General features: G+C 59.5%; 50 protein-coding genes, 1 tRNA gene, 1 other RNA gene and 1 riboswitch (1 of these 53 running past the window's edge). Of the genes, 25 read left to right on the forward strand and 27 right to left on the reverse strand.

The window, feature by feature from the left end:
• The first annotated feature begins 22 nt into the window (after window positions 1-22).
• Together ACQZ60_RS00005 and recQ are read left to right on the forward strand one after the other, a co-directional pair.
• A tRNA-Met gene (locus ACQZ60_RS00005) sits at window positions 23-99 on the forward strand.
• Between the two features lie 177 nt (window positions 100-276).
• On the forward strand, window positions 277-2,085 hold the full coding sequence (gene recQ, locus ACQZ60_RS00010) for a DNA helicase RecQ (RefSeq protein ID WP_448734574.1): 1,809 nt from the start codon (window positions 277-279) through the stop codon (window positions 2,083-2,085).
• A 56-nt stretch (window positions 2,086-2,141) separates the two neighbouring features.
• Here the strand turns inward: recQ and ACQZ60_RS00015 are convergent, their stop codons facing one another.
• Window positions 2,142-3,374, reverse strand: coding sequence for an ROK family transcriptional regulator (locus tag ACQZ60_RS00015; RefSeq protein WP_020812694.1), 1,233 nt, complete (start codon window positions 3,372-3,374; stop codon window positions 2,142-2,144).
• 264 nt (window positions 3,375-3,638) lie between these two features.
• Between ACQZ60_RS00015 and ACQZ60_RS00020 the strand changes: the two genes are divergently transcribed.
• The 8 genes from ACQZ60_RS00020 (at window position 3,639) to nrdF (ending at window position 11,788) form a co-directional block, all read left to right on the forward strand.
• On the forward strand, window positions 3,639-4,661 hold the full coding sequence (locus ACQZ60_RS00020; RefSeq protein WP_003524279.1) for a sugar ABC transporter substrate-binding protein: 1,023 nt from the start codon (window positions 3,639-3,641) through the stop codon (window positions 4,659-4,661).
• A gap of 226 nt (window positions 4,662-4,887) precedes the next feature.
• A complete protein-coding gene (locus ACQZ60_RS00025) occupies window positions 4,888-5,970 on the forward strand; it encodes an ABC transporter permease (protein ID WP_003524280.1) in 1,083 nt (360 codons plus the stop codon).
• The gene (locus ACQZ60_RS00030) at window positions 5,970-6,752 is read left to right on the forward strand and encodes an ATP-binding cassette domain-containing protein (protein ID WP_003524281.1); all 783 of its coding nucleotides are present in this window, start codon (window positions 5,970-5,972) and stop codon (window positions 6,750-6,752) included. The genes ACQZ60_RS00025 and ACQZ60_RS00030 overlap by 1 nt, the downstream gene beginning before the upstream one ends.
• Window positions 6,749-7,378: a nucleoside triphosphate hydrolase gene (locus ACQZ60_RS00035; protein ID WP_020812693.1), complete on the forward strand. Its 630-nt coding sequence runs from the start codon at window positions 6,749-6,751 to the stop codon at window positions 7,376-7,378. The genes ACQZ60_RS00030 and ACQZ60_RS00035 overlap by 4 nt, the downstream gene beginning before the upstream one ends.
• 133 nt (window positions 7,379-7,511) lie before the next feature.
• A riboswitch (cobalamin riboswitch) is annotated at window positions 7,512-7,734 on the forward strand.
• Between the two features lie 256 nt (window positions 7,735-7,990).
• Window positions 7,991-8,212: a glutaredoxin-like protein NrdH gene (gene nrdH, locus ACQZ60_RS00040; RefSeq protein WP_020812692.1), complete on the forward strand. Its 222-nt coding sequence runs from the start codon at window positions 7,991-7,993 to the stop codon at window positions 8,210-8,212.
• Window positions 8,213-8,224: 12 nt separating this feature from the next.
• The gene (nrdI, locus tag ACQZ60_RS00045; protein WP_020812691.1) at window positions 8,225-8,623 is read left to right on the forward strand and encodes a class Ib ribonucleoside-diphosphate reductase assembly flavoprotein NrdI; all 399 of its coding nucleotides are present in this window, start codon (window positions 8,225-8,227) and stop codon (window positions 8,621-8,623) included.
• An 11-nt stretch (window positions 8,624-8,634) separates the two neighbouring features.
• The gene (gene nrdE / locus ACQZ60_RS00050) at window positions 8,635-10,797 is read left to right on the forward strand and encodes a class 1b ribonucleoside-diphosphate reductase subunit alpha (protein WP_448735302.1); all 2,163 of its coding nucleotides are present in this window, start codon (window positions 8,635-8,637) and stop codon (window positions 10,795-10,797) included.
• 16 nt (window positions 10,798-10,813) lie between these two features.
• Window positions 10,814-11,788, forward strand: a complete 975-nt coding sequence (nrdF, locus tag ACQZ60_RS00055; protein ID WP_020812689.1) for a class 1b ribonucleoside-diphosphate reductase subunit beta — start codon at window positions 10,814-10,816, stop codon at window positions 11,786-11,788.
• A gap of 28 nt (window positions 11,789-11,816) precedes the next feature.
• Here nrdF and ACQZ60_RS00060 read toward each other — a convergent pair whose 3' ends face one another.
• Window positions 11,817-12,920 carry an alpha/beta hydrolase gene (locus ACQZ60_RS00060; protein WP_020812688.1) on the reverse strand — a complete coding sequence of 368 codons (1,104 nt, stop codon included), beginning with the start codon at window positions 12,918-12,920 and terminating at the stop codon, window positions 11,817-11,819.
• A 152-nt stretch (window positions 12,921-13,072) separates the two neighbouring features.
• Between ACQZ60_RS00060 and recF the strand changes: the two genes are divergently transcribed.
• Genes recF through ACQZ60_RS00075 form a run of 3 tightly spaced genes read left to right on the forward strand, consistent with a single transcriptional unit; the run spans window position 13,073 to window position 15,460 of the window.
• Entirely contained in the window at window positions 13,073-14,200 is a 1,128-nt protein-coding gene (recF, locus tag ACQZ60_RS00065) for a DNA replication/repair protein RecF (protein WP_003524291.1), read from the forward strand.
• 22 nt (window positions 14,201-14,222) lie between these two features.
• Window positions 14,223-14,990 carry a molybdopterin-synthase adenylyltransferase MoeB gene (locus ACQZ60_RS00070; protein WP_031234409.1) on the forward strand — a complete coding sequence of 256 codons (768 nt, stop codon included), beginning with the start codon at window positions 14,223-14,225 and terminating at the stop codon, window positions 14,988-14,990.
• Window positions 14,987-15,460: a GNAT family N-acetyltransferase gene (locus ACQZ60_RS00075; protein ID WP_020812686.1), complete on the forward strand. Its 474-nt coding sequence runs from the start codon at window positions 14,987-14,989 to the stop codon at window positions 15,458-15,460. Before ACQZ60_RS00070 ends, ACQZ60_RS00075 begins: the two co-directional genes overlap by 4 nt.
• A 45-nt stretch (window positions 15,461-15,505) precedes the next feature.
• On the opposite strand, the gene ACQZ60_RS00080 is transcribed toward ACQZ60_RS00075, so the two are convergent.
• Together ACQZ60_RS00080 and ACQZ60_RS00085 are read right to left on the reverse strand one after the other, a co-directional pair.
• Entirely contained in the window at window positions 15,506-16,195 is a 690-nt protein-coding gene (locus ACQZ60_RS00080) for a hypothetical protein (protein ID WP_035263122.1), read from the reverse strand.
• 46 nt (window positions 16,196-16,241) lie between these two features.
• Window positions 16,242-17,246 (reverse strand): 2-hydroxyacid dehydrogenase, encoded by a 1,005-nt coding sequence (locus ACQZ60_RS00085; RefSeq protein ID WP_020812684.1) that lies wholly within the window; start codon window positions 17,244-17,246, stop codon window positions 16,242-16,244.
• Between the two features lie 180 nt (window positions 17,247-17,426).
• On the opposite strand from ACQZ60_RS00085, the gene ACQZ60_RS00090 reads away from it, so the two are divergent.
• Window positions 17,427-17,960 carry an SH3 domain-containing protein gene (locus tag ACQZ60_RS00090; protein WP_026363850.1) on the forward strand — a complete coding sequence of 178 codons (534 nt, stop codon included), beginning with the start codon at window positions 17,427-17,429 and terminating at the stop codon, window positions 17,958-17,960.
• Here ACQZ60_RS00090 and ACQZ60_RS00095 read toward each other — a convergent pair.
• Window positions 17,953-18,945, reverse strand: a complete 993-nt coding sequence (locus tag ACQZ60_RS00095) for an adenosine kinase (protein WP_448734575.1) — start codon at window positions 18,943-18,945, stop codon at window positions 17,953-17,955. The two genes, ACQZ60_RS00090 and ACQZ60_RS00095, sit on opposite strands and share 8 nt — an antisense overlap.
• Window positions 18,946-19,423: 478 nt before the next feature.
• Between ACQZ60_RS00095 and ACQZ60_RS00100 the strand changes: the two genes are divergently transcribed.
• The gene (locus ACQZ60_RS00100) at window positions 19,424-20,368 is read left to right on the forward strand and encodes an AEC family transporter (protein ID WP_448734576.1); all 945 of its coding nucleotides are present in this window, start codon (window positions 19,424-19,426) and stop codon (window positions 20,366-20,368) included.
• A gap of 17 nt (window positions 20,369-20,385) precedes the next feature.
• Here ACQZ60_RS00100 and ACQZ60_RS00105 read toward each other — a convergent pair whose 3' ends face one another.
• The 10 genes from ACQZ60_RS00105 to rimP all read right to left on the reverse strand — a co-directional run bounded on the left by ACQZ60_RS00105 (window position 20,386) and on the right by rimP (window position 32,013).
• Window positions 20,386-21,402 carry a class I SAM-dependent methyltransferase gene (locus tag ACQZ60_RS00105; protein WP_020812682.1) on the reverse strand — a complete coding sequence of 339 codons (1,017 nt, stop codon included), beginning with the start codon at window positions 21,400-21,402 and terminating at the stop codon, window positions 20,386-20,388.
• A gap of 134 nt (window positions 21,403-21,536) precedes the next feature.
• Entirely contained in the window at window positions 21,537-23,684 is a 2,148-nt protein-coding gene (gene pnp / locus ACQZ60_RS00110) for a polyribonucleotide nucleotidyltransferase (protein ID WP_020812681.1), read from the reverse strand.
• A gap of 276 nt (window positions 23,685-23,960) precedes the next feature.
• Complete coding sequence (rpsO, locus tag ACQZ60_RS00115) at window positions 23,961-24,230, reverse strand: 30S ribosomal protein S15 (RefSeq protein ID WP_004439050.1); 270 nt, start codon at window positions 24,228-24,230, stop codon at window positions 23,961-23,963.
• 163 nt (window positions 24,231-24,393) lie between these two features.
• Window positions 24,394-25,341, reverse strand: coding sequence for a tRNA pseudouridine(55) synthase TruB (truB, locus tag ACQZ60_RS00120; RefSeq protein ID WP_020812680.1), 948 nt, complete (start codon window positions 25,339-25,341; stop codon window positions 24,394-24,396).
• Between the two features lie 3 nt (window positions 25,342-25,344).
• On the reverse strand, window positions 25,345-25,761 hold the full coding sequence (gene rbfA / locus ACQZ60_RS00125) for a 30S ribosome-binding factor RbfA (protein WP_020812679.1): 417 nt from the start codon (window positions 25,759-25,761) through the stop codon (window positions 25,345-25,347).
• Between the two features lies 1 nt (window position 25,762).
• Window positions 25,763-26,194 (reverse strand): hypothetical protein, encoded by a 432-nt coding sequence (locus ACQZ60_RS00130; protein ID WP_020812678.1) that lies wholly within the window; start codon window positions 26,192-26,194, stop codon window positions 25,763-25,765.
• Between the two features lie 3 nt (window positions 26,195-26,197).
• The gene (gene infB / locus ACQZ60_RS00135) at window positions 26,198-28,936 is read right to left on the reverse strand and encodes a translation initiation factor IF-2 (RefSeq protein WP_448734577.1); all 2,739 of its coding nucleotides are present in this window, start codon (window positions 28,934-28,936) and stop codon (window positions 26,198-26,200) included.
• 102 nt (window positions 28,937-29,038) lie between these two features.
• Entirely contained in the window at window positions 29,039-29,740 is a 702-nt protein-coding gene (locus tag ACQZ60_RS00140) for an RNA-binding protein (protein WP_035260379.1), read from the reverse strand.
• Complete coding sequence (gene nusA / locus ACQZ60_RS00145; RefSeq protein WP_035260381.1) at window positions 29,737-31,353, reverse strand: transcription termination factor NusA; 1,617 nt, start codon at window positions 31,351-31,353, stop codon at window positions 29,737-29,739. The genes ACQZ60_RS00140 and nusA overlap by 4 nt, the downstream gene beginning before the upstream one ends.
• A gap of 63 nt (window positions 31,354-31,416) precedes the next feature.
• Window positions 31,417-32,013: a ribosome maturation factor RimP gene (gene rimP, locus ACQZ60_RS00150; RefSeq protein ID WP_003507173.1), complete on the reverse strand. Its 597-nt coding sequence runs from the start codon at window positions 32,011-32,013 to the stop codon at window positions 31,417-31,419.
• Window positions 32,014-32,300: 287 nt separating this feature from the next.
• Here rimP and ACQZ60_RS00155 point away from each other — a divergent pair, with 287 nt between their 5' ends.
• Window positions 32,301-33,929, forward strand: a complete 1,629-nt coding sequence (locus ACQZ60_RS00155) for an MFS transporter (protein WP_003524308.1) — start codon at window positions 32,301-32,303, stop codon at window positions 33,927-33,929.
• A 21-nt stretch (window positions 33,930-33,950) separates the two neighbouring features.
• Here the strand turns inward: ACQZ60_RS00155 and ACQZ60_RS00160 are convergent, their stop codons facing one another.
• Both ACQZ60_RS00160 and recR read right to left on the reverse strand, forming a co-directional pair.
• Complete coding sequence (locus ACQZ60_RS00160) at window positions 33,951-35,216, reverse strand: lytic murein transglycosylase (RefSeq protein WP_059762461.1); 1,266 nt, start codon at window positions 35,214-35,216, stop codon at window positions 33,951-33,953.
• Between the two features lie 38 nt (window positions 35,217-35,254).
• Entirely contained in the window at window positions 35,255-35,860 is a 606-nt protein-coding gene (gene recR / locus ACQZ60_RS00165) for a recombination mediator RecR (RefSeq protein ID WP_003524309.1), read from the reverse strand.
• A 37-nt stretch (window positions 35,861-35,897) separates the two neighbouring features.
• Here recR and ACQZ60_RS00170 point away from each other — a divergent pair, with 37 nt between their 5' ends.
• Window positions 35,898-36,533: an MOSC domain-containing protein gene (locus ACQZ60_RS00170; protein ID WP_035261490.1), complete on the forward strand. Its 636-nt coding sequence runs from the start codon at window positions 35,898-35,900 to the stop codon at window positions 36,531-36,533.
• Window positions 36,534-36,589: 56 nt separating this feature from the next.
• On the opposite strand, the gene ACQZ60_RS00175 is transcribed toward ACQZ60_RS00170, so the two are convergent.
• The 3 genes from ACQZ60_RS00175 to ffs form a co-directional block, all read right to left on the reverse strand.
• On the reverse strand, window positions 36,590-36,913 hold the full coding sequence (locus tag ACQZ60_RS00175) for a YbaB/EbfC family nucleoid-associated protein (protein WP_003507179.1): 324 nt from the start codon (window positions 36,911-36,913) through the stop codon (window positions 36,590-36,592).
• Window positions 36,914-36,937: 24 nt separating this feature from the next.
• Window positions 36,938-38,812 (reverse strand): DNA polymerase III subunit gamma/tau, encoded by a 1,875-nt coding sequence (locus ACQZ60_RS00180; protein WP_035261493.1) that lies wholly within the window; start codon window positions 38,810-38,812, stop codon window positions 36,938-36,940.
• A gap of 78 nt (window positions 38,813-38,890) precedes the next feature.
• Window positions 38,891-38,987: signal recognition particle sRNA small type (gene ffs, locus ACQZ60_RS00185), an RNA gene on the reverse strand.
• A gap of 65 nt (window positions 38,988-39,052) precedes the next feature.
• Here ffs and ACQZ60_RS00190 point away from each other — a divergent pair.
• On the forward strand, window positions 39,053-39,481 hold the full coding sequence (locus ACQZ60_RS00190) for an HIT domain-containing protein (protein WP_003524313.1): 429 nt from the start codon (window positions 39,053-39,055) through the stop codon (window positions 39,479-39,481).
• Window positions 39,481-40,443, forward strand: a complete 963-nt coding sequence (nudC, locus tag ACQZ60_RS00195) for an NAD(+) diphosphatase (RefSeq protein WP_448734578.1) — start codon at window positions 39,481-39,483, stop codon at window positions 40,441-40,443. Before ACQZ60_RS00190 ends, nudC begins: the two co-directional genes overlap by 1 nt.
• Before the next feature lie 15 nt (window positions 40,444-40,458).
• On the opposite strand, the gene ACQZ60_RS00200 is transcribed toward nudC, so the two are convergent.
• A complete protein-coding gene (locus ACQZ60_RS00200) occupies window positions 40,459-41,322 on the reverse strand; it encodes a prephenate dehydratase (protein WP_003524315.1) in 864 nt (287 codons plus the stop codon).
• 11 nt (window positions 41,323-41,333) lie between these two features.
• Window positions 41,334-42,089 carry a 3-deoxy-manno-octulosonate cytidylyltransferase gene (locus tag ACQZ60_RS00205; RefSeq protein ID WP_035261495.1) on the reverse strand — a complete coding sequence of 252 codons (756 nt, stop codon included), beginning with the start codon at window positions 42,087-42,089 and terminating at the stop codon, window positions 41,334-41,336.
• 149 nt (window positions 42,090-42,238) lie between these two features.
• On the opposite strand from ACQZ60_RS00205, the gene ACQZ60_RS00210 reads away from it, so the two are divergent.
• Window positions 42,239-42,814 (forward strand): c-type cytochrome, encoded by a 576-nt coding sequence (locus ACQZ60_RS00210; RefSeq protein ID WP_059758943.1) that lies wholly within the window; start codon window positions 42,239-42,241, stop codon window positions 42,812-42,814.
• 94 nt (window positions 42,815-42,908) lie between these two features.
• On the opposite strand, the gene ACQZ60_RS00215 is transcribed toward ACQZ60_RS00210, so the two are convergent.
• The 3 genes from ACQZ60_RS00215 to ACQZ60_RS00225 all read right to left on the reverse strand — a co-directional run bounded on the left by ACQZ60_RS00215 (window position 42,909) and on the right by ACQZ60_RS00225 (window position 46,827).
• Entirely contained in the window at window positions 42,909-43,637 is a 729-nt protein-coding gene (locus ACQZ60_RS00215) for a sugar transferase (protein WP_003524319.1), read from the reverse strand.
• 290 nt (window positions 43,638-43,927) lie between these two features.
• Window positions 43,928-46,222 carry a transglycosylase domain-containing protein gene (locus ACQZ60_RS00220; protein WP_448734579.1) on the reverse strand — a complete coding sequence of 765 codons (2,295 nt, stop codon included), beginning with the start codon at window positions 46,220-46,222 and terminating at the stop codon, window positions 43,928-43,930.
• A 146-nt stretch (window positions 46,223-46,368) separates the two neighbouring features.
• The gene (locus ACQZ60_RS00225) at window positions 46,369-46,827 is read right to left on the reverse strand and encodes a YbaK/EbsC family protein (RefSeq protein ID WP_003524322.1); all 459 of its coding nucleotides are present in this window, start codon (window positions 46,825-46,827) and stop codon (window positions 46,369-46,371) included.
• Window positions 46,828-47,297: 470 nt separating this feature from the next.
• Between ACQZ60_RS00225 and ACQZ60_RS00230 the strand changes: the two genes are divergently transcribed.
• The gene (locus tag ACQZ60_RS00230) at window positions 47,298-47,507 is read left to right on the forward strand and encodes a cold-shock protein (protein ID WP_003492998.1); all 210 of its coding nucleotides are present in this window, start codon (window positions 47,298-47,300) and stop codon (window positions 47,505-47,507) included.
• 402 nt (window positions 47,508-47,909) lie between these two features.
• Here the strand turns inward: ACQZ60_RS00230 and ACQZ60_RS00235 are convergent, their stop codons facing one another.
• The gene (locus tag ACQZ60_RS00235; RefSeq protein ID WP_059758948.1) at window positions 47,910-49,301 is read right to left on the reverse strand and encodes a dipeptidase; all 1,392 of its coding nucleotides are present in this window, start codon (window positions 49,299-49,301) and stop codon (window positions 47,910-47,912) included.
• Between the two features lie 166 nt (window positions 49,302-49,467).
• Window positions 49,468-49,902, reverse strand: coding sequence for a MarR family winged helix-turn-helix transcriptional regulator (locus ACQZ60_RS00240; protein ID WP_035259662.1), 435 nt, complete (start codon window positions 49,900-49,902; stop codon window positions 49,468-49,470).
• A 415-nt stretch (window positions 49,903-50,317) separates the two neighbouring features.
• Here ACQZ60_RS00240 and polA point away from each other — a divergent pair, with 415 nt between their 5' ends.
• From polA to ACQZ60_RS00260, 4 genes are all read left to right on the forward strand, one after another.
• On the forward strand, window positions 50,318-53,317 hold the full coding sequence (gene polA / locus ACQZ60_RS00245) for a DNA polymerase I (RefSeq protein WP_448734580.1): 3,000 nt from the start codon (window positions 50,318-50,320) through the stop codon (window positions 53,315-53,317).
• Between the two features lie 266 nt (window positions 53,318-53,583).
• Window positions 53,584-53,769 carry a 50S ribosomal protein L32 gene (rpmF, locus tag ACQZ60_RS00250; RefSeq protein ID WP_003507205.1) on the forward strand — a complete coding sequence of 62 codons (186 nt, stop codon included), beginning with the start codon at window positions 53,584-53,586 and terminating at the stop codon, window positions 53,767-53,769.
• Between the two features lie 187 nt (window positions 53,770-53,956).
• Window positions 53,957-55,759, forward strand: a complete 1,803-nt coding sequence (locus tag ACQZ60_RS00255; RefSeq protein ID WP_161987735.1) for a sensor histidine kinase — start codon at window positions 53,957-53,959, stop codon at window positions 55,757-55,759.
• On the forward strand, window positions 55,756-56,774 hold the 5' portion of the coding sequence (locus ACQZ60_RS00260; protein ID WP_448734581.1) for a sigma-54-dependent transcriptional regulator. Its footprint extends 328 nt past the window's final position; the window shows 1,019 of its 1,347 coding nt (coding positions 1-1,019); its start codon is at window positions 55,756-55,758; its stop codon lies off the right edge, out of view. The genes ACQZ60_RS00255 and ACQZ60_RS00260 overlap by 4 nt, the downstream gene beginning before the upstream one ends.

The raw sequence follows: 56,774 nt of genomic DNA on the forward strand, positions 1-56,774 counted from the left end.
ATGCTATAATAAAACCAATCAACGCGGGGTGGAGCAGCCCGGTAGCTCGTCAGGCTCATAACCTGAAGGCCGCAGGTTCAAATCCTGCCCCCGCAACCAATGTCAAAAAGACTATCAAAGGGCTCCGAGGAAACTCGGAGCCCTTTTTGCATTCGATGTGGTTGCTCGCAACATCAATCGCGCTACCTACTTCCACGGTCAACTCCATCTTCGGCATTGCCATGCACCACAAAACCGTGATGATGCACAATCATTCCACTTCGGATAAAAACCGCCGTGACCGCTGATCCCTTGCATATCCTCAAGACCGTCTATGGCTACGATGCATTCCGCGGGCGGCAGGCTGACATCATTCGACATGTAATGGCGGGAAACAACGCCTTCGTTTTGATGCCGACGGGCGGTGGAAAGTCGCTTTGTTACCAGATCCCGGCGCTTGCTCGTAATGGCATGGGGTTGATCGTCTCACCGCTCATCGCGCTGATGGTCGATCAGGTTGCAGCCCTGCGTCAGGCCGGCGTGCGGGCCGAAGCTCTCAATTCCGATCTTTCCCCGGAAGAGCGGCGCGTGCTTTGGCGGGACATGCGGGCCGGCAAGGTCGATATTCTTTATGCCGCGCCGGAAACCCTGCTCAAGCCAGATGTCCTCGATGCGTTGCAATCCATCGACCTGTCGCTGATCGCGGTCGACGAGGCTCATTGCCTGTCTCAATGGGGGCATGATTTCCGGCCGCCCTACCGCCAGCTAGACACGCTGATCGAGCGTTTTCCCGATACGCCGCGCATGGCGCTGACGGCGACGGCCGACGAGCCCACGCGCGCCGAAATTCTCGGTCACCTGGGGATTGAAGAGCACGATGCCTTCATTGCCGGGTTCGACCGTCCTAATATCCGCTATGCGATCATGGAAAAGGATAATCCGCGCGCGCAGCTGAAGCGCTTTTTGAAGGATCGCGACGGTGAGAGCGGTATCGTCTATTGCCTTTCCAAACGCAAAGTGGACGAAACGGCCGCATGGCTGCGGGAGGAGGGTCGCGATGCGCTACCCTATCACGCTGGCATGGACAAGGCTGCCCGTGAGGAGAACCAGACCCGTTTCCAGCACGGCGAGGCGGTCATCATTGTCGCGACCGTCGCTTTCGGCATGGGCATAGACAAGCCGGATGTGCGCTTCGTGGTTCATATCGACCTACCCGGCAGCATCGAGGCCTATTATCAGGAAACAGGCCGAGCCGGTCGCGATGGTCTGCCGTCGGACGTGCTCATGCTCTATGGCTATGAAGATATTGCCCTGCGCAATCGTTTCATCGAAGAATCTGATGCCGCGGACCAACGCAAATATATGGAGCGCCAGAAGCTCGATGCGCTGCTTGGCCTCGCAGAAACGGCGAGTTGCCGCCGGCAGGTTCTGCTCTCCTATTTCGGCGACCGGTGTGAGCCCTGCGGCAATTGCGATACCTGCGCCGAGCCGCCGGACCTGTTTGATGGGGCCATCGCCGCGCAGAAACTTCTGTCCTGTATTTATCGCACGGGTGAACGTTTTGGCCAGGCCTATGTCATTCGCGTATTGCTGGGTGTCGAGGACGAGCGGATTTCCCGCTTCGGCCATGACCGCATTACCACCTACGGGATAGGTAAAGAGCACGACAACCGCACATGGCGCGCCATCCTGCGTCAGCTGGTTGCGTTACGCATGATTGAAGTGGATCTGTCGGGACATGGCGGCCTGTCTATCTCCGAGGATGGACGGCGGTTCCTGCGCGAAAAACCGGCACTGATGCTGAGGATACCATCCGCTCCCCGTTCCGCACGGCAGCAGACGCCCCGCAACACGGTATCGACGGCCTTGCCGGAATCCGATCGCAGTCTTTTTGAGGCGCTGCGTGCGAAGCGCATGGAAATTGCCCGGGCACAGAACGTTCCGCCGTATGTGATTTTCCACGACAAGACCCTCATCGAACTTGCGACGGCAAAACCGGTCTCGGCGAAGGAAATGGCAGTGATTCCCGGCGTCGGAGATACCAAGCTCGAGCGATACGGACCTGCTTTTCTGGCGGCGATCATGCAGCACGCCGCTGGCGAATGACCGGCAGATATCCAAATTAATAGCCGAGTAATAAAACCGCAGGGCGTTGCGAGGTCTCAGCCGGTCGTGTCCTTGAACAGTACGTTCTGATCGATAAGATAGCGCGAAAACAGGGGCAGGCTCGCCCCGCCGATTGCCCGCGCCTGGCTACCGACCGCGCCTTCGATTATGTCAGGCACCGTGACACCCTGCAGATCGTGGTGTTTAAGGGCAAGGCGGGTGGCGGCGACGATTCTGGTTCTGACCCAGTCGGGAAAACCGCCATCGATGATAACGCTCGAAAAATCGATGATGGAGGCAGCGGCAATAACGGCCTGCGCCAGCGCCGCGGCGGTTTTCCTGATCCAGCTTTCCAGCGGCTCGCCGAAATCGATCCACTCGTCCGGAGAAAACCACAGGGGGCGCGGATCGATGCCCTTTTCGCGCAGCATGTTTTCCAGAACGAAGATCGACGCGATTTTCAGAAGCTGGACGGTATTGCCATCCTGCCCCTGCACCGGCAGAGGGCCGATGGCGCCGGCCGTTCCCGTCTTTCCGGAAAATAGCGCCGAATTCAAAACGACGCCGCCGCCTATGAAGGAGCCGATGAAGACGTAAAGAAAATCCGGATAGTGCTGGCCTGCGCCAAAAACCAGTTCGGCGCCGCAGGCGCTGGTCGCGTCGTTCTGCAGAAAAACCGGATAGCTGACGTTTTCGGCAATTTCCGACCGGATATCGACGCCCCGCCATCTCTCCATTTCAATCTGTGGAGCGCCCACTTCCTGCGCCCAGTTCCACAATTCAAATGGAGCGGCGATGCCGACGCCGGCAATTTTCTCCCGCTCGGCAGGGGAAAGTTTCGATTCGAGTTCCGTTATGCCGTCGATTACGAAGGGTAGTATCCATTCCGGAAGAGGGTAGGGATAGGTTCTGCGCAGCTTGAGCCTGATCCGGCCGACAAAATCCATCAGCACGAGATCGACGCTGCGTCGGCCGATCTTCACACCGAAAGAAAAGACGGCGTCGGGATTAAGCCGCATCGGCGTCGATGGCTGGCCGACTTTGCCACGCAGTCTTTCACCGCGAATGAGAAGCCCGTCCTTTTCAAGCGAGCGCATGATGACCGAGACGGTCTGCGCTGAAAGGCCGCAAAGTCTTGATATCTCGGCCTTTGACAGTCCGCCGTGACGGCGAACGAGAGAGAGCACAAGCCGCTCATTATAAGCGCGCACTCCGATCTGGTTGGCGCCGCCGCTTATATCCATGGTGGTGGGCGGCGCCGGCGGCGCCGTCTCGACAGATTGTCTCATAGTGTCATCCTCCCGCCCGCCCTATCCGCCGCGACCGATACAGCAGGCTTTATGGCAATCTTGCTATCGCAACGTTAAACGACGCGGCGATATTCCTCCCTGCCGCATATTAGAATGCCATAGGGAATTAATAATTCAATCGGATTTATTTATTGACAGGCGTTTCCTTTGGTGGTTCCATCTGAGCCAACGGTCGTCGATCTCGGAGGAGACGGGATCGTCGGGTAACCGTCACGGTGCTCAAATATCCATTGGGAGGATCTCATGAAGACCACTGTTTCCGCTCTTCTGGGCGCGCTTGCGCTTGGCGTTTCTTTCGCTTCCGTTGCGTCTGCGGCCGATACCTCGGTTTGCCTCATCACCAAAACCGATACCAATCCCTTTTTCGTCAAGATGAAAGAAGGCGCGACCGCCAAGGCTAAAGAACTTGGCGTGACGCTGAAATCCTATGCCGGCAAGATCGACGGCGATTCCGAAAGCCAGGTAGCCGCCATCGAGACCTGCATTGCCGATGGCGCCAAGGGTATCCTGATCACCGCATCGGACACCAAGGGCATCGTTCCCGCGGTGCAGAAGGCGCGTGACGCCGGTCTTCTGGTCATCGCCCTCGATACACCGCTCGAACCCGTCGATGCTGCTGATTCCACCTTCGCCACCGACAATCTTCTGGCTGGTGAGCTGATCGGCAAATGGGCTGCCGGCAGCCTCGGCGACAAGGCCAAGGATGCGAAGATCGCCTTCCTCAACCTCACCCCCTCCCAGCCGACGGTGGATGTGCTGCGTAACCAGGGCTTCATGAAGGGCTTTGGCATCGACGTGAAGGACATCAACAAGATCGGCGATGAAAACGATCCGCGCATCGTTGGCCATGATGTTACCAATGGTAACGAAGAAGGCGGCCGCGCGGCGATGGAAAATCTGCTGCAGAAGGACCCGACCATCAATGTCGTCCACACCATCAACGAACCTGCGGCAGCCGGCGCTTATGAGGCGCTGAAGGCGGTCGGCCGTGAAAAGGATGTTCTGATCGTTTCCGTCGATGGCGGTTGCCCGGGCGTCAAGAACGTGGCGGAAGGCGTGATCGGCGCGACCTCGCAGCAATATCCGCTGCTGATGGCGGCTCTCGGCGTGGAAGCCGTCAAGAAGTTCGCCGACACGGGTGAAAAGCCGAAGCCGACCGAAGGCAAGAACTTCGTCGATACCGGCGTGACGCTGGTAACCGACAAGCCGGTCAAGGGCCTCGACTCCATCGATACGAAGGAAGGTCTCAACAAGTGCTGGGGTTGATGCCTCACCGTTGAAACCCGCGGGGGCATTCGTGCCCCCGCCCTTGGACCAGAATGAATATCAGGCACGATCCGGGGGATCGGACAAAGGAACAAACGAGCGCGTCACGCGTCCTGCGGGGATGATATAGGCCGCTTCACAACACTTTGAAATCTACGCATCATTCTCTTTTGAGATAGACCCCGGTGTCAGGGCTGGTGCGATAGAGCGATCGGGAGGAAAATCCATGAGCGATCAGCCGGTGCGGGCTCAGCCGCATAATGAATTTGAAAAAGTGCTTTCGGGAAGTTCGACGCAGGTCGCCGCTTTCGATACGCACGACAAGAGTGTGCTGGAAAAACTGCAGCACTTTCTCCACTCCAGCCCGGCGGCCGTTCCGCTTATCGTTCTGGTGCTGTCGCTGATTGTTTTCGGCCTGCTTCTCGGCGGCAAGTTTTTCTCGGCCTTCACGCTGACCCTTATTTTGCAGCAGGTCGCCATCGTCGGTATTGTCGGCGCGGCGCAGTCGCTGGTCATCCTGACGGCGGGCATCGATCTGTCGGTTGGCGCGATCATGGTCCTGTCCTCCGTCATCATGGGACAGTTCACCTTCCGTTACGGTCTGCCGGCGGAACTCTCCATTCTCTGTGGCCTCGCCGTCGGCGCATTTTGCGGCTTCATCAACGGTATTCTGGTCTCGCGCATGCGCCTGCCGCCCTTCATCGTCACGCTCGGCATGTGGCAGATCGTATTGGCGACCAACTTCCTCTATTCCGCAAACGAGACGATCCGCGCTCAGGATATCGCCCAGCAGGCGCCGATCCTGCAATTCTTCGGCGCCAATATCCGTGTCGGCAGCGCGGTCTTCACCTATGGCGTCATCGCCATGGTCCTGCTCGTCGCCCTGCTCTGGTATGTGCTGAACCGCACCGCCTGGGGTCGCCACCTTTATGCGGTGGGTGACGATCCGGATGCCGCCGAACTTGCCGGTGTCAACGTCAAGCGCATGCTGACGACCGTTTACACGCTGTCCGGCCTCATCTGCGCCTTCGCTGGCTGGGCCCTTATCGGCCGCATCGGCTCGGTTTCGCCGACCGCCGGTCAATTCGCCAATATCGAATCCATTACCGCAGTGGTTATCGGCGGCCTGTCGCTGTTCGGCGGGCGTGGCTCCATCATGGGCATGATCTTCGGTGCCCTGATCGTCGGCGTCTTTTCGCTCGGCCTCAGGCTTATCGGAACAGACCCGCAATGGACCTATCTGTTGATTGGCGTCCTCATCATCATGGCTGTCGCAATCGACCAGTGGATCAGAAAGGTAGCAGGCTGATGGCAAAAGAACCCATTCTCACAGCACGCAATCTCGTCAAGCGCTACGGTCGTGTGACCGCCCTCGACCATGCCGATTTCGACCTCTATCCGGGCGAAATCCTGGCGGTGATCGGCGATAACGGCGCCGGCAAATCCTCTCTCATCAAGGCGATTTCCGGTGCGGTGACACCCGATGAAGGGGAAATCCGGCTGGAAGGCCAGCCCGTGCAGTTCCGCTCGCCGATCGAGGCGCGCAAGGCTGGCATCGAGACGGTCTATCAGAACCTCGCCCTGTCGCCGGCGCTTTCCATAGCTGACAATATGTTTCTCGGCCGGGAAATCCGCAAACCCGGCATTCAGGGCAGCCTGTTCCGGGCGCTGGACCGCCCGGCCATGGAAAAATTCGCCCGGGAGAAACTGTCGGAGCTCGGCCTGATGACGATTCAGAACATCAATCAGGCAGTGGAAACCCTCTCCGGCGGTCAGCGTCAGGGTGTGGCTGTGGCGCGTGCAGCGGCCTTCGGCTCCAAGGTCGTCATTCTTGACGAGCCGACGGCAGCACTTGGTGTCAAGGAAAGCCGGCGTGTTCTGGAGCTTATCCTGGACGTTCGCTCGCGCGGCCTGCCGATTGTCCTCATCTCGCACAACATGCCGCATGTCTTCGAGGTCGCGGATCGCATCCATATCCACCGGCTCGGCAAGCGCCTCTGCGTCATCAATCCGAAGGACTACTCCATGTCCGACGCCGTCGCCTTCATGACGGGCGCCAAGGAAGCGCCGAAGGAAACGCTTGCCGCATGACGCTGAAGCTTGAAACGATCGCCGAAGACGTTCTTCGGCGGGCAAAAGGTAAATCCCGTTTTATCGTCGCTATTGCCGGTCCCCCTGGGGCCGGCAAATCCACGCTGGCGGATGCCCTTTGTGATGCTTTGCTGGCATGGGACGAAACGGCCGCCGTCCTGCCCATGGATGGCTTCCATATGGACAATGGCATCCTTGAAGAGCGGGGGCTGCTGCCGCGAAAAGGCGCGCCGGAAACATTCGACGTGCGCGGTTTCCTCGATATCGTCTCCGCCGTCCGCAAGGGCGGGCAAGAGGTGCTTGTTCCGGTTTTCGACCGTTCCCGTGAAATCGCTATAGCGTCTGCTCGTGCGGTTGCGCCGGAAACACGCTTTATCCTCGCTGAAGGCAATTATCTGCTACTGGACGAGGCGCCGTGGACAACTCTTTCCAAGAGCTTCGACCTCACCATTTTTGTCGGGCCGTCCGTCGCGGTGCTTGAGGAGAGGCTGAGGAAAAGGTGGCAGGGCTATGGTCTCGATGAGGCCCATATCCACGCCAAACTTTTCGAAAACGATCTTCCGAACGGAAAAAGGGTGATTGAAAACGCCCGTCCCGCCGATATCCGCATCGATATCTGGGAATAGATTAACGCTTTTCTCTGTTTGAGCGGCGGCACGCATGTGCCGTTAAGCCTTTGTTGACCATGTGTTGAATCTTTTTGATCCACAGGGTGGGGCTTTTGTGTGTCTATTTATTGACGCGAAAATTTCCTCATATACTATATGTGGTGTTCGAGGTTCTTCCGATTCGCAAGGGTCGGGAGCTAAGACGGGAATTCGGTGCGTAACGCCATATGGCGGAGCAAGGCCGAAACTGCCCCCGCAACTGTAAGCGGTGAGCATCGTTCCGATTTGGGTCACTGGGGTCAAAAGCTCCGGGAAGGCCGGAATAGATGTTGTGACCCGCAAGTCAGGAGACCTGCCTTGAGCGCAAACGTCCACGGGCGGGGTGTCCGGAGGAAGGTGTATGACGCAAATGATTTGCGTGCGCCCTTTTCTGCCCCCTCCAGAACAAGCTTCGGGGTGAAGTCATGCCAGTGCATTTGTTTAAGTTGCTGCGCTCGTCGGCGTAGAGAGTGATTTTACGTGGCTAAAAGCCGCGCACGCCCACCCTAATGACAGATCCATCGCCGCCCGATTGCGATTGCAATCGGCAATGTTGAGCCTTGTCCGAAATCGGCTTCGAGAGAGGAAATCATGACCGTCACCGTTTACAGCAAGCCCGCCTGCGTCCAATGCATCGCCACCTATCGCGCTCTCGACCGCATCGGTGTCCCCTATGAGATCGTCGATATTTCCGAAGATGCGGATGCGCTCGATCATGTGCGTGGCCTCGGCTACATGCAGGTGCCCGTGGTTGTTGCCGGCGAACGCCATTGGGCGGGTTTCCGGCCGGATATGATCGGCTCGATCAGCTGAGGCGGCGGCGCGATGGGCCTGATCGTCTATTATTCCAGCCGTTCTGAAAACACCCATCGTTTCCTTCTGAAACTGGGACGGCGTCTGTTTCGCCTGCCGCTTGGCGTTGAGGAAGATGTTCCCCATGTGTCCGAGCCCTATGTGCTGGTCACCCCCACCTATGGGGGTGGTGGCACGAAAGGGGCCGTGCCAAAGCCGGTCATCCGGTTTTTGAACGAGCCCTCCAACCGAAATCTCATTCGCGGCGTCATCGCGGCGGGAAACACGAATTTTGGCGCAGCTTTCGCATCCGCCGGAGATATCGTCTCGCGCAAATGCGCCGTGCCGTTTCTCTATCGCTTCGAGCTTCTCGGCACGGAGGAAGATGTCGCCAACGTCAAACATGGATTGGAACGATTTTGGACACGCTGACCTCGAGCGCCATGCGCAAGGACGCCAAACAGCCGGCAGCCGCATCCCAGAAACCGCTCGATGCGGCTCTGGACTACCACGCGCTGAACGCGATGCTGAACCTTTACGACGAGAACGGGAAGATCCAGCTCGACAAGGATCGCCTGGCCGCCCGGCAATATTTCCTCCAGCACGTCAACCAGAACACCGTATTTTTCCATAACCTCAGGGAAAAGTTCGATTATCTGGTGACTGAGGGATATTACGAACAGGAAGTGCTGGATCAGTATTCCTTCAATTTCGTCCGTGACCTCTATGACGAAGCCTATGCCCGGAAGTTCCGCTTCCCGACCTTTCTCGGCGCCTTCAAATATTACACCTCCTACACGCTGAAGACCTTCGACGGAAAACGTTATCTGGAGCGTTACGAGGATCGCGTCTGCATGGTGGCGCTGGCCCTTGCGCGCGGCGATGAGCAGCTCGCCCGCAATCTGGTCGATGAGATCATTTCCGGCCGCTTCCAGCCAGCAACGCCGACCTTCCTCAACGCCGGCAAAAAGAGCCGTGGTGAACTGGTCTCGTGTTTTCTGCTGCGTGTGGAAGACAATATGGAAAGCATCGGCCGCTCCATCAATTCGGCGTTGCAGCTTTCCAAGCGCGGCGGCGGCGTGGCGCTGTCCCTGACCAATATCCGCGAATTCGGAGCGCCGATCAAACAGATCGAAAACCAGTCGTCCGGTGTCATTCCTGTCATGAAGCTGCTGGAGGATAGTTTTTCCTATGCCAACCAGCTTGGCGCGCGCCAAGGTGCGGGCGCGGTCTATCTGCATGCCCATCACCCGGATATCATGCGTTTCCTCGATACCAAGCGCGAAAATGCCGACGAAAAAATCCGCATCAAGACCCTGTCGCTCGGCGTGGTGATCCCTGACATTACCTTCGAGCTCGCCAGGAACAATGAGGATATGTACCTGTTCTCGCCCTATGATGTGGAGCGTGTCTATGGCGTGCCGTTGACCGAAATTTCGGTCACCGAAAAATATCATGAAATGGTCGCCGATAGCCGCATCCGCAAGAAGAAGATCAAGGCGCGCGAATTCTTCCAGGTGATCGCCGAAATCCAGTTCGAGAGCGGTTACCCCTACATCATGTTCGAGGATACGGTGAACCGCGCCAATCCGGTTGCCGGCCGCATCAGCATGAGCAATCTCTGCTCGGAAATCCTGCAGGTCAGCGAAGCGAGCGAGTTCAACGCCGATCTGTCCTATAGCCATATGGGCAAGGATATTTCCTGCAATCTCGGATCACTCAACATCGCCTCGGCGATGGACTCCGCCGATTTCGGCAAGACTATCGAGACCTCCATCCGGGCGCTGACGGCCGTGTCGGACATGAGCCATATTTCCTCCGTTCCTTCGGTGGAAAAGGGCAATGATGCCAGCCACGCCATCGGGCTTGGCCAGATGAACCTGCACGGTTATCTGGCGCGCGAACGCATCTTCTACGGTTCTGAAGAAGGCGTCGATTTCACCAATATCTATTTCTACACCGTGACCTATCACGCCATCCGCGCCAGCAACCGGCTGGCCGTGGAACGGGGCCATAGCTTCAAGGGCTTTGAGAATTCCAAATATGCCTCGGGCGAATATTTCGACAAATATACCGACCGGGAATGGCTGCCTGCGACCGAAAAAGTGAAGGTGCTGTTTGAGAAAGCCGGCATCGCCATTCCGACACAGGAGGACTGGGCAGTTTTGAAGAAGGACGTCATGGCGTCTGGTCTCTATAACCAGAACCTTCAGGCCGTGCCGCCGACAGGCTCGATCTCCTACATCAACCACTCCACCTCCTCCATTCATCCGATCGTCTCGAAGATCGAAATCCGCAAAGAGGGCAAGATCGGCCGCGTTTATTACCCGGCTTCCTATCTCTCGAACGACAATCTCGAATATTATCAGGACGCCTATGAGATCGGCCCCGAAAAGATCATCGACACCTATGCGGCCGCGACCCAGCATGTCGATCAGGGCCTGTCGCTGACGCTGTTCTTCCGCGATACGGCAACGACGCGTGATATCAACCGGGCGCAGATCTATGCCTGGAAGAAGGGCATCAAGACCATCTATTACATTCGGTTGCGCCAGATGGCGCTGGAAGGCACGCAGGTTCAGGGCTGCGTTTCCTGCACGCTCTGAATTGAGGGACAAGACAATGAACATTGCCGTAAAACCCGCGTCCTGCATCCGCGCGGTCAACTGGAACCGCATCGAGGACGACAAGGATCTCGAAGTCTGGAACCGCCTGACCTCGAATTTCTGGCTGCCGGAAAAGGTGCCGCTCTCCAACGATATCCCCTCGTGGGGAACGCTGAAGCCGGAAGAACAGAAACTGACGATCCGTGTCTTCACTGGGCTGACATTGCTCGACACCATCCAGAACGGTGTCGGCGCCGTGCGCCTGATGGCGGATTCGGCAACGCCGCATGAGGAGGCCGTGCTTTCCAACATCTCCTTCATGGAGGCCGTGCACGCTCGCTCCTATTCGTCGATCTTTTCGACGCTCTGCCTCACGCCCGATGTTGACGACGCCTATCGCTGGTCGGAGGAAAACGAATTCCTGCAGCGCAAATCCGCACTAATCATGCGGGAGTATGACAGCGGCGATCCGCTGAAGAAAAAAATCGCCAGCGTGTTTCTGGAAAGTTTCCTGTTCTATTCCGGCTTTTATCTGCCGATGTTCTGGTCAAGCCGCGCCAAGCTCACCAACACGGCGGATTTGATCCGCCTCATTATCCGTGATGAGGCCGTGCATGGTTATTATATCGGCTACAAGTTCCAGCGGGCGCTGGAGCGTCTCGGTGAAACGCAGAGACAGGAGATCAAGGATTTCGCCTTCGATCTCCTGCTCGAACTTTACGACAACGAGGCGAAATATACCGAAGACCTCTATGACGGCGTGGGCCTGACGGAGGACGTCAAGCAGTTCCTGCATTACAACGCCAACAAGGCCCTGATGAATCTGGGTTATGAGGCGCTGTTTCCGGCCGAGGCCTGCCGGGTCAACCCCGCGATCCTCTCGGCGCTCTCGCCCAATGCCGACGAGAACCACGACTTCTTTTCCGGTTCCGGCTCGTCCTATGTCATCGGCAAGGCGGTTGCGACCGAGGATGAGGACTGGGATTTCTGAAACCGGTTTGTCGGCAGGACCCGCAAAACTATTGCGGGTTCACCACCTGGCTCGCAAGGCGGAAGGGGCTGGCGACGGTGGCGCCGATCGCATCGAAAACAAAGGCTCCGGCACTGTTGATGTCACCCCCGCGCCTGCTTGCCTCAAGTTGCGGCACCATGGAAGCAAGCGCCGCATAGCGGTCGTGGTTGAGCGGGTCCGATGCCTTCAGATTGGAAATGTCGACGAATTGCACGCCCTCCTTGAGAGCGGCCTCCTGCACTTGGCGGTCGGTGACATCCAGCGCGCCGATACGGGTAACGTCGGCACCGAGGATGGAAGAGGCTTTCAGCGCACGGTCATCCTTGGAAACGAGAACGGTGAGCGGCGGGCTGAGCCGGCCGACAACCTCGATCTGCTTGCGGAAGACATCAGCATCGATATCGGGCGCAGCCAACACCACCTGCAGCTTGGCGATGACATCGTTTCTGCCCTGGAAGCGCAATTGCCGTAGCGCCTCCATGACCAGCCAGCCGCCCATGCTGTGCCCGAACACGACGACGCTCTTCTTCGGGGTCTGCCGGGTGAGATCGATCAACATCGCGGCGAGCGCATCGCGTGAGAAGGTCGCGGACTCCTTGTCGGCCACATAGCCGGCGACAGAGGCTTGCGACGGCCAGGAAAAGACCAGCGGCACGCCGTTCATATTGGCATCCGCCGCCATCTGCACCGCGCGGAACAGGGCTTCCTGATAACTGTAATTATAGCCGTGTACAAAAAGTGCGATCTGCTTGCCGGAGCGGGCTATGTCGCCAAGATCGGCATTGAAGCGCGTCTTCGTCAGCATATCGGCCCTGGTAACGACGAAATCCTTTTTCGGGTCGGGCTTGCCGCTGGCCCATTCGATTTTCCCGCTTTTATGGGTGGGCGGAATGGAAATATCGAAACTGGCGTAGTTCGGCTCCATCGCCCGCGCCGTGCCGAAGCCCTTTTTTGCGTCCGTGTTTTTCTCCCGCGTGCTCGCCACGAAGGCGGTGACGATTTTCGTGTCGCGGGTCCTGGTGTTGACGGCCTCCAGCACATCCGCCCCCGGTCGGCCTGCGCAGGAGGAGAGAAGACCGAGAGTGAGAAAGAGAGACAAGATCAGGCGCATGAATGGGCTACCGGTGATGAGGACCGGCTCATAAATAACCGGCGACTAAAAAAGTTGCTACTGAAGAATGAATTGCACACTAGCGGCTGTCTTCGGTGCGGGCGGACGTTCCCCACCTTGCTATCCGTCCATCTTCGTTTTAGGCCGTACACATGACGAACAAGGTGTCGCTTTTACGGCTGAAACTCACGGACTTCCGCAATTATGCGGCGGCTGCGCTCACGCTCGATGACCGCCATGTTGTGCTGACGGGCGACAACGGTTCCGGCAAAACCAATCTTCTGGAGGCCGTCTCCTTTCTCTCACCCGGAAGGGGCCTTCGCCGCGCCACCCTGTCTGACGTGACGCGGGTAGGGGCTGAAGCCACTGGTTTCTCGATCTTCGCCGATGTCGAGGGCATGGATGGCGAAGTCGCCATCGGTACGGGAATTGAAGGCGATGGCGAGGTGGTGTCGCGTCGCCTGAGACTGAATGGCACGCCGGTGAAATCCGTCGATGAATTGACCGACCATCTGCGGGTATTGTGGCTGACGCCCGCGATGGACGGCCTCTTTACCGGCTCGTCCTCGGACCGCCGGCGTTTCCTTGACCGGCTGGTGCTGTCGCTCGACCCCGCTCACGGAAGGCGGGCCAGCGATTTCGAAAAGGCCATGCGTGGCCGCAACCGCCTGCTTTCCGAAGGCCGCTTCGATCCGGTCTGGCTGGACGGCATCGAAAAGCAGATGGCCGAACTCGGCATCTCCATGGCGATTGCGCGTTATGAGATGCTCGGCCTCTTGAAGAGCCTGATTGAGGGGCGGGCGGGCAATGCCGCTTTCCCTTCCGCGGCGCTTTCCCTCTCCGGTTTCATGGACGATGGGCTCAATCGTCCCGCCGTCGATCTGGAGGATGAATACAGGCTTATGTTGCGCGATGGCCGGTATCGTGACGCCGCTGCCGGCCGCACACTGGATGGGCCGCACCGCGTCGATCTCTTCGTGCGCCATGCGGAAAAGGACATGGAGGCCGAGCGCTGCTCAACCGGGGAACAGAAGGCGCTGCTGGTGGGGCTGGTGCTTGCGCATGCGCAGCTGACCGCCAATATGACTGGTCATGCGCCGGTTCTGCTGCTGGACGAGATCGCTGCCCATTTGGATGAGGGTAGGCGGGCGGCTCTGTTCGATCTCATTCATGCGCTTGGCGGCCAGAGTTTTATGACCGGAACGGATACGGCGATGTTCTCCGCCCTTGGCGACAGGGCGCAATTCTTCAATGTATCCCACGGGAGCATCACCGCATGACGGCTAAGAGATGGAGGGCGACATGGACCCGCTGAGCCCGGAAGAAATCGAACGCTACAAGCGCCATATCCTGTTGCCGGAAATTGGCGGCGTGGGCCAGCAGCGGCTGAAGGCGGCGCGTGTGCTGGTCATCGGGGCCGGCGGCCTCGGTGCTCCCGTCCTGCATTATCTTGCCGCCGCCGGTGTCGGCACGCTCGGCATGATCGATGACGATGTGGTTTCCCTGTCCAATCTGCAGCGACAGGTCATCCACGATACCGGTACGATTGGGGAGCTGAAGACGGAGAGCGCGCGCAAGGCCATCGCCCGGCTCAATCCGCATGTCCGCACGCGTGTTTATGAAGAGCGCTTTTCGCAGGTCTGGGCGCATGACCATCTGCGATCCTTCGATCTCCTGATCGACGGCTCGGACAATTTCGATACGCGTTATACGGCTGCCGATGCGGCGGAGGCTGCGAAAAGACCGTTGGTGACGGGGGCTGTCGGCCGTTTTGATGGTTCGGTGACGGTGCTGAAACCCTATGAGGCAAGCGCCGATGGCAGTCTTTTGCCGGGTTACCGCGACCTGTTTCCGGAACCGCCGCCGCAGGGCCTCATTCCCAATTGCGCTGAAACAGGCATTGTCGGCGCGCTGACCGGGGTTATAGGCACGCTTATGGCCATGGAGGCGATCAAGGTTATCACCGGTGCAGGCGAGCCGCTGATCGGCCGTCTGCTCCTCTACGACGCCCTGTCGGCCCGTTTCGAAACCGTGCGATACAAGCGGCGGTCAACTGGGAAGAAACCATGATGGAGATCGTCAGGATCGGGGAGGAGTTCGATCGCTGGCAGGAATTGCTGGCGCTCATCATGTCCTCCTTTGCTTATATGGATGGCGTCATCGATCCGCCGTCGTCGGCTCATCGCCTGACGCTGGAAAATCTTGCGGAGAAGGCGAGGACGGAGATCGCTTTCGTCGCACTGAACGGCGATGAACTGCTGGGCTGCCTGTTTTGCAGGCCGGAGCCGGCCTGCCTTTATATAGGCAAATTATGCGTTTCGCCGAAAGCACAGGGAAAGGGCATCGGCCGGATGCTTGTGCGGCAATCCGAAGCGCTGGCCCGCGAACTGGCGCTGCCGGCGCTGCGGCTGGAAACCCGCATCGAGCTCATCGCCAATCACGCCAGATTCGCCGCGTGGGGTTTCGTCAAGACCGCTGAAAACGCCCATGCCGGTTACGATCACACGACCTCGATCGAGATGACCAAGTTCCTCGACTGAAATTGCCTTCAGCCGACCCCATTGTGTCCTTCGCCATCGCAGAGCCTATTGCAAAAGGCCGGATTGAACCATCTGGGAGAGAAAACCGGAGGAGATGCGGTCAATGCCGGTCTGCGGCCGGTCTTCTGCCGACCCGACCCGCCACACAGCTTTGTCCGGCCCGCTGAAGAGCTGGATTTCCGTGCTGACCTTGTGGGTGAGAGGAGCCGCCTTCGTCGCTTCCACCATCTGCTTCATCAGTCTTGCGGACGGCATGCGCGTTCTATCGCCTGTCTCGTTCGCATTTGCGCTGGCCTTCAACCGCTGGAAGGCTGGCGCGACATCCGGCAGAGAGCAGTTCATCTTGATTCGTGCCACAACAACACCCGTGGGCGTTTGTGCACCGAGACGCGCAGGCTCCGCCTTACAACGCACCCGCGCTGTACTCGCCACCCAGAGCCTTGCGAACTGCTCCGATTGTTCGTTTGTCGTCCCCTTGGGTGAATGCATGCCCCTGTTCTTGCGCTGCCACGCGACCGGGTCCGCAACCAGTTCCATATCGGTGTAGCGCGGGCCGCCGCCCGAAGCTCCCCATTCCCTGTTCAGGTGGGACATGCTCGCGCGATCAAAATTCAGCCAGGCGCGATAATAGAGTTCCGCAGTCTCTTCAGGGGAAGGTGAAGCGGCCCAGGCCGGACCGCCGACCAGCATGAGCAGAACGGAAATCAACGCCAAGAACTTCGCCCGGATACCCATTGAATTCTTCCCTCCCCATGATCGAAAGATGGCGGCCCGAACCGGCTCAGTTCCGCCCCGGCAGCACCCGGTTCGGCGGACGGTGGCCGTCGAACAGCGTGCGGATATTGATGATGACCTTGTCGCCCATTTCGATACGGCCCTCAATCGTCGCAGAGCCCATATGCGGAAGCAGCACGACCTTGCCTTCCTTGGCGAGCTTGATGAGCTTGGGATTCACCGCGGGCTCATTCTCATAGACATCGAGACCGGCGCCGGCGATCTTGCCTTCGCGCAGGCACTGGATCATCGCCGCTTCATCGATGATATCGCCGCGTGCGGTATTCACGATGTAACTGGTCGGCTGCATCAGCGCCAGCCGCCGCGCCGAAATCAGGTGATAGGTTGCGGGCGTCGAGGGGCAATTGACGGAGACGATATCCACCCGCGCCAGCATCTGGTCGAGACTGTCCCAATAGGTCGCCTCAAGCTCCGCTTCCGTCGCCGGATTGACGCGTTTGCGGTTGTGATAATGAATGGAAAGGCCGAAGGCCTTGGCGCGCCGCGCCACCGCCGTTCCGATGCGGCCCATGCCGACAATGCCGATGCGCTTGCCTGAGATGCGCCGTCCCAGCATCCAGGTCGGTGACCAGCCCAGCCATTCGTCCGCACCATTGGCGAGCACCCTTGTGCCTTCGATCATGCGACGCGGCACGGCAAGCGCCAGCGCCATCGTAATGTCGGCCGTATCTTCGGTCAGCACATTGGGCGTATTGGTCACGGTAATGCCCTTTCGGGCGGCGGCGTCCACATCCACATGGTCGATGCCGTTGGAAAAGCTCGCAATCAGCTTCAGCTGCGGTCCGGCCTTCTCGATCATGGCGGCGGTGATGCGGTCGGTGACGGTTGGCACCAGAACGTCGACCCGCTGCATGGCGGCCACAAGCTCGTCTTCGCTTCGCTGCGTATCGTCGATATTCAGTTCGGCATCGAAGAGTTCGCGCATTCTGGTTTCGACGACGTCAGGCAATTTGCGGGTGATATAGACTGTCGGTCTCTTCTTGTGGGTCATCGTTTGCCGCTGCCTTGTTCAGAAGTCATTAACCAGAAAGAGCGATAATTTCTTTCAATCAGGGCGTTTCTACCAGACCCACCGGCGAAGACAAATAAAACTCGCTGAAGCTTGAGGCATGTGGAAGCGAGCCTCCTTAAATATCATCCGGTTTGCAGAAGGCGGGAAACGGAAATGGGCATGCGCAGTGTGGTTTCTATCGTTTGCATTGCATTGTCTTTGGGCCTCCTCGGTGCGGCAACCGACGCCATGGCGCAGGGTGCCGCCAAAGGCGCAAGCGGCCTGCCGCTGCCGCGTTTTGTCAGCCTGAAATCCAAGCGCGTCAACATGCGCATCGGGCCGAGCACGGATTATGCCGTGTCATGGATGTATCTGAAATCGGGAATGCCGGTGGAAATCATTCAGGAATATGAAAACTGGCGGCGCATCCGCGATGCCGACGGGACAGAAGGCTGGGTCAATCAGGCTCTGCTTTCCGGTGAACGCACGGCCGTTGCGGCTCCGTGGATGCGTGGCAAGGGCAAGGAAGTTTACGTGAACATGCGCCGCGAGGCGCAGTCGGGCGCTTCCGTCGTGGCACGGCTTGAGCCGGGCGTCGTCTTCAGGATCGGCGAATGTAATGGCGACTGGTGCCGCGCCGAGGCCGGCCAGGCCTCGGGCTGGGTTTCGCAGGGCGAAATCTGGGGTGCTTACCCCGGTGAAGCCTTTAAATAAGGCCGTGCTTCTCGCCAAGCGCCTTGAGCGATGACATCGGGCGCGGCCCGACCTGCTGAATGACGGCGGCAGCGGCAAGGCAGCCGAGCTTGCCGCAATCTTCAAGCGACCGGTCCTGCGTATAACCGAACAGAAAGCCCGCAGCGAAAAGATCGCCGGCGCCCGTCGTGTCCACCACGTCATGCACCGGATAGGCTTTGACCTTCACACGTTCCATGCCGCGCAGGATGACGGCGCCTTCCTCGCTCATCGTCACCGCTGCGATCTTGCAGTCGGCAGCGATTTTGGTCAGCGCAAGCTCGAAATCGTCGGTTTCGTAAAGCGAAAGCGCTTCCTGCTTGTTGGCGAAAACAATGTCCACAGTACCCGAACGCATCAGGTCGAGGAATTCGTCACGATAGCGGCCAACGCAGAAGCTGTCGGACAGCGTCATGGAGACTTCGCGGCCGTTTTCATGGGCAATGCGGGCGCATTCGCGAATAGCGTCCTTGGCGCGCGGCGGGTCCCAAAGGTAACCCTCGAAGTAGGTGACTTTCGTATCCGCCACCACGTCTTCTTCCACGTCTTCAGGACCGAGATCGACGCAGGCGCCGAGATAGGTGTTCATCGAACGCTCACCATCTTCGGTCACGAAGATCATCGAACGCGCGGTCGGCGGGAAGGTGCCTTCCGGCTTGGTTTCGAAATAGACGCCCTGCGCGCGGATATCGTGCTGGAAGATTTCGCCGAGCTGGTCTTCAGCCACCTTGCCGAAATAGGCGGCCTTGCCGCCGAAATTGGCCACACCCGCCGCCGTGTTACCAGCGCTGCCGCCGGAGGCTTCGAGAGCCGGTCCCATCAGCGAGTAAAGCAACTCGGCCCGTTCCGCATCGATGAGGTTCATCGCGCCTTTGGTAATGGCATTGTCGTTGAGAAAGCGATCGTCGCAGCGGGAAATGATGTCGACGATGGCATTGCCGACAGTCAGTACGTCGAATTTCGTCATAGGCCCTATCCGTTTCGCACGGTGTGTGCGTATTTTTCGAAAGGTCTTAAACATTTCTGGCGGCAAGAAAAGCCCAAACAGAAAATATGCGGTTCTCCACGAGGAGCGAAAACGCGTCATCTGCCTGTAATGTGGTTAAGCTATTTCATTTGTCAGAGCAAAAGGTGTGTGAATGCATACCGGAATGGAAGACATGATGGTCTTCTGGCTCAACCGTTATCTCCGCCACGGATGTACTGGCGGCATATAACGGACATAAAAGGCGGGGGAGACCCCGCTTTTTCTTTTTGGGCAACGCTCGGCCTTGCGGATTTTACAGGCCAAGATGAGCTTTCTGCCCGAAGCGGCTCACTGGCCTTCTCCTTCTTGGGCGCCATTTGGCGAAAACAAACAGTGGGAGCGTTTTCGCGATTCCATTCCCGTGGAAAAGGCTCTAAAGCGGAGTATCTCCCGCAAAAGCCGCGAAAGCTTTCCCTCCATGTCTGCCGTTGCCGCGAATGTCGCCCCGATTTTCATTCTCATCCTGATCGGCTGGCTTACGGTCAAGACTGGCCTGTTCAGGGCCGATGCCGGCGATATCCTCAGCGACTTCGTGTTCAAGATCGCCGTACCGACCTTGATCTTCCGCACACTTGCGGAAGCGAATTTTCACGGCGCATCGCCCTTCCGGCTCTGGATTACTTATTTTGCCGGCGTAGCCGTCACCTGGACGGTCGGGCATATCGTCACCCGTTACGTCTTCAAGCAGGATGTCCGCATCGCCGTCATTGCCGGCATTTCCTCGGCCTTTGCAAATAATATCTTCATTGGCCTGCCGCTGGTCGGGCGCTCCGTCGGGGATGAAGGGCTGGTGGCTCTTTCCATTCTGCTGGCCATCCACTTGCCGGTTATGATGATCGCCGGCACGATCCTGATGGAAAACGCCACGCACAAGGCGGTCGGCGGGGAAAAGCGAAGCATGGCGGCGGTCTTCAAGCAGGTGGGCCGCAACCTCATCACCAATCCTTTGGTGATCGGCCTGTTCATCGGGCTTTCGACCAATGTTTCCGGCGTGGCGCTGACGCCCATCCTGAAAACCGTGGTCGATCAGATCGCCTCCATGGCGGGGCCGGCGGCGCTTATCTCGCTCGGCATGGCGCTGACGAAATACACCATTCGCGGCAATCTCGGCATTGCCGTCACCATGACGGTATTCAAGCTGCTGTTTTTCCCGGCCTGTGTCTGGGCCATGGGTCACTTTCTCGGCCTCAGCCGGGAATGGACGGCAGCGCTTGTGCTCACATCTTCCGTGCCGACGGGCGTGAATGCCTGGCTGATCGCCAACCGCTTTGGCATCGGCCACAGCGTTGCGGCCTCCACCATCAGCATTTCCACGGCGACAGGCGTTCTTTCCGTGTCGCTGTGGGCATGGCTGCTGAGCTGATTATTTTGCCGAGTTGATTATTTCTGGGCGCTCAGAATCTTGAAGCGGGCGTTGCGGCACACCTCAGTGCTGGTGCGGAACTCCGCCGCGAGCACCGGCTCATAGGGCATGCCACGATTGGCGACCATCAGCAGCTTGCCGCCGCTGCGCAGCGCGCCGGCGGCAGCCTTGATGAAAGCCTGCCCGAGAGCAGGTTCTGCTGCCTGTCCCGCCGCATGGAAAGGCGGGTTCATGATGATGAGATCGTATTTTTCCTTCGGCGGCTCGTTTGCCAGATCCTGCCAGAAGAAGCGCGCCGTCAGCCGCGGATTGTTTTCGAGAAGATTGGTCTTGGCGAATTCCAGCGCATTCCAGTCCGCCTCGAACAGATCGATACGGGCCGTGCGCGGCGATTTCTCGGCCAGCATGACGGAGAGATAACCCCAGCCCGCGCCGAAATCGGCGGCATTGCCGTCAAAATCTGTGGGCAGGCGCGATGCGAGCAGTTCCGAGCCGTCGTCCACGCGGTCATGGGAGAACATGCCGGGCAGGGCGGTGAAGCGGCCTTCGACCGTGACGGGCTTTTGAGCAAGCTTCGATACGACGGCTGCAACATCGTCCGGCCGTTTGAACCAGAGGGCGACGCCGTGATACTTCGGCGTCGATTCCGCTTCGATGCCAAGCTTTGCCAGCGTCTTGCGCAGCGTCACGATACCGTCTTCCTTCGATCCGGCCGCGACGATCAGGCCGCCCGCCTTCACGCGCGAAAGCGCTTCGGCGACGCGGTTTTCATTCTCGCCGCGATGTTTGCCGCAGAGCAGCAGCGCCGCATCGTAGTCCTCGCCCGAAATATCCGGTGTCACCTCAGCGCCCTGAGCCTGCAGAGCACGATAAAGCGGCCGTAGATGCTGAACCGCGACGATCTCCGCGTCAAAACCATCCAGCCGGGGACCTGCTTCCGCTCCCAGAAACAGAACGCGTTCGCCCTCTTTCGGCATGGAAAGCATGTCCGAGGCAAAGGGATGGAAAAGGGTTTTCACGGCGTCACGGCTCATGGGAGCGTCCTCGAGGTAGGGTGGAGTTTGTCAGGGAAAAGTGGAAACCGGTTTTTCCGAAAAGACAAACGATAACAAAACGAAAAAAAGGCGCGGGCAAAACCCGCGCCTCGATAGGGTCTGGCGGCGCGGCCTTATTCGGCAGCGGCTTCGCCGTCTTCCTTCTTCTTGTCGGCAGCGACTTCCTTGCCGGTTGCCTGGTCGATAACCTTCATGGACAGGCGAACCTTGCCACGCTCGTCGAAGCCCATCAGCTTGACCCAGACCTTGTCGCCTTCCTTGACGACGTCAGAGGTCTTGGCGACACGCTCGGAAGCGAGCTGCGAGATGTGGACGAGGCCGTCACGGGCGCCGAAGAAGTTGACGAAAGCGCCGAAGTCAGCGGTCTTCACAACCGTGCCTTCGTAGATCTGGCCGACTTCCGGTTCCGCAACGATGGAGTGGATCCACTTGCGGGCCGCTTCGATTTCCTTGCCGGAAGAAGAAGCGATCTTGACGGTGCCGTCGTCTTCGATGTTGATCTTCGCGCCGGTCTTTTCAACGATTTCGCGAATGACCTTGCCGCCGGAACCGATGACTTCACGGATCTTGTCGACCGGAATGTTCATCACTTCGATGCGCGGTGCAAATTCGCCGAGCTGGCTGCGGCTCTCGGTGATGGCGTTGGCCATTTCGCCGAGGATGTGCTTGCGGCCACCCTGAGCCTGCTCCAGAGCGATCTTCATGATCTCTTCGGTGATACCGGCGATCTTGATGTCCATCTGCAGCGAGGTGATGCCGTCGGCCGTACCCGCAACCTTGAAGTCCATGTCGCCGAGGTGATCTTCGTCACCGAGGATGTCGGAGAGAACCGCAAAGCGCTCGCCTTCAAGGATGAGGCCCATGGCGATACCGGCAACCGGCTTGGCCAGCGGAACGCCGGCGTCCATCAGTGCGAGCGAGGTGCCGCAAACGGTTGCCATCGACGAGGAGCCGTTGGACTCGGTGATTTCGGAAACGACGCGTAGCGTGTAGGGGAACTGTTCCGCAGTCGGCAGCATCGGGCGGATAGCGCGCCATGCGAGCTTGCCGTGACCGATTTCGCGACGGCCCGGGGAACCCATGCGGCCTGTTTCGCCGACCGAGTAGGGCGGGAAGTTGTAGTGCAGCAGGAAGCGTTCCTTGTACATGCCGGTGAGGCTGTCGACATACTGCTCGTCTTCGCCGGTGCCGAGGGTCGCAACAACGATTGCCTGGGTTTCACCGCGGGTGAAGAGTGCCGAACCGTGCGTGCGCGGCAGCAGGCCGACTTCCGAGATGATCGGACGAACGGTCGACAGGTCGCGGCCATCGATACGGCTCTTGGTGTCGAGAACGTTCCAGCGAACGATCTTCGCCTGAAGGTGCTTGAAGACAGCGCCGATTTCTTCCGGCGTGTACTTGGCTTCGCCTTCTTCCGGCAGGAAATGTGCCTTCACCTTTGCCTTTACGGCGTCGACGGCGGCGTAGCGGGCTGCCTTTTCGGTGATCTTGTAGGCGTCGCGCAGTTCGGCTTCGGCGAGCGCCAGCATTTCGTTTTCGAGCGCGGAGAAATCTTCCGGTTCGAATTCGCGGGGTTCCTTGGCGGCAACTTCGGCGAGCTTGATGATCGCGTCGATAACCGGCTGGAAGCCCTTGTGGCCGAACATAACGGCGCCGAGCATGACGTCTTCGTTGAGTTCCTTGGCTTCGGATTCAACCATCAGAACGGCGTCGGACGTACCGGCGACAACCAGGTCGAGTGTGGATTCTTCCATCTCGTCCAGATGCGGGTTCAGAACGTATTCACCGTTGATGTAGCCAACGCGTGCGCCGCCGATCGGACCCATGAACGGAATGCCGGAAAGGGTCAGCGCTGCCGAAGTGGCGACCATCGACAGAATGTCGGGGTTGTTTTCCAGATCGTGCTGGATGACGGTGACGACGACCTGCGTGTCGTTCTTGTAGCCTTCCGGGAAAAGCGGGCGGATCGGACGGTCGATCAGGCGTGAAACCAGCGTTTCGTTTTCGCTCGGACGGCCTTCGCGCTTGAAGTAACCGCCGGGGATCTTGCCGGCTGCGTAGGTCTTTTCCTGATAGTTGACGGTCAGCGGGAAGAAGTCCTGGCCCGGCTTCGGAGACTTTGCGGAAACCACGGTCGCGAGAACCATCGTCTCGCCGTAGGTTGCGATGACGGCGCCGTCAGCTTGACGGGCAACCTTGCCGGTCTCGAGCTTCAGCGGGCGGCCTGCCCATTCGATTTCCACGGAGTGTTGATTGAACATATCTTGTCCTTGGTTGTGGCTGCCCGCCCCGGCGTCGTACCGGCGGAAGCAGCGCTGTGACTCAATCACGGGCAAGACAGCGGGAGGCTTCCCAAAGAAGCATCCGGCAATCCTGCCCCATGACAGGTCTGCGGTTGAAAAAGGCGGCACCGGCCCATCCGGGTCACCCTTATCGTCCGGGGCCACATTTGCGGCGAACGCCCGGAAATTTCTGTGGCCTCAAAGGCCGGATATAAAAACCGGCGGGCATCGTTGCGAAACCCGCCGGAGAAGTTATTAGCGGCGAATGCCGAGAGCACCGATCAGCTTGGTGTAACGGGCTTCGTCCTTCTTCTTCAGATAGTCGAGAAGCGAACGACGGCTCGAAACCAGCGTCAAAAGGCCACGACGGGAGTGGTTGTCCTTCTTGTGGTCCTTGAAGTGACCGGTCAGGTTGTTGATCCGCTCGGTGAGGATTGCGACCTGAACTTCCGGCGAACCGGTGTCGCCTTCCTTCGTGGCATATTCCTTGATGAGGGCGGCTTTGCGCTCTGCAGTAATCGACATCGGACGATCCTTTCTGTTTTAAGGAAAAATGGGACGCCTAAAGCCGGGATGTCGTCCAGCTCTGGCCATTCAGCAGCATAGGCAAAGCCCAAGCTGGCGCTGCCTATAAACTATTCCGGGTGCAATTGAAAGAGGCGATTGACAGCGCCTCTTGAGCCTTGACTTAGCCGAAAACACGCTTCGGCCGGAATTCGCCTTCGCCGATTTCGCCGATGGCGACGAGCTTGCCATGCGCGGTGGCATAGGCTTCCGGATGGTTGGCCGGTGCATCGCGCCCGCGCAGCAGGATGGGGTTGCCCATCTTCAGCCGGTGCGCCTGGTCGTCGTTGATGATGAGGCGGGGAAGGGCGGAAAGCGCCTCGGCCGTGTCGATCAGGAAGGCATCCAGCGCCTCCAGTCGCTCGTCGCGATCCTCCACGGCTTCCAGTGCCGTCAAGGTTTCGAGGGGCACCATCATGTCTTCGCCGAAGGGGGCGACCATGGTGCGGCGCAGTTCCGAAATATGGCCGAAACAGCCGAGATCGCGGCCCATGTCGCGCGCCAGCGCCCGCACATAGGTGCCCTTGCCGCATTCCACTTCGAAATGTGCGGTATTGGCGTCCGGACAGGCAAGCAGCGTCAGGCGATGGATTTCCACCTCGCGCGCGGGAATTTCCACCGTCTCGCCGTCGCGCGCCAGATCGTAGGCGCGCTCGCCAGCGATCTTGATGGCCGAAAATTGCGGCGGCGTCTGCATGATAACGCCAGTGTAATTGGGCAGAAGATCGCGGATTGCCTGTTCGTCCGGGCGCTGCTCGGAGGAATCGACCACCTCGCCTTCCAGATCGTCGGTCGAGCGCTGCTCACCCCAGGTCACGGTAAACTCGTAAATCTTCCGGCCGTCCATGACATAGGGGACGGTCTTGGTGGCGTCGCCAAGCGCGATCGGCAGCATGCCGGAAGCAAGCGGATCGAGCGTGCCGGCATGGCCCGCCTTCTGGGCATTGAACAGCCACTTGATCTTGGAAACGGCCTCGGTGGAGCCGAAATCCAGCGGCTTGTCGAGAATGAGCCAACCGGAAATCGGACGGCCCTTGGGTTTGCGGTTCTGCTGTTTGCGTGGTTTGGACATGCTTCAGTTCTGTTCGTCGTCTTTTTCGTTCGAAGGTCCAAGATCGCGCTGCACCTCCGGTGACCGCAGGAGTGCGTCGATCTTCTGGTAGTTGTCGAAACTCGTATCGTCGCGGAAACGCAGTTCCGGCATGTATTTCATCTGCCGAAGCTGCGGGCCGAGACGGCCGCGCATGTATTTTGCATGGCGGTTCAGGGCGCTGATGATATCGGTGTGGTCGGCAACGCCGAGCGGCGTCACGTAGGCGGTGGCGATCTTGAGATCGGGCGACATGCGCACTTCCGAAATGGAAATGACGGTGCTTTCGATCAGATCGTCGCGGATTTCACCGCGCTGGAGAATTTGTGTCAGGGCGGCGCGCACCTGTTCGCCAACACGCAGCATGCGTTGCGAAGGGGCCGATGATGTAGCTTTTGCCATTTTATCTCAGGCTTTTTGTTGTTCGTTGAAGCACAATTGCAGTTCCGATAAGGAGCGGGACGCTTAATGAGGCTGTAATGATGATCCACGATAACGAGTGCAGACAGCCTTCTCTTATCATGGCTTCAATATATGGATCGTTTGGATCTCCAAGAAGAGGCTCGTAAAGCGTAACCATTAGCCCCAGCAGCAAATATAGCATCATGGACCAAACAAGCCAGAACCAGCGCTTATATGCTCCCAGAGCGATCAGCAGAGTCGCCAAGGTCGACCTAATTATCCCGCTTATTATCTCAGAAGACAGGGTAACGACGCCGTCCTCTGGTTCCCATCCTGCTTTGTCGCAAACTTCCGCAATAGCAGGGTGCGCGAAAAGAAAACAGACGGCGAGCAGAGCCGCCGTCCATTTCGTTTTCAGGCCATAAGCCAGCATGGCTTAGAGCGTTCTCGTGATGTGCTCGACGCGGAAGCACTCGATGGTGTCGCCGGCGCGGATGTCTTCGTAGTTTTCGAAGGCCATACCGCATTCCTGACCGACCGGCACTTCTGCCACTTCGTCCTTGAAGCGCTTGAGGGTCTTGAGCTTGCCTTCGTGGATGACGACGTTGTCGCGTACCAGACGCACACCCGCACCACGTTCCACCTTGCCTTCGACGACGCGGCAACCCGCGACCTTGCCGACCTTGGTGATGTTGAACACTTCGAGGATTTCCGCGTTGCCGAGGAAGGTCTCGCGACGTTCCGGCGAAAGCAGGCCCGACATCGCCGCCTTCACGTCATCCACCAGATCGTAGATGATGTTGTAGTAGCGGATCTCGATGCCGGCGCGTTCGGAAGCCGTACGTGCCTGTGCGTTGGCGCGAACGTTGAAGCCGATGATCGCGGCGTTGGATGCCTCGGCAAGCGAGATATCCGATTCCGTGATGGCGCCAGCACCCGAGTGAACGATACGAGCGCGGACTTCGTCGGTGCCGAGCTTGTCGAGCGAAGCGATAATGGCTTCGACCGAACCCTGCACGTCTGCCTTGATGACCAGCGGGAATTCCTTCATTCCCGAAGTCTGCAACTGGCTCATCATCTGTTCCAGCGAACCGCGCTGGCCCGTCTGACGTGCGACAGCCTTGTCGCGTGCCAGACGCTGGCGGTACTCGGAAATCTCGCGAGCACGGCTTTCGTTTTCGACAACCGCGAAACGGTCACCGGCAGACGGCGTACCGGAAAGACCGAGAATCTCGACAGGCATGGCCGGACCGGCTTCCTTGACGTGTTCACCCTTGTCGTTGACGAGGGCGCGAACGCGGCCCCACTGGTCGCCGGCCACGATGATCTGACCAGGCTTCAGCGTACCCTTCTGCACGAGAACTGTGGCGACGGCACCACGGCCGCGGTCGAGTTCCGCTTCGATGACGGTACCTTCTGCGGTACGGTTCGGATCTGCCTTGAGGTCGAGAATTTCAGCCTGCAGCAGGATCGCTTCAAGCAGTTTGTCGAGACCAAGCTGCTTCTTGGCGGAGACTTCCACGTCAAGCACTTCACCGCCCATGGATTCCACGAACACTTCGTGCTGCAGGAGCTGCTGGCGAACCTTTTCGGGGTTTGCCTCGTGCTTGTCGATCTTGTTGATCGCAACGACGATCGGAACACCGGCCGCCTTGGCATGGTTGATGGACTCGATCGTCTGCGGCATCACGCTGTCGTCTGCGGCGACCACCAGAACGGCGATATCCGTCGCCTGCGCACCGCGGGCACGCATGGCCGTGAAGGCGGCGTGGCCGGGGGTGTCGATGAAGGTGATCTTCTGGCCGTTCTTTTCGACCTGATAAGCACCGATATGCTGGGTGATGCCACCGGCTTCGCCTGCGACCACATTCGCCTGACGGATGGCGTCGAGCAGCGAGGTCTTGCCGTGGTCGACGTGGCCCATGATCGTGACAACCGGCGGACGCGGCAGCATTTCGCCTTCGTCGTCTGCCTGGTTGAAGATGCCTTCTTCCACGTCGGATTCGGAAACGCGCTTGACGGTGTGGCCGAATTCAACCGCGATCAGTTCCGCCAGATCGGCGTCGATCACGTCGCCCGGCTTCATCATCTGGCCTTCCTTCATCAGGAACTTGATGACGTCGACGGCGCGTTCGGACATGCGCTGCGACAGTTCCTGAATGGTGATGGTTTCCGGGAGGATCACTTCGCGCATGACCTTTTCACGGGTCTCCTGCATCTGGCTGCGGCGGAATTTTTCCTGGCGGCGGCGCATGGATGCCATGGAGCGTCCGCGCGGCGTGCCGTCTTCATCCAGGTTGGACGAGGTGACGGTCAGCTTGCCGCGACGGCGTTCTTCTTCCGTCTTCAGACGGGCAGCCGGCTTTGCCGGTGCAGGCGCGGCGACCTTGCCACGAACCGGCAAGTTGCCACGGCGTGCACCGCGATCATCCTCGTCGTCGCCATCGGTACGGCGTCCGCGCGGAGCGGCGGTTTCGGGAGTTGCGCGGGCAGGGGCGGCAGCGGCGGGCTGAGGACGAGCCTCGGCGCGCGGCGCCGGCTGAGCGGCGGCAGCCGGCTTTTCATCGACAGGTTCCGGCTTTGCTTCCACGGCAGGCTGGCTTGCGGCCACCTTGGCGGCTGCGGCCTCTTCGGCGGCGCGGCGTGCGGCCTCTTCCTTTTCGGCGGCGATGCGGCGCTCTTCTTCCACCTTGCGGCGCGCCTCGTCTTCAGCACGCTGCTTGGCTTCGATCACGTCGCGGGCCTGTGCTTCCATCAGCGCACGGCGGCGGGCTTCCATCTCGCCTGCCGACAGGTCGTGCAGGACGTTGCCGCGCGGACGCTCAGGCTGGCGCTGCTGCGGTGCGGACGAGCCGGGACGCTGCTGCGGCTGGGAGGAACCCGGACGCTGCTGCTGGCCGCTGGGCTGGTGGATGCGCTGCTGCGGTGCCTGTGGACGCGGTGCTGCCGCGGGGGCAGGGGCGGCCGGCTTCGGAGCGGGCGCTGCAACCGAATGAACCTGCTTCTCGTCTTCAGGACGCATGGGGCGGCGCTTGCGTGTTTCCACGACAACCGCGTTCGTGCGACCTCGACCCATATCCTGCCGCACGGTGCCCTGATTCATCCCGCCCGGCTTGAGGGTGAGAGTCTTCTTGGCAGGCGCGTTAAGTGTCTTGTCGTCGTTGTTGTCGGTCATTCCGTTCCCGTTCCTTCGGACGAGAACCGGATGACGTTCATCAGGTCTCGTCGTTCAATTGCTGCATCGGAACGCGGCGACCGTTCATCTCGGGCAACCGCGTCATTGTTCTGTCCGGGCAGCGTCGCGTTCCGCCTGAGATCGACCGCCAAGGCGGTACTGCTCAAGCATCGTTGCGCGCTTCACTACACCCTCACCCGCCTGCCCTGCAAGCGCGCAGGCATGGATAAAAGCATTCTGGCCCATCAACTCGTCCATTTCGGCGCCGCTGAAGAGCCGGAAGGACGGAATTTCATTGCCGGCATCGCTGCCGAGCGCCCAGGCTTTGCGGGCCTGATCCAGTTTTCTCACGCCATCTGCCGCAGCATCGGTCGCGTGGAACACGGCAATCGCGTTCCCGGACCGGACGGCGGCATCGACCTTCATCGCGCCGCTGATGAACTGGCCCGCCTTGCGCGCCATGTTCATCATTCCGGCAAGCTGCTGCGCCATCAGCCGGTCGAGAAGAGCAAGAAGCTCCGGTCCGGCCTTGACGTCGCGTTTGAGTGCCCGCGCGAAAAGCTTCTTCGCAATGGCTTTCTCGATCAGGGCGCGCTCGGGTGTTACCCAGCAGCCGCGCCCCGGCAATTGGCGTTTCAGATCCGGAACGACGCTGCCGTCCGGCCCTGCGACGAAGCGGATCAGCTCATCCGGCGATCCGCTTTGCCGTGTCACAATGCACATACGTCCATTGACGTCGCCTTGGAGCCGCCCGTCGTCATCCGTCTCGGGCAGCTCGTCCGGCTCATGCGCCTGCGATGTCATTCCTGTTCGGCGGTATCCGCCTCCTCGGCAGCTTCCGCATCGGTTTCCTCTTCGGAAGCCAGCTCCTCGGCCGTGATCCAGCCTGCCAGAAGACGGGCCTGCACAACCATGTTTTCAGCCTCGACGCGCGATACGTCGAGCTTGGAGAAGATGCCTTCGAACTTCTTCGTCTCGCCGTCCTTGCGCTCGCTCCAGCCGACCAGATCGTCCGCCGCGCAACCGGCAAAGTCCTCGATGGTCTTGATACCGTCTTCACCCAGCGCAACCATCATCTGCGAGGTCAGGCCGTCGATCTGGCGAAGCTCGTCGGTAACACCGAGTTCCTTGCGCTTGGCGTCCATTTCGGCTTCCAGGCGCTCCAGATATTCGCGGGCGCGGGTCTGGATTTCATCGGCGGTGTCTTCGTCGAAACCGTCAATCGACGAAATTTCGTCGAGATCGACATAGGCAAGTTCTTCGACCTGCGCGAAGCCTTCGGAAGCCAGAACCTGGCCGACCATCTCGTCGACGTCGAGGGCGTCCATGAAGAGTGCCGTACGCTCGTTGAATTCCTTCTGGCGGCGCTCGGATTCTTCCTGCTCGGTCATGATGTCGATATCCCAGCCGGTCAGCTGCGATGCCAGACGCACGTTCTGGCCGCGGCGGCCGATGGCGAGCGAAAGCTGCTCGTCGGGAACAACCACTTCGATGCGCTCGGATTCTTCGTCCAGAACCACCTTGGCCACTTCGGCGGGCTGCAGGGCGTTGACGATGAAGGATGCCGGCTCCTGGCTCCACGGAATGATGTCGATCTTTTCGCCCTGCAATTCGCCGACGACGGCCTGAACGCGCGAACCGCGCATACCGACGCAGGCGCCGACCGGATCGATCGATGAGTCATTCGAAATAACGGCGATCTTGGCGCGCGAACCCGGGTCACGGGCAACCGACTTGATCTGGATGATGCCGTCGTAAATTTCCGGAACTTCCATGGTGAAGAGCTTCACCATGAACTGCGGATGGGTACGCGACAGGAAAATCTGCGGGCCGCGCTGCTCGCGGCGAACGTCGTAGACGTAAGCGCGCACGCGGTCACCGTAACGCATGTTTTCACGCGGGATCATCTCGTCACGACGGATGATGCCTTCGCCACGGCCGAGATCGACGATGACATTGCCATATTCGACGCGCTTGACGGTGCCGTTGACGATTTCGCCGATGCGATCCTTGAATTCGTCATACTGGCGGTCGCGTTCGGCTTCGCGCACCTTCTGTACGATCACCTGCTTGGCGGACTGGGCGGCGATGCGGCCGAAATCCATCGGCGGCAGCGGGTCGGCGATGAAGTCGCCGAGCTTGGCGTCGGGGTTGCGGTCGCGGGCAAGTTCGAGCGGGATCTGGGTCGAATAGTCCTCAGCCGCCTCGACCACTTCCAGAAGACGCTGCAGGCGGATTTCGCCGGTCTTGGAGTTGATGTCGGCGCGGATGTTGGTTTCCGAACCATAGCGCGAGCGGGCGGCTTTCTGGATAGCGTCGGCCATTGCGGCAAGCACGATTTCGCGGTCGATGACCTTTTCGCGCGCCACAGCATCGGCGATCTGCAGAAGCTCAAGCCGGTTAGCACTCACTGCCATTTTTCTATCTCCGTAAGTCGCATAATTGCGTTGATCGCCCGTTTTTCGGGCTTTACGTTGGAATTAGTCTTCGTCTGCTTCGTTTTCGTCGTTCTGGTTTGCGGCGGCGGCCTTTGCCGCCTTGTCTGCCCGCAGCGCATCACGAATAAGGTCGTCCGTCAGAATGAGCTTCGCATCGGAAAGCGCGCTGAACGGAATGATGACGGTCGGCTCTTCGCCATAGGCGATCTGGTCGCGTTCCAGCTTGAAGCCATCGGCATTAACCTCGACGATCTTGCCGCGAAACCGCTTGCGGTTTTCGACCAGAATGGAGGTTTCGACCTTCACCAGATGACCCTGCCAGCGGGTGAAATCCGATTTGCGAACCATCGGCCGGTCGATGCCGGGCGAGGAAACTTCGAGATGATACGCTTTATCGACCGGATCTTCCACATCAAGAACCGGTGAAATCGCCATCGAAATGGCTTCGCAGTCCTGAACGGTCATGGTGCCGTCTTCACGCTCGGCCATCACCTGCAGCGTCATGCCGTTCTGGTTGGAGAGCCGCACGCGCACCAGAAGATAGCCCATGCCCGTCAAAACAGGCTCGATAATCTCGGCGATACGCTGGTCGATGCCCGTTTCGGTTATCAGTCGCGGTTCTTGTGCGGTGTCTGCCATCTGGCCTTCCGGTCTTTGATTTTCACCGGGCTCTCAGCCCGTGGTTTCCGGTTCGCCTAACGAAAAAGAGCGGAGCCTTGCGGCCCCACTCTTCATCAAGCGATCAAGAATTTCAGGGGTCATATAGACCCATCGGGGCAGGATTGCAAGGTTTTCGCGGGCGTCTGCGTTACAGTGACGGCTCCGGCCACATTTTCACCCTTACCATGTCGGAAAGGCTGGCATGATTGCCGGCACTGTCTATAGTTGCCGTTTGACAAATCGCAGTTGCATCAAGTGGACAGAGCGTGCCTGACCGTAAATCGCCACTCGCGCCTTTAAGGCATTTGACTTACAGACGAATCTGGATCGCCAGCCTTGCCTCGAATTTCGGCGGACTGATCCAGGCGGTGGGCGCCGCGTGGATGATGACGTCGCTCTCAAGTTCGGAAAACATGATCGCGCTGGTGCAGGCCTCCACCTCTTTGCCGATCATGCTGTTCTCGCTGATTTCAGGCGCGCTGGCCGATAGTTTCGACCGCCGCCGCATCATGATTTCGGCGCAGCTTTTGATGCTGACGGCCTCCGTGCTGCTGACGGTGTTCGCCTGGTCCGGCTGGCTCACGCCGTGGCTTCTGCTCTTCTTCACCTTCATGATCGGCTGCGGCACGGCGCTCAACAACCCGTCCTGGCAGGCCTCCGTCGGCGAAATGGTGCCGCGCGAGGATTTGCCGGCCGCCGTGACGCTGAACAGCGTTGGCTTCAACATCACCCGCAGTGTCGGCCCGGCGATCGGCGGCATCATCGTCGCGGCTGCCGGCGCCGCTGCCGCGTTTTTCGTGAATGCGCTGAGCTACTTCACGCTGATCTACGCCCTGTTTCGCTGGCAGCCGCCCAAATACGCCTCGACCCTGCCGCGCGAGCAGCTTCTGGCCGCCATTTCGGCCGGCATGCGTTATGTGGCGATGTCGCCCAACATCGGCAAGGTGCTGGTGCGCGGCTTCCTTTTCGGCCTTTCCGCCAGCGCCATCCTTGCCTTGATGCCCATCGTCGCCCGCGATCTCGTCGAAGGCGGCCCTCTGACCTATGGCGTCATGCTGGGCGCCTTCGGCGTCGGCGCCATTGGCGGTGCGCTGATCAGCGCCAGATTGCGCGAGGTCCTGTCCAGCGAATGGATCGTGCGCGTCGCATTTCTGGGCTTCGCCTTCAGCGCTGGCGTAACGGCGGTCAGCACCAGTGCGATCGTCACCTCGCTGGTTCTGACCGTTGCCGGCGCCTGCTGGGTTCTGGCGCTGTCGCTCTTCAACACCATCGTCCAGCTCTCAACCCCGCGCTGGGTGGTAGGCCGAGCGCTCTCGCTCTACCAGACGCTCACCTTCGGCGGCATTGCGGTCGGCAGTTGGCTGTGGGGCGAGCTGGCGGAAGATTACGGTATTTCCTATTCGCTGCTCTGTTCGTGCGCACTGATGCTGCTCGGCGTCGTCGTCGGTCTCAAGCTCGCCATGCCGGCCTTCGCTTCGCTCAATCTCGATCCGCTCAACCGCTTCGTGGAACCGCCGCTGAGGCTGGATATCAAGCCGCGCAGCGGCCCCATCGCCATCCTCATCGACTATGAAATTCACGACGAGGACCTCGGCGAATTCCTGCCGCTGATGGCCGAGCGCCGCCGTATCCGCATCCGGGATGGTGCCCGCAACTGGAACCTGATGCGCGATCTGGAAAACCCCGACATCTGGACCGAAAGTTACCATGTGCCGACCTGGGTGGAATATGTCCGCCACAACCACCGCCGCACCCAGGCGGATGCGGAGGCCTGGGATCGGCTGCTCGAGCTTCACCGCGGCAAGACACGGCCGCGCGTGCACCGGATGATCGAGCGGCAGACCATTCCGCCGACCGACGATATTTTTCATAAGCCCCACACCGATCAGCATTGAGAGGCGAGGGCTAAAAGCGGATTATCTCAGCTTCGCCTTCAGCGTCGCATCCGGAAAACATGTAGGCGCAAGACCGTTTTTCGCCTGCCAGTCGCCGAGTGAGCGGCGCGTCTTGAAGCCCGCCAACCCGTCCGCCTTGCCGACATCGTAACCCTTGGCCACCAGTGCCTTCTGCATGGCGAGAACATCCGAGCGCAGCATCGATCCGACATTGCCCCATTCACCCTTGAACGGGCCCGCCCCATGGGCGATGCGGTCGGCGAGATTGCCGATGAACAGCGCATAGAGATCGGAATTGTTATATTCCTTGATGACGTAGAAATTTGGCGTTACCACGAATTCCGGCCCGTGCCGTCCGGCCGGCACCAGCATCATGCCATCGGCGGATAGGTCGTTGGCCGGAAAGGCTTTTCCGGAAATGCGGGTAATGCCCATCTTCGCCCAGTCGGCTACCGGCCGGGCAAGATCAGGGCCTTCCTGCGCGCAGGAGACATTGGCGGGGATCGAGACTTCGAAGCCCCAGTCGCGATTGCGCTGCCAGCCGCGCTGGGAAAGGTAGTTCGCTATGGATGCCAGCGCGTCCGGTACGGAATTCCAGATATCGCGATGGCCGTCGCCATCGAAATCCACGGCATATTTGAGATAGCTCGACGGCATGAATTGCGGCTGGCCGAGCGCGCCGGCCCAGGAGCCCATCATGCGCGAGGCTGCGATATCACCGCTTTCGACGATCTTCAGCGCATCGATCAGCTCGGCGCGGAACATCTCCTTGCGGGTCGACATATAGGCTTTCGTCGCCAGCACATTGACCACGGAATGCGGCAGTTTCGCCCTGCCGAAACCGGATTCGCGGCCCCATATCGCAACGACGATATCACCGGGCACACCGTATTTCGCCTCGATTCTGCGCAGCGTCGCCGCATGGGTGGCGGCAAGTGAACGACCGGTGCCGGCAAGCCCCTGCAGCCGCTTTTCGGAGAAATAGGCACCGGGCGAGGAGAATTCCGCCTGACTCTGGCTCTGTTCCTTCGGTGGCTTCTGGCCGGGAATGACAAGATCGGGCAGGTTCCAGCTGATGGACAGACCGCTGAGCGTAGCTTCAAGCGTCTTTTGCGAAATGCCGGCCTTGCGGGCTTCCGGCCAGATTTCCTTTTTCAGCCAGGCATTAAATTCAGCGTCATATCGGGCTGCCGCTGCTCCTGTCGGTGCCGATTGCGCCAAGGCCGGCGTGGCTGAAAAAACGGAAAGAAGTGCAGCCAGTGCCTTCGGGGCAAAATGGTTTCGCATTCGGTCTCCTCTTTGAATGACGGGGAGGGAGGGCGGCTTCAGATCGTCGTGCGCGCCCGAAGCGCCGCCGTCAATGTACCCTCGTCGAGATAATCGAGTTCACCGCCCACCGGCACGCCATGCGCAAGCCGGGTGATCTTGATGTCCAGACCGGAAAGGCGGTCGGTGATGTAGTGGGCGGTTGCCTGCCCCTCCACCGTCGCATTGACGGCGATGATAAGCTCGCGGATACCGCCGGCGCTGACACGGTCGATCAGGCCTTTGATATTCAAATCCTCCGGCCCGACGCCGTCGAGCGGCGACAGCGTGCCGCCGAGAACGTGATAGGCGGTGTTCATCGCGCCCGTCCGCTCCAGCGCCCAAAGATCCGACACGTCTTCCACCACGATGATGACCGACTGGTCGCGCCGGTCGTCGGTGCAGACGGTGCAGGGATCGATTGTATCGACATTGCCGCAGCAGGAGCAGATCTTCACCTTGTCGTAGGCCTCGCCCATGGCATGGCCCAGCGGCCCGAGAAGCTGTTCCTTCTTCTTGATGAGATGCAACGCCGCCCGCCGCGCCGAACGGGGCCCAAGCCCCGGCACTTTTGCCAGAAGCTGGATCAGTTTTTCAATTTCGGGACCGGTGACTCGTTTTGCCATGAGCGCTTTCTACTGCATAAATCGGGAAACGGGAATCATGAAGCGCAAAGGGCAGTCCATGAAAATCAGGGCGGTATGCCGGGGCGAGGCAAAAAGCCTGCCGGGAAAGACGGCGAAGACGGGAATCTTCAAACATGCCGTGCAGGGCCCGGTCATGGTGGATGCCGAAGGTATCGTCAGCGACGCCGTCTGCAATCGCAAACATCATGGCGGGCCGGATCAGGCGATTTACGTCATGGGGTCCATCGATCTCGACTTCTGGTCCCGCTCTCTCGGTTTTGTGGTCGAACCGGGATTTTTCGGCGAAAACCTCGTGCTGGAGGGGGTGGACAGCGCAAAACTCCATGTCGGCGACAGGTTCTCGGCCAGCGAAGTCCTGCTGGAGGTAACCGCCGCCCGCATTCCCTGCGCCACCCTGTCAGCCCGCATCGGCGATCCCGATTTCGCACCGCGCTTCCGGCAGGCGGGCCAGCCGGGTTTTTATTGCCGGGTGCTGAAAGGCGGAATGCTCGCCGCCGGGGAGGATATCGCCTTCGCACCTTATCAGGGAACGAAACTGGCCATACCGACTATTCTACAGCGCTTCCGCCCCATGCAGCTCGACATGGCCGAACGCAGGGCCTATCTCGAAACGCCGCTTGCAAGCCGGTTTCGCGCGATGCTGGAAGCCTAACCCTTTCTAGACGCGAGGACGGCGTGCATCACGCCATCCTCTTCGGTCGGATTATATCAGAACGGGAATTTCATGCCGGGCGGCAGCGGCAGGCCGGCGGTCAGGCCCGCCATCTTTTCCTGCGCCTGCGCTTCGCCCTTTTCCTTGGCGTCCTTGTGGGCAGCAACGATCAGGTCTTCGAGGATTTCCACCTCGTCTTCCTTGAACAGCGAAGGATCGATTTTCAGGCCGCGCATTTCGCCCTTGCCGTTGAGAATGACGGTCACGAGGCCGCCACCGGCCCTGCCTTCGACTTCAAGGGCGGCGATTTCTTCCTGCACCTTCTCCATCTTGGACTGCATTTCCTTGACCTTGCCCATCATGCCCATGATGTCACGCATGTGCCAATCTCCTGTTCTTTTTGTTTAAAACTCGATGTCGTCGCCGGGAAGGATGTCGCCTTCGCTCGATTCGGCAACCGATGGCGGTGCGATCTCTTCGGCCTCATCCTGTGCGGCGGCGCGGATGCGTACGTCGGTGATCTTTGCGCCGGGAAACTGCGCCAGAATGGCGGCAACGTCAGGATCCTGACGCGCATCGACAAGACGGGCATCCCGGGCATTGCCTTCTGCTTCGACAAGGGTTGGCTCGCCCTGTTCCTTGCTGAGGCTGACGATCCAGTGGATACCGGTCCATTCCTTGAGCTTGACGCCAAGCTCACCCGGCAGAGAGCCGGGCGCGCCTTCGCCGAGGCGCATATCAAGCCGGCCTGGCTCCAGCCGCACCATCCGCACAAAGTTGCGCACCTTGGCCCGCATGACGGGATCGCGGTTCTTCTGGCAAAGATCGGCAATATCCTGCACCGAATTGACGGGAACTCTCGGCTCCGGCCGCTCTTCGGTTTTCGGTGCCGCGACCTGCATCTCCTGCGGGCGGCTGTCCGGAACCGCGCGCAGCACGGCGGAGGCCTGCGGTGTCGTCTGGCGCTGGGCGGGAAGATCGACAGGTCTTCCCGCAGCCACGGTCTGTCCTGACGAATAGGCGCGGGCACCGCCGCCATTGCCGCCGCCCGAAGGGCCACCATTGGCGTAGCCGCCGTCACCGTTCGAAAGCTCCGCCAAGCGCCGCGCGGCATCTTCAGGTGCGGGCAGATTGGCGGCATGCGAAAGCCGGATCAGCACCATTTCGGCCGCACCCGCCGGACGCGAAGCGTTTTCCGTTTCCGGAATGCCCTTCAGCAGCATCTGCCAGATGCGCGACAGCGCGGTTACCGCAATCGTCTCGGCAAATTCCGCGCCGCGCCCGCGCTCGATCTCGGAAAGCGAGGGGTCTTCCGCCGCGTCAGGCACGTATTTCATGCGGGTGACGAGATGGGTGAAATCGGCAAGATCGTTCAACACGACGACAGGGTTTGCGCCTGCCTCATATTGCCCGTTGAACTCCGAAAGGGCGGCTGCGACATCGCCTTTGACGACATACTGGAAAAGATCGACGATACGTGCACGGTCGGCAAGGCCGAGCATGCCGCGCACGGCCTCGGCTTCAACGCGGCCTCCACCATGAGCAATCGCCTGATCGAGCAGGGAAAGGCCGTCACGGGCGGACCCTTCGGCCGCGCGGGCGATCATCGAAAGGGCCTGCGGATCGGCTTCGAAACCTTCCTTGCCGGCAATGGCGGTGAACAGGCCGACCAGATCGGCGGCGCTGATGCGGCGCAGGTCAAAGCGCTGGCAGCGCGACAGAACGGTAATTGGAACCTTGCGAATTTCAGTAGTTGCGAAGATGAATTTCACATGTTCCGGCGGCTCTTCAAGGGTCTTAAGAAGACCGTTGAAGGCCTGCGTCGACAGCATGTGCACTTCGTCGATGATATAGACTTTATAGCGTGCCGAAACCGGGCGGTAACGCACCTGTTCGATGATCTCGCGAATATCGTCGATACCGGTATGGGAGGCGGCGTCCATCTCGATCACGTCGACATGCCGGCCTTCCATGATCGCCTGGCAATGTTCACCCGGAATGCGCAGGTCGATGGTCGGCTTGTCGATGGTGTCGGTCTTGTAATTCAGCGCACGGGCAAGAATGCGGGCCGTGGTCGTCTTGCCCACGCCGCGAACGCCGGTCAGCATATAAGCCTGCGCGATACGCCCGGTCTCGAACGCGTTGGTCAGCGTGCGGACCATCGGCTCCTGGCCGACCATCAGATCGGAAAAATCCTTGGGGCGATATTTGCGCGCCAGTACCCGGTAGCCGGTCCCGACCTGGGATTCGCTTGATGTGGTGGGTACGGTGTCGCTCATTGCCTCGCCAGTTTGTTTTGCCAGTTGTCTTGGGGCGCTGAACTGGCCCGGCGAAAGCTGAGCACGTCTTTTAAAAAGGTGGGAGGCTGGCACGGCGACCCGTGCCGGGCTCGTTAGGGCTGCTTCCTTCCGGACCTGACCCGGTTGGCGAGTGGCTCGTCCACCACCAACCTCCCGGGGCCACATATCGGCAATATCGAAAGCAAATGCAAGCCAAGCCTTCAAAAAACTGCTATCACAATGAAAACAAACATGGAGGACACCTTGGAGACATTCCGGCTGGACGACAGACTGGCGCGCGACAGCGTGCTTGTGACGCGTTTGGGACTATGTGAACTGCGTTTGCAAAACGACAACCGCTGGCCCTGGCTGGTGCTGGTGCCGCAACGAGACGGCGTCAGTGAATTGTTCGATCTCACCCCGCTTGATCAGGCCGTGCTGACATTCGAGACCAATCTCGTCGCGTCTGCCTTGAAAGAAATCACCGGAGCCACCAAGATTAATGTCGGTGCTTTGGGCAATATCGTCCGGCAGCTTCATGTCCATATAATCGCTCGCAATGAAGGCGACACCTGCTGGCCGGGTCCCATCTGGGGTCACGGAACGCCTGTGCCCTATGCCGCGGGCGAAAAGGAAACTTTGATGAAAAAAATCTCCGGCGCGCTCTGATGATTTCCATGAAAATTTTTGAAACCACTGCCCCCCATCCCGAAGCAAGCCTGCTGACAGCCTTTTCCAAGAACGCCCTCGACCGTTTCGCTGAAAAGCGGACGGAGGAGTGCGTTGCCGATGCGCTGAAAGTCGATGGCACCCATATTTTTGCCTTTTCGGGCAACCGACTTGTCCTGAAGCATGACGAACAGGTCATCGACCCCCTGTTTTCCGCTTATGAGCTGGCTGAACTGCAGCCGGATTTCGACAATGCCGTGCTGCTCGGATATCGCGAAACCGGCGAGCCGAGAATTGCGGTGCCGGTCGCCGTAGCCGAGGACCAGCTGGCCAGCCACTATAAACTCGCCGACGCCCGCACCCTTTATCGCGACCATCTTCTCGATGAGGAATTGCTGAGCGAGGTTGCCCAGGCCGTCAGCCTTACCCACTGGAACGCCGACAATCGGTTTTGCGGTAAGTGCGGCGGCACCATGGAACTGCGCATCGGCGGCTACAAGCGTATCTGCGCCGCCTGCAACCACACGATTTTTCCCCGCACCGATCCCGTCGTCATCATGATGACGATCGATATCGAGCGTGATCTTTGCCTGCTTGGCCGTGGTGCGCATTTTGCACCGGGCATGTATTCGTGCCTTGCCGGTTTTGTGGAGCCGGGCGAAACCATCGAGCAGGCCGTCCGCCGCGAAACGCATGAGGAATCCGGTGTTGAAGTCGGTCGCGTGCGTTATCACGCGTCGCAGCCTTGGCCGATGCCGCATACGCTGATGATCGGCTGTTATGCCGAGGCACTGTCTTTCGATATTGCCCGCGATGAGATCGAACTGGAGGATTGCCGCTGGTTCACACGGGCGGAAGTCGCTAAGATGCTGGAAACGGCGACGGGTGAGGGCTTTTCCGCGCCTCCCGGTGGCGCCATCGCGCATCGGCTGATGCGCGATTGGGTGGAATGGACGAAATAATCGCGTTCGGCAGGCTCAACCCTGGTTGAGCTTGCCGCGCATCGCATGGCCCTTGTAGACACCGAGAATGCGGACTTTTTCGGAGAAGAAGCGCAACTCGTCCAGCGCATGCCGCACCGGCTCGTCATCGGGATGGCCCTCAATATCGGCATAAAACTGCGTTGCTACGAATTTGCCGCCGAGCTGGTAGCTTTCGAGCTTCGTCATGTTGATGCCGTTTGTCGCAAAGCCGCCCATGGCTTTGTAGAGCGCGGCCGGAATATTGCGGACGTTGAAGACAAAGGTGGTGACGACGATTTCGTCGCTAGACTGACGCTTGGCCCAATTTTCATCGCGGGAAAGCACAACGAAACGCGTGACGTTGTTTTCCGAATCCTCGACGTTTTCAGCGAGAATATCGAGGCCGTAGAGATTGGCGGCAAGGCGCGGCGCAAGTGCCGCCATGCTGCGGTCGCCCTTTTCTGAAACGAGCCTTGCGGAGCCCGCCGTATCGCCGGCGATGACGGGCTTCCAGCCGTTGGAACGGATGATTTTCCGGCACTGGCCAAGCGCGTGAATGTGGCTGTGGACGGTGCGGATTTCATCCTTCTTCACGCCCGGCATCACCATCAACTGGAAGCGGATCGGCATGAAATATTCGCCGATGATGTGTAGGCGCGATTCCGGCAGCAGGTGATGAATATCCGCAACGCGGCCGGCCAGCGTGTTCTCGATCGGGATCATGCCGAGATCGGCTTCGCCATTTTCAATGGCGTTGAAGGCATCCTCGAATGTCGGGCACGGCAAAGGCTCCATATCCGGGAACATGTCGCGGCAGGCCATATCGGAATTCGCGCCGAATTCGCCCTGGAAGGCAATGCGATTTGTGCTCAAGGTCATGGGACTGTCCGTTAGAGGGTTCTGCTTACGAGAATTTTGCGGGCTTTTTCCAGATCGTGCGGCGTGTCGACGCCGAGCGGCACGGAACTGACGATTTCGGCGTCGATGCGCATGCCGGCTTCCAGCGCGCGCAGCTGTTCCAGCCGCTCGCGTTTTTCCAGCGGCGAGGGCGGCAGGCTCACGAATGTCTCGAGTGCTGCGCGGCGATAGGTATAAAGCCCGATGTGGTGATAAAGCGGTCCATCGCCATAAGGGGCGGTGGTGCGGGTAAAATAAAGCGCGCGCAATCGCGACTCGGAAAGCGGGCTGCCCACCACTTTCACCACGTTCGGATTGGTTTTTTCTTCCTCGTCGGTGATTTCGACCGTCAGTGTCGCAATATCGACGGCGGCATTTTCCAGCGGACGCAGCGAAGCGCGGATCGTCTCCGCTTCGATGGTCGGAAGATCGCCCTGGACATTGATGACATATTCCGCCTTGCCATAGGGATCGGCTTTCTGCAGCGCCTCGAAAATGCGGTCCGAGCCGGATTGGTGGTCGTCGCGCGTCATCATCACGTCGAAACCGGCATTTTTGACGGCCGAAAACACCTGTTCGTCATCGACGGCTACAACGATTCGCTCTGCGCCGGCCTCGCGTGCGCGCAGTGCCACCTGCACGATCATCGGCTTGCCGCCAATGTCGGCGAGCGGCTTGCCCGGCAGGCGCGTGGATGCCATCCGCGCCGGTATGAGGACGACAGCTTTCTCGAAATCCCGATTCTTCATCCGACACCCTTCAAATCCCGCCCGAAAAGTGTCAAAACGTCACGGTGTGGGGAGCATTATTCAAGTTGCGCAGGCTGTGCAAAAGCCATAGCTTTCGAGCAATTTCAAGATGCCCGTTATATCAAGCGGATGCGAGGGAGCGCATATAGATGAATTCTTATGTAAATATGGGCGTTGGGGCGTTGCTTGGCACGGTTTTCGTCCTGATGTCGGTGTCGATTGCGTCTGAGGGCATTTTCCATGCGCCCGCGCCCGAAAAGGAAGGTTACGCCATTGCTGCGGCAGAGGGTGGCGGCGAAGCAGCCGGCGGTGAAGCCGCTGCCGCGGCGACGCCGATCGCGCAATTGCTTGCCAGCGCCGATGCCGCCAAGGGTGAGACGGTCTTCAAGAAGTGTACGAGCTGTCATACCGGAGAGAGTGGTGGTGCAAACAAGGTCGGCCCCAATCTCTTCGATATCGTCAACCGGCCGATCGCCAGCCATGAAGGTTTCAGCTACTCCGCAGGGATGAAGGATTTCTCCAAGGGCGGTTCCGTGCATTGGGATTACGATCATCTCAGCTTCTTCCTCGAAGCTCCCAAGAAACACGTTCCCGGCACGGCCATGGGCTTTGCGGGCGTGAAGAAGGAAACGGAACGCGCCGATCTCATTGCTTATCTGCGGACGCTGTCGGCAAACCCGGCGCCGCTTCCGGATCCCGCTGCGGCTCCCGCGCCGACAAACTAATCGTTACGATGGTTTCATGAAAAAAGCCCGGCATCGGCCGGGCTTTTTATTTTTGCAGCGGCGGATTGCGGCTGCGGCAATGGCGCCTGAAAAATCAGAACCCCTTGCCGCCGCGCAATTCGGAAATCACCGTTCCGACCATGATCTTGATATCCAGCCAGAGGGAAAAATTGTCGACGTAATAAAGATCGGAGACGATTCGGGCGCGCGCCTTGTCGCTGCGATCCGTCGGGCCGCGCAATCCCCGCATCTGGGCAAGGCCGGTAATGCCCGGCCGCACCCGGTGCCGCATATGGTAGTGCGGCACCAGCTCCTCATAAAGACGGCCGGCCGCCAGCATGCCGATGGCATGGCAGCGGGGCCCGACCAGCGACATATCGCCTTTCAGCACATTCAGAAGCTGCGGCAGTTCATCGATATTGGTGCGGCGAAGAACCGCGCCGATCCGGGTTATTCTGGGGTCGTTCTTCACCGTTTGCGCCACACCGGTGGCATCGCAAAGATCGGTCCTCATGGAGCGGAATTTATAGACACGGATTTTCCGCCCGTTCATGCCCCAGCGGACCTGCGAAAACAGGACCGGTCCCTTGCTGTCGAGTTTGACCATCACTGCCACGGTGAGCAGCACCGGCGCGAGTGCGACAAGGGCGATGGACGCCCCTGCGATGTCAATCGTTCTTTTGAGCGCGAACTGGCCGCGCAGGAATGCGGAGACGGTTTTTTCCGAAGAGGAAGGTTGCGTTTCCGGCGATTCGAAAGTGGTGGCTGCGGAATAGGAGGCACCGTAAAAAACGGCATGCGATGAGCCTTTAGTACCCAGCATAATATAAAGCCCTGAAAAGTTATTTTGATAGAAGAAAATTAATTTATATGAACGATTAATAATTCATTTACCGTAAAAAGTCATCCGAAATGTAACCGCCCCGGCGCAAATGGCAATCTACGGTTAATGCGACTGCACGCGGATGTTGCAGGGTCGGCGTCCTCTCCGCTCGTAGCTGCGGAGACGGCGTGTCCCATGGAACCAAAACCTGCAAAATCGGGAATTTTCGTGCAGCGCTGGCGAAATCGCCATCGGCCCTGAGACAAGCGCCTTTCGGCCACTCTAAGCCGTCAGTTTCCCATCAGAATATCGAGCAGGGTCGTCTGCTTCGGCCCGGATGGCGCCTGGCCGCCGATATCGGCGGGTGGTACAGGCCCGTTGCCGGCTGAATAGCCGGGTTCGATATCGCGGGAAGGGATATTTGCCGGCGGCATCGGTGCACCGGGCTGATTCGGATTCGGCGCAACCGGGGCTTCGGGATAGGCGCGCGTATCCACCGTTCCGCCGCCGAGCGCATTGGAAATGATGTCGCCGATGGAGGAGGGCGCGCTTTCCGGCGCCGGCTGCTGCATTTCCCCAAGCGGCGGCACGCCGCCTGCGCCAAGCCCGAAGAGCGGTGAGGGCGAAAGCCCCGAATGGGCGGCGGTCATGAAATCTTTCCAGGCCTTTGCGGGAAGTCCGCCACCGGTGACCTTCTTCATCGATGTGCCGTCGTCATTGCCGAACCACACGCCGGTGGTCAGGTTGCTTGTGTAGCCGACGAAAAGGGCGTCGCGGAAGGATTGCGTCGTGCCGGATTTTCCTGCCGCCTGCCAGCCCTGCAGCCGTGCCGCTTTGCCGGTACCTTCGGTGATGACGCGCGACAGCATGCTGTTCATGGTCGCGGCTATCTCTTCGCTCAGGACGCGCGGCGGATTGTCGTATTTGTTTTCGTAAAGCACCTTGCCATCCGCATCGGTGATGCGTTTGACGATATGCGGCGTCGCCTTGTAGCCGCCATTCATGAAGGGGGCGTAGGAGGCCGTCAGCTCCATCAGCGACACTTCCGAGGTGCCGAGCGCGATGGAGGCATTGTTCTGCAGCTCGGATTCGATACCCATTCGATGCGCCACCTGGGTCACACGATCCGGACCCACTTCCATCACCAGCTGCGCGGCAATGGTGTTCAGCGAATTGGCGAGCGCGGTGGCGAGCGTCACTTCGCCTCGATATTTCTTCTCGTAATTTTCCGGGGTCCAGTTGCCGATGCGAACAGGCGCGTCGTTGCGGATGGTATAGGGCGTGAGCCCGGATTCGAGTGCGGCGACGTAAACGAAGGGCTTGAATGCGGAGCCGGGTTGCCGTTTTGCCTTGGCGGCGCGGTTGAACTGGCTTTCGGCATAATCCGCCCCGCCCACCACGGCCCGGATCGCGCCCGTGCCATCGATGGAGACCAGCGCCGCCTGCGAAGCGCCTTGCTTCTTGCCGTCACCCTGCAGCACGTGGGTCAGCGCCTTTTCGGCGTCACGCTCGAGATTGGGGTCGATCGTTGTGTCGACGACAATGTCCTGCTTGACCTCGCCGACGAGGTTGCGTACTTCCTCCAGCACCATATCGGCGGCGTAATGTTCGGCGCCAGACCAGAAACGTTTCGCCTTGGTCGGCGGCTGCGACATGGCCGTCTTGATTTCATCGTCGGTGATGAAGCCGACATCGCGCATGGATTGCAGCACGACCTGCGCCCGTTCTTCCGCCGCCTGCGGATCGCGCGCCGGCGAAAGGCGCGAGGGCGCTTTAAGAAGCCCGGCCAGCATGGCCGCCTCGCCCAGATTGACGTCGCGCGCGGATTTGTTGAAGTAGCGCCGCGAGGCCGCCTCGACGCCATAGGCATTGGAGCCGAAATAGACGCGATTGAGATACATCGCGAGAATCTGGTCCTTGGTGAACTTATGCTCCAGCCAGAAGGACAACAGCACTTCCTGAACCTTGCGTTCCAGCGTGCGATCCGGCGAGAGGAACAGGTTTTTCGCGAGCTGCTGCGTCAGCGTCGAGCCGCCCTGCACGGTTCGCCCCGTCAGCACATTCGTGACGATGGCGCGTCCGAGACCGAGCGGATCGACCCCGAAATGCGAATAAAACCGCCGGTCCTCAATCGCCATGACGGCCTGCGGAATATAGGGCGACATATCTTCCAGCGCGAGCGCCTCGCCGCCGGTGGTGCCGCGATTGGCCAGCACGTTGCCATTCACCGAAACGATCTTCACATTCGGCGGGCGTTCGGGAATGGACCAGCTGCTGGCGCTCGGCATGCGCGCGCCGTAATAGAGAACGAGACCTGCAACACCGATGCCGCCCCAGATGCCGAGTACGATGCACCAATAGACGAGGGAGCGAATGAAGCCCGTCGCGCCGCGGCCGGAGCTGCGGGTGCGCTTTTCTTTTTTCCTGGATTTGGTGCGGCCGGATGTCGGCTTCGGTTTTCTGGCTTGCTGCTTTGTGGTTCCGCTGATGCGCTCGCTGGCGTCGAGGCGCAGGTCATCACCGGATTCGTGGAAATCCCCGAAAGAGGGTTCTACCCGTTCGCGTGATTTACCCTTGCCTGCCATCCAGCCGAAGTCGCTCCTATTCGCGAAACCGCGCGCATCCCGTTCGGGTTTAAGGCTTCTATGCCTGCGCGATCCTTAATCCAGGATGAAGAGTTTAAATGCGGCAATTTAAGGCGGGGTTAAGTCCTCGCCGGATCAAATCGGCGTCATTGGCAGACGTCGACCCATTCCGCATCCGTCAGCTCGGCCATCACCTCCGGCGAAATCTTCACCGCCGCATTGGTGGCGCCGGCCGCGGGAACCACCTCATGATAGTTTTTCAGGGAGACGTCGCAAAACACCGGAAGTGGGGAAGGCAGGCCGAAAGGACACACGCCGCCGATCGGATGGCTGGTCACCGCAACCACCTCTTCGGGTCCGAGCATGCGCGGCTTTGCGCCGAAATGATCGCGGAATTTGCGGTTGTCGAGCCGCTTCGTGCCGGCGGCGACGACGAGAAGAATGGTTTCACCCGCCTTCAGGCAAATGGTTTTCGCAATCTGGTCGGGGTCGACACCATGCGCTTCAGCGGCCAACGCAACCGTCGCCGAACTCGTTTCCGTTTCGATCACGGCAACCTCGGGCGACTTTTCGGTGAAAAAGGCTCTGACGGATTCGATAGACATGCGTATTTATTAGGCGTTACGCGGAGAAGCTTCAAGTCACCTCGAAACAGCTATGCATTATGCGCAATGCTGCGCTGCGATGAAACGTCTGTTTTTTAAGCGGCGATCCTGTATCTTCAAATCATCGAAGCGACGCACTCCTCCTCCCAGCGTCGCCCGATTGGACTGACAATACTCCTCCTCCCAATTGTCAGTCAGTTTCAAGAACCCGGCGCACCTCCTCCCGCGCCGGGTTTTTGCTTTTTGGCGTTCCTGTTGTCTGGCTCCCCGCTGAACCCTGACCAGATGGTCGTGTTCAAAGAAACTTGACTTTCAGCCCCTTCCAACCTAGGTACTTCGCCATCGATATTTGTTTGACGACCAGAGCTTCGGCGTCTTTTTAGGCGCTCACGACGATCTTTTCCTTCAAATTCGACCCAAGTCCGCACTGCTCGCAGTGCAAATACAATTGCCAACGGAAGGAAATCGTTATGGCGACTGGTACAGTAAAGTGGTTCAACGCAACCAAGGGCTACGGCTTCATTCAGCCTGACGACGGTTCGCAGGACGTATTCGTTCACATCTCCGCTGTTGAGCGCGCTGGTCTGACCGCCCTCAACGACGGCCAGAAGCTCTCCTACGAGCTGATGCAGGATCGTCGCTCGGGCAAGATGTCCGCAGGCAACCTCGTTGCTGCCTGATAAGCGCTTTGGCCCGAAAGGGTCATTCGCATGAATGGAAAGGCCGGATTTTTCCGGCCTTTTTCTTTTGCAGGAAGGGGCTGGACCGGTTGCCCTTGAAAAAGCCAGGTCACATACCAATATAGGGTTCAACAGTGCTCCGGACCGGAATTGCCGGGAATGGCTCTTTTAAAAGTGCCGCTGCTGTTGTGTTAACCAAAGATTAACCAAAGCAGCCGATCCTGAGCCGGAAAGCAGCGTCGATATCCTTGACGCGCTCTGGAGCATCAGGCCGTTTAAACGCTTTGACCACGGATGTACTGGCATTGACGGAAAACGGATGGAAAGGTCGGGCTTGCCCGGCCTTTTTGTTTTATGTGCCGAGGAGGTGCCGAATATGCGGCGCCTCCTCTTTTTTCTGGACTATTTCGCCGCGAGGGCGTCGAGAATGCGGACCCAGGAGCGAATGCCCTTGTGGAAGGACTGCAGGTCGTATTTTTCATTCGGCGAATGAATACGGTCATCGGTAAGTCCGAAGCCGACAAGCAGCGAATCCATTCCCAGCATCTTCTGGAAATCGCCGACAATCGGGATCGAGCCTCCCATGCCGATGACGACGGCAGGTTTCGGCCACTCTTCCGAAAGCGCGTTTTTGGCTTTGGTCAGCACGGGCGAGTCGTAAGACAACTGGATGGCGGGTGAACCGCCATGTTCGTGGAACTCCACGGAGCAATCGGCGGGAATCTTCGAGCGCACATAGGCCCGGAAGCTTTCACGAATGGCTGCAGGGTCCTGCTCGCCGACAAGGCGGAAAGATACCTTGGCGGAGGCCTTGGCGGCGATCACGGTCTTGAAACCATCGCCGGTATAGCCGCCGATAATGCCGTTGACTTCCGCCGTCGGCCGCGCCCAGGTCTGCTCCAGCACGGAGCGGCCCTTTTCACCCGAGGGAACCGAAAGGCCGACTTCGCCGAGGAAGGCTTCGGCCGTGCGGCCCAGCGTTTCCCAGGAGGCCTTGATGTTGGCCGGGGTTTCTTCCACGCCGTCATAAAAGCCTGAAAGCGTCACCCGGCCGGTTTCGTCATGCAGACCGGCGAGAATATCGGTGAGGATGTGGATGGGGTTTGCCGCTGCCCCACCGAACAGACCGGAATGCAGATCGCGGTCGGCCGCGGTGATGACGACTTCCTCGCCGACCAGGCCGCGAAGGGCTGCGGCAATCGCGGGCGTATCCCGGTCCCACATGCCGGTATCGCAGACCAGCGCATAATCGGCCTTCAGTTCTTCCGCATTGGCTTCGAGGAAAGGCTTCAGCGACGGCGAGCCGGATTCTTCTTCGCCTTCAAAAAGAATGGTGACGCGCACCGGCAGGCCGCCATTGACAGCCTTGTACGCCCGGCAGGCTTCCACGAAGGTCATCAGCTGGCCCTTGTCGTCCGCCGTACCGCGTCCGGTAATCACCTGCCGGCCGGCGCCGATATCCTTGACGGCGGGTTCGAACGGATCGTTTTCCCAGAGCTCGAGCGGATCGACCGGCTGTACGTCATAATGGCCGTAGAAAAGCACATGCGGCGCGTCCTTGGTGGCCGCATCGTGATGCGCCACGACCATGGGGTGGCCGGCCGTATCGCGCACGGAGGCCGTAAAGCCGAGCGCCGAAAGCGTTCTGACCAGCCATTCCGCCGCCTTGCGGCATTCCGCCTTGTAAGCGGGGTCCGTCGAAATCGACGGAATACGTACAAGCTCGAACAGTCGCTCAAGGCTGGAGGTGAGATTATCGTCGGCGGTGGAAAGAATGGGGGAAACGTCTGTCATCGCTGATCCTGTCATGTCTGTCGTGACCCGGCGATAAGACGAAACATCCGGGCATCGCGCATCGCGGGAAACAAGGGTGCCGGCGCGTCGTGAATCGGCAAACGCGCGGCCGCCGGAACGATAGAGCAGTTCAGGGAAAGTGCGAAGCGGTTTCGGGCTGTAAATGCTATTTCGCTTTCTTGGCGCTTTCGATCGCCCGGCGCATATATTCCAGCAGAAGCTGTCTCTCGAAACGCCGGAAATCCTTCAGCAGCGCGTCTTCGGTGGCTTCGGAGGCGGCAATGGCGTTGGCTTCCAGATCCCTGCCGCGCTGGGTCAGTTCGATGATCTGGGCGCGGCGGTCGCTTGGATGGGATTTGCGGACGATCAGCCCGTCGCGTTCCATGCGCGAGAGCGTATTGGCGAGCGTCGCCTGTTCGACATCGATTCTATCGAGCAATTGCCGCTGGGTCAGGCCGTCCTCATGCCAGAGCTCGATGAGGATGGGGAATTGTCCGGGCGAGAAACCCAGGGCGGCGGCTCTTTTCTGCAGCGCCATGGTGAATTCCCGCGCCATTTTCGAAGCGAGATAGATTGCCGATTCGTCCCGGGAAAAACCCATTTTTCCGCCCATAAAGCATCACGGCCGGCTCAGCCCGGCAATTCGATAGCGCGATATATATCGCATGATATGTTTAAGCCAGCCTGAAACGGCGCATAAAATAAAACCGCCATGGCCGGGAGGGGTCGGCCATGGCGGTCATATTGGAGGACAAAGGCCCGGAGAGGGGGAAAGGCCTTTGTCCGGTCTGACGCGGCGGGGGACGAGCCAGCTATCAGACTACGGCGTGATCAGGCGCCGTCCCTTATGAAATGTGTCTGCAAATGCGGCTTTTCAAGGGAAGGGCGGATTACAAATCGGTAACGTTCAGGTGAATTTTGCAGGCCTGTGCTACCGCCTCATTGCCCGCTCTTTACGGTGCGTTGTGCGAAGTTTCGGTAGACGTCAAAACGGCCCCGCGCTATCCATGCTACCCATGAAAAAAGGCGATCATCTCTTCCTCGTTGACGGTTCCGGTTTCATTTTCCGGGCCTTCCATGCAATCCCGCCGCTGAACCGCAAGTCGGACGGGCTGCCGGTCAACGCCGTCTCTGGCTTCTGCAACATGTTGTGGAAGCTGCTCAAGGATGCGCGCAATACCGATGTCGGCGTGACGCCGACCCATTTTGCGGTGATTTTCGACTATTCATCGAAGACCTTCCGCAACGAACTTTATGATCTCTACAAGGCCAACCGCACCGCGCCGCCGGAAGATCTGGTGCCGCAATTCGGCCTGATCCGTGAGGCGACGCGCGCCTTCAACCTTCCCTGCATCGAGACAGAAGGCTTCGAGGCGGACGATATCATCGCCACCTATGCCCGGCAGGCCGAGGCGATCGGCGCCGATGTCACGATCATCTCCTCCGACAAGGATCTGATGCAGCTCGTCACGGCCAATGTACACATGTACGACGCCATGAAGGACAAGCAGATCGGCATTCCGGATGTTGTCGAAAAGTGGGGCGTAGGCCCTGAAAAGATGATCGACCTGCAGGCGATGACCGGCGATTCCACCGATAATGTTCCGGGCATTCCGGGCATCGGCCCGAAGACGGCGGCGCAATTGCTGGAGGAATACGGCGATCTCGATACGTTGCTGGCGCGGGCTGGCGAAATCAAGCAGCAGAAGCGCCGGGAAAATATCATCGCCAATGCGGAGCTTGCCCGCCTTTCCAGGCAGCTTGTGGCGCTCAGAACCGATGTGCCACTGGATCAGTCTCTCGAAGCGCTGGTGCTCGAACCGCAGAACGGCCCGAAACTGATCGCCTTCCTGAAGGCGATGGAGTTCACGACGCTGACACGCCGGGTTGCCGAGGCGACCGAAACCGACGCTTCCGCCATCGACCCTGCCAATGTGCCGGTACAATGGGGTGCCGATGCCCATGGTCCCGATCTCGATGCGCCGGCCGCTGCCGTGAACGCTGGCGAAGTGGCCACCAGCGCCGCCGGCGCTTCGGCTTCGCCTGCCGCTCCGGCAAGGAAAGTAACGGGGGAGGGCAGCGCGCCCGCTGATCTCGCCACAGCGCGACAGGCGCTTTTTTCCGCCGCCAAGATCGATACGACCGCCTATCTGACGATCAGGGACCTTGCAACGCTCGACCGCTGGATCGCGGCGGCCCGGGAGACAGGCGTTGTCGCCTTCGATACGGAAACGACCTCGCTCGACCCGATGCAGGCGGAACTTGTCGGTTTTTCTCTGGCCATTGCCGACAACGGCAAGGATGCCACGGGCACCGATATCCGGGCCGCCTATGTTCCCTTGACGCACAAGACCGGTTCCGGCGGCGATCTCTTCAGCGATGACATCAAACTGGCCGAAGGGCAGGTGCCCTTTGCCGAGGCGCTGGCGCGTCTGAAGGACCTGCTCGAGGACGAAGCCGTTCTGAAGGTCGCGCAGAACCTGAAATATGACTATCTGCTGATGAAACGCCACGGCGTCGTCATGCAGAGCTTCGACGACACGATGCTGATTTCTTATGTCCTCGAGGCAGGCAAGGCCACGCATGGCATGGATTCGCTGTCCGAACGCTGGCTCGGCCACACGCCGATCGCCTATAAGGACGTGGCGGGATCGGGCAAGTCGAGCGTCACCTTCGATTTTGTCGATATCGACAAGGCGACCGCTTATGCTGCGGAAGATGCAGATGTCACCCTGCGGCTCTGGATGGCGCTGAAGCCGAGGCTTGTCTCGGAACGGCTGACCAAGGTTTACGAGCGGCTGGAGCGCCCCCTCGTGCCGGTTCTGGCACATATGGAAGAGCGCGGCATCGCCGTCGACCGGCAGATTCTCTCGCGTCTTTCCGGTGAACTCGCCCAGAAGGCCGCGTCCTTCGAAGAGGAAATTTACGAGCTGGCGGGCGAGCGCTTCAACATCGGATCGCCAAAGCAGCTCGGCGATATCCTGTTTGGCAAGATGGGCCTGCCGGGCGGTTCCAAAACCAAGACCGGGCAATGGTCGACATCGGCGCAGGTTCTCGAAGATCTCGCAGCGGAAGGCGCCGAACTGCCGCGCAAGATCGTCGACTGGCGGCAGCTGACGAAGCTGAAATCGACCTATACGGATGCGCTGCCGGGATATATCCATCCCGAAACGAAACGGGTGCATACGTCCTATGCGCTCGCCTCCACCACCACGGGGCGTCTGTCCTCTTCGGAGCCGAACCTTCAGAACATCCCGGTTCGCACCGCCGAAGGCCGCAAGATCCGCACGGCTTTCATCTCCACGCCCGGTCACAAGCTTCTGTCGGCCGACTACAGCCAGATCGAGCTGCGCGTGCTGGCCCATGTCGCCGATATTCCGCAGCTCCGCAACGCCTTTGAAAACGGCATCGACATTCACGCCATGACGGCATCGGAAATGTTCGGCGTGCCGGTGGAAGGCATGCCGTCGGAAGTGCGCCGCCGCGCCAAGGCCATCAACTTCGGTATCATCTACGGCATTTCCGCCTTCGGTCTCGCCAACCAGCTCAGCATCGCCCGCTCCGAAGCCGGCGACTATATCAAGAAATATTTCGAGCGCTTTCCCGGCATTCGCGACTACATGGAGGCAACCAAAACCTTCGCCCGCGAAAACGGTTATGTCGAAACGATTTTCGGCCGCCGCGCGCATTATCCGGAAATCCGCTCTTCCAACCCTTCGGTAAAAGCCTTCAACGAACGCGCGGCCATCAACGCGCCGATCCAGGGCTCGGCCGCCGATATCATCCGCCGCGCCATGGTTCGTATCGAGCCTGCGCTGGAGGCGGAAAAGCTTTCCGCCCGCATGCTTTTGCAGGTGCACGACGAACTTATCTTCGAAGTCGAGGAAGCGGAAATCGAAAAGACCTTGCCGGTCGTCGTCTCGGTGATGGAAAATGCGGCCATGCCGGCGATTTCCATGAAGGTGCCGCTCAAGGTGGATGCACGTGCGGCTGACAATTGGGATGAAGCGCACTAACTGGCGAACCGGCTTTCTGTGGATTCCGGGACATGAACCACTTCAAGGGGCATGTCGTTTTCGATAAGACGTGAGCCGTGATTTGTGATGCATGAGGGTGGCTCGCCGCGCTGATTCCGTTGAATCGGAAAAAATGTGCGTCAGGGCTGGTCAAAGCCCGTTTGGGCATGTATAAGCGCGCCAAATTTCCGATATCGAGACATCCGACATTCGGCCTTTGGTTCTGGCCGGTTCCGTTGTTTCGCCGCTTAAGTGGAGTAACAAAAATGGCTGTACCAAAAAGAAAAACAAGCCCGTCCAAGCGCGGTATGCGCCGCTCGGCTGACGGTCTCAAGTCTGCGACCTATGTTGAAGACAAGAACTCCGGCGAACTGCGCCGTCCGCACCATATCGATCTGAAGACCGGTATGTATCGCGGCCGTCAGGTTCTGACGCCGAAGGAAAGCGCGTAAGCTTTTCTGAAATCATCTTTGCAAAAAACCGGTCCTTGTGGCCGGTTTTTTGTTTTCAGGACCGTCCACCTGCCTTTTCCGCTCACTTGGAAAATTCGGCCACTCCTCCTACACTCTTTCAGGGAGAGCAGGTTTTGACGCCTGCAACAGGAGGGGAGCTTCGGTGAAATATCGCTGGATTTTATTGATGCTTCTCAGCCTTGGTCTCGGTTACGGCGCTGTGACCAGAGGTGGCGGCATCATAGCGGAAAGCTATTTCGGCGAAATGTCCGAGCAGGGCCGCACGACGCTGCGGCTGGCCGTTTCTGCTCTCGGTGGACTTTTGAACCGTTACGAGCCGCTGCCGGCCCTGATTGCCGATCACGACGACATTGAGGAACTGGTCGCACATCCCAAGGATGCCGAACTGCGCCAGCGCGCCAATATCTACCTCAAATCCATCAATACCCTGCTGGAATCCTCCGATATCTACATCATCACGCTGGACGGGGAGACCATCGCCGCCAGCAACTATGATGGCCCGACAAGTTTCGTCGGTGAGAATTTCAGCTACCGTCCCTATTTTCAGGATGCCGCCAAAGGCTTTCAGTCACGCTTCTTCGCGCTTGGCACCACCTCCCACAAGCGTGGCTATTATTTTTCAGCGCCCATTCTCTTCAACGAGGAGATCAAGGGTGTCATCGTCTTCAAGGTCGATATTGAAGGCATAGAAGCGTCATTCGGCGATGGCGAGAACCGAATTCTGGTATCGGACCCCGAAGGCATCATCTTCATGACCGGAACGCCGCAATGGCTTTATTCCGGCCTGATGCCGCTGACGCCCGAAAGGCTGGCGCGAACGGAGACTTCCCGCCGCTACGCCAATGCCACCCTTAAGGAATTGCCCCTGAAGAACGGCAATTTCGGTTCGCATCAGCTGATGACGATCAGCCAGGATGACGGTGAAAGGGAATATATGGTCCTGTCGCAGCCGATGCCGGACGCGGGCTGGACAGTCAGCGTGCTGATGGACACGGGTTCGCTCCGAACGCAGGTGAAGACGGCGATGATAGCCATCATCCTCTGCCTGTGTCTTGCTGCCGCCCTCATCGCCGCCATGCTGCAAAGGCGTCGGCGTCTGCGGGAGCGTCTGACCCATCAGGCGGAGGCGCAGGCGGAGCTGGAACGCCGGGTGGAGGAGCGCACGGCCGATCTGGCGCGGGTCAATCAGGAGATCGAGCACGAAATCGCCGAACGCCGCCAGACGGAAAAACAGTTGCGCAAGATGCAGAACGATCTGGTGCAGGCGGGCAAGCTCGCAGCGCTCGGGCAGATGTCAGCGGCGTTGTCGCATGAGTTCAATCAGCCGCTCGCAGCCGCCAAGAACTACGCCGAAAACGCCTCGCTTCTCGTGGAGAGGGGACGGCTGGAGGAGGTGACGGAAAACCTCAGGCGCATTTCGGGCCTTATCGACCGCATGGCCTCCATCAGCAAGCATCTCAGGAATTTCGCCCGCAAGCCCAATGAAAAAATGGCCGCGGTAAGTCTGGAAGCTGTCCTTCGCGATACGCTCGAAATCGTCGGTGCGCGCCTGAAGGCCGCCGATGCGGTGCTGGATGTGGATCTCGGCCGGGTGCCGCTTGCCGTGAAGGCCGGCCCGGTACGGCTGCAGCAGGTGCTCGTCAACATCATCTCCAATGCTGCCGATGCGGTGGAGGGGCGAGAGGATCGCCGCATTGCGCTGCGGGCCGTGCAGCATGGCCAGTCGGTGTCGATTTTCATTCGTGATCGCGGTCCGGGCGTGCCGGCGGCGATTTCAGAACGCATTTTCGATCCCTTCTTCACCACCAAGGGCGTGGGGCGCGGCCTCGGTCTCGGCCTGTCCATCTCCTATAACATCATCAAGGATTTTGGCGGCCAGCTCCGTGTCAGAAACCATGAAGATGGCGGGGCGGAGTTCGAAATCGAATTGCCAGCCGCCGCCTGGCGCGTGGAGGCGGCTGCGGAATGACCATGTCACGGGTTCTGTTGATCGATGACGAGGAAGAGCTGCGCTTTTCCACCGCGCAGGCGCTGGAGCTTTCCGGTTTTGCCGTCACCATGCTGGCGAGCGCAGAACATGCGCTCGAACTCATCGGCTACAGCTTCGACGGTGTCGTGGTCAGCGACATCAGGATGCCCGGCATGGATGGCATGACGCTGCTGCAAAAGGTGCGGGAGCTCGATCCTGAAATACCTGTCATCCTGATGACCGGCCATGGCGATGTGCAGCTCGCGGTCAACGCCATGCGCAATGGCGCCTATGATTTCATCGAAAAGCCGTTCACGCCGCAATATCTCGCCGGCATCATCAAAAGGGCGAATGACCGGCGGGCGCTGGTACTGGAAAACCGCCGCCTCAAGGCGGTAGCGGGCAAGCATGACGATCTCGAAACGCGTCTGCCCGGCAGAACCCAGATCATGGTCGATCTGCGGTATCGTATCCGCGCCATCGGCGCGACGGACGCCGATACGCTGATCGTCGGTGACACGGGCGCGGGCAAGGAGGTTGTGGCACGGGCGCTTCACGATATCAGCGCCAGAGCCAACCGGCCCTTCGTGGCGATCAATTGCGCCGCCCTTCCGCAGACACTAATTGAAAGTGAACTATTCGGCCATGAGGCCGGTGCGTTTCCCGGAGCGCTGCGCCCGCGCTACGGCAAGTTCGAACATGCTCGCGGCGGCACCATATTGCTGGATGAGATCGGCTCCATGCCTTTCGAATTGCAGGGCCGCTTCCTGCGTGTCTTGCAGGAACGAGTGATTACCCGTCTCGGCTCGAATGAAACGGTCGAACTCGATGTCCGTTTCATCGCCACCAGCAAGGTAGATCTGGAACAGGAAGTCGCGGCTGGCCGGTTCCGTGCCGATCTTCTTTATCGGCTCAACGTGGCGACGCTTCTTGTCCCCTCCCTGTCACAACGCAGCGCCGACATACCCTTGCTTTTCCTGCACCTCGTGCGGGAAGCCGCTGCCCGTTACGGGCG

The sequence above is a fragment of the Agrobacterium sp. 22-223-1 genome, assembly GCF_053522385.1.

Bases quoted from the DNA above. Each gene is read 5' to 3' on its own strand.
- ACQZ60_RS00015 (WP_020812694.1), bottom strand. From the start codon at position 3,374: ATGAGACAATCTGTCGAGACGGCGCCGCCGGCGCCGCCCACCACCATG.
- ACQZ60_RS00020 (WP_003524279.1), top strand. From the start codon at position 3,639: ATGAAGACCACTGTTTCCGCTCTTCTGGGCGCGCTTGCGCTTGGCGTT.
- ACQZ60_RS00025 (WP_003524280.1), top strand. From the start codon at position 4,888: ATGAGCGATCAGCCGGTGCGGGCTCAGCCGCATAATGAATTTGAAAAA.
- ACQZ60_RS00030 (WP_003524281.1), top strand. From the start codon at position 5,970: ATGGCAAAAGAACCCATTCTCACAGCACGCAATCTCGTCAAGCGCTAC.
- ACQZ60_RS00035 (WP_020812693.1), top strand. From the start codon at position 6,749: ATGACGCTGAAGCTTGAAACGATCGCCGAAGACGTTCTTCGGCGGGCA.
- nrdH (WP_020812692.1), top strand. From the start codon at position 7,991: ATGACCGTCACCGTTTACAGCAAGCCCGCCTGCGTCCAATGCATCGCC.
- nrdI (WP_020812691.1), top strand. From the start codon at position 8,225: ATGGGCCTGATCGTCTATTATTCCAGCCGTTCTGAAAACACCCATCGT.
- nrdE (WP_448735302.1), top strand. From the start codon at position 8,635: ATGCGCAAGGACGCCAAACAGCCGGCAGCCGCATCCCAGAAACCGCTC.
- nrdF (WP_020812689.1), top strand. From the start codon at position 10,814: ATGAACATTGCCGTAAAACCCGCGTCCTGCATCCGCGCGGTCAACTGG.
- ACQZ60_RS00060 (WP_020812688.1), bottom strand. From the start codon at position 12,920: ATGCGCCTGATCTTGTCTCTCTTTCTCACTCTCGGTCTTCTCTCCTCC.
- recF (WP_003524291.1), top strand. From the start codon at position 13,073: ATGACGAACAAGGTGTCGCTTTTACGGCTGAAACTCACGGACTTCCGC.
- ACQZ60_RS00070 (WP_031234409.1), top strand. From the start codon at position 14,223: ATGGACCCGCTGAGCCCGGAAGAAATCGAACGCTACAAGCGCCATATC.
- ACQZ60_RS00075 (WP_020812686.1), top strand. From the start codon at position 14,987: ATGATGGAGATCGTCAGGATCGGGGAGGAGTTCGATCGCTGGCAGGAA.
- ACQZ60_RS00080 (WP_035263122.1), bottom strand. From the start codon at position 16,195: ATGGGTATCCGGGCGAAGTTCTTGGCGTTGATTTCCGTTCTGCTCATG.
- ACQZ60_RS00085 (WP_020812684.1), bottom strand. From the start codon at position 17,246: ATGACCCACAAGAAGAGACCGACAGTCTATATCACCCGCAAATTGCCT.
- ACQZ60_RS00090 (WP_026363850.1), top strand. From the start codon at position 17,427: ATGCGCAGTGTGGTTTCTATCGTTTGCATTGCATTGTCTTTGGGCCTC.
- ACQZ60_RS00095 (WP_448734575.1), bottom strand. From the start codon at position 18,945: ATGACGAAATTCGACGTACTGACTGTCGGCAATGCCATCGTCGACATC.
- ACQZ60_RS00100 (WP_448734576.1), top strand. From the start codon at position 19,424: ATGTCTGCCGTTGCCGCGAATGTCGCCCCGATTTTCATTCTCATCCTG.
- ACQZ60_RS00105 (WP_020812682.1), bottom strand. From the start codon at position 21,402: ATGAGCCGTGACGCCGTGAAAACCCTTTTCCATCCCTTTGCCTCGGAC.
- pnp (WP_020812681.1), bottom strand. From the start codon at position 23,684: ATGTTCAATCAACACTCCGTGGAAATCGAATGGGCAGGCCGCCCGCTG.
- rpsO (WP_004439050.1), bottom strand. From the start codon at position 24,230: ATGTCGATTACTGCAGAGCGCAAAGCCGCCCTCATCAAGGAATATGCC.
- truB (WP_020812680.1), bottom strand. From the start codon at position 25,341: ATGTCCAAACCACGCAAACAGCAGAACCGCAAACCCAAGGGCCGTCCG.
- rbfA (WP_020812679.1), bottom strand. From the start codon at position 25,761: ATGGCAAAAGCTACATCATCGGCCCCTTCGCAACGCATGCTGCGTGTT.
- ACQZ60_RS00130 (WP_020812678.1), bottom strand. From the start codon at position 26,194: ATGCTGGCTTATGGCCTGAAAACGAAATGGACGGCGGCTCTGCTCGCC.
- infB (WP_448734577.1), bottom strand. From the start codon at position 28,936: ATGACCGACAACAACGACGACAAGACACTTAACGCGCCTGCCAAGAAG.
- ACQZ60_RS00140 (WP_035260379.1), bottom strand. From the start codon at position 29,740: ATGACATCGCAGGCGCATGAGCCGGACGAGCTGCCCGAGACGGATGAC.
- nusA (WP_035260381.1), bottom strand. From the start codon at position 31,353: ATGGCAGTGAGTGCTAACCGGCTTGAGCTTCTGCAGATCGCCGATGCT.
- rimP (WP_003507173.1), bottom strand. From the start codon at position 32,013: ATGGCAGACACCGCACAAGAACCGCGACTGATAACCGAAACGGGCATC.
- ACQZ60_RS00160 (WP_059762461.1), bottom strand. From the start codon at position 35,216: ATGCGAAACCATTTTGCCCCGAAGGCACTGGCTGCACTTCTTTCCGTT.
- recR (WP_003524309.1), bottom strand. From the start codon at position 35,860: ATGGCAAAACGAGTCACCGGTCCCGAAATTGAAAAACTGATCCAGCTT.
- ACQZ60_RS00170 (WP_035261490.1), top strand. From the start codon at position 35,898: ATGAAGCGCAAAGGGCAGTCCATGAAAATCAGGGCGGTATGCCGGGGC.
- ACQZ60_RS00175 (WP_003507179.1), bottom strand. From the start codon at position 36,913: ATGCGTGACATCATGGGCATGATGGGCAAGGTCAAGGAAATGCAGTCC.
- ACQZ60_RS00180 (WP_035261493.1), bottom strand. From the start codon at position 38,812: ATGAGCGACACCGTACCCACCACATCAAGCGAATCCCAGGTCGGGACC.
- ACQZ60_RS00190 (WP_003524313.1), top strand. From the start codon at position 39,053: ATGAAAACAAACATGGAGGACACCTTGGAGACATTCCGGCTGGACGAC.
- nudC (WP_448734578.1), top strand. From the start codon at position 39,481: ATGATTTCCATGAAAATTTTTGAAACCACTGCCCCCCATCCCGAAGCA.
- ACQZ60_RS00200 (WP_003524315.1), bottom strand. From the start codon at position 41,322: ATGACCTTGAGCACAAATCGCATTGCCTTCCAGGGCGAATTCGGCGCG.
- ACQZ60_RS00205 (WP_035261495.1), bottom strand. From the start codon at position 42,089: ATGAAGAATCGGGATTTCGAGAAAGCTGTCGTCCTCATACCGGCGCGG.
- ACQZ60_RS00210 (WP_059758943.1), top strand. From the start codon at position 42,239: ATGAATTCTTATGTAAATATGGGCGTTGGGGCGTTGCTTGGCACGGTT.
- ACQZ60_RS00215 (WP_003524319.1), bottom strand. From the start codon at position 43,637: ATGCTGGGTACTAAAGGCTCATCGCATGCCGTTTTTTACGGTGCCTCC.
- ACQZ60_RS00220 (WP_448734579.1), bottom strand. From the start codon at position 46,222: ATGGCAGGCAAGGGTAAATCACGCGAACGGGTAGAACCCTCTTTCGGG.
- ACQZ60_RS00225 (WP_003524322.1), bottom strand. From the start codon at position 46,827: ATGTCTATCGAATCCGTCAGAGCCTTTTTCACCGAAAAGTCGCCCGAG.
- ACQZ60_RS00230 (WP_003492998.1), top strand. From the start codon at position 47,298: ATGGCGACTGGTACAGTAAAGTGGTTCAACGCAACCAAGGGCTACGGC.
- ACQZ60_RS00235 (WP_059758948.1), bottom strand. From the start codon at position 49,301: ATGACAGACGTTTCCCCCATTCTTTCCACCGCCGACGATAATCTCACC.
- ACQZ60_RS00240 (WP_035259662.1), bottom strand. From the start codon at position 49,902: ATGGGTTTTTCCCGGGACGAATCGGCAATCTATCTCGCTTCGAAAATG.
- polA (WP_448734580.1), top strand. From the start codon at position 50,318: ATGAAAAAAGGCGATCATCTCTTCCTCGTTGACGGTTCCGGTTTCATT.
- rpmF (WP_003507205.1), top strand. From the start codon at position 53,584: ATGGCTGTACCAAAAAGAAAAACAAGCCCGTCCAAGCGCGGTATGCGC.
- ACQZ60_RS00255 (WP_161987735.1), top strand. From the start codon at position 53,957: ATGCTTCTCAGCCTTGGTCTCGGTTACGGCGCTGTGACCAGAGGTGGC.